Raw genomic sequence first — 57,671 nt, 5'->3', positions numbered from 1 at the left:
TGGCGCTGGCGCGAAAGCTACTGGTGGCGTTGTGGAAATATGTGACGGCCGGCGTCGTCATCGATGGAGCCGTGATGAAAGCCGCCTGACAAGGAACATTGACCGAATCCGCATATTGCGGATCCAGGTAGACGAACCGCACTTTCGCATGGCTTGAAAAGCCGCTTTCAAGAATGGTTTCGTCATCCTGAGCCCAGACCCGCCGCAAGCGGGATCTTGGTGCAGCCGTCGCGAACGGCGACCGAATGTGAGGTTGATCGTGCTCGGAAACGGGCAGCGTCATGCAGTCGGGCTCAGACCTTGGATACCGAAACAGCCACTGGAGTTTTATTCATGCGCCATTGACGCAGCCCACTTGACCCGAACTTCCCCATGTGAGGCGAAAGTGGCGTTGGCCTCGATCAAGGGCGAGATGACGCTGGCCGAACTGGCGCAGCAGTTCGACGTTCACCCGAACCAGATCACGACGTGGAAGAGCCAGCTTCTGGAAGGTGCGGCGGGCGTGTTCGGGCAGGAGAAGGCGGAGCCGAAAGAGGCGGCCGTGGACTTGAAGTCGCTTCACGCCAAGATTGGCGAGCTGACCCTGGCCAATGATTTTTTAGAGGGCGCGCTCAGCAAAGCCGGCCTGCTGAGCGCAAAGCGATGATCGATCGCAGCCACGCCTTCCCAATCAAAGAACAAGCCAGGATGCTCGGCCTTTCGCGGAGCACGGTCTATTACAAGTCTCGGCCGGTGTCGGCCGAGGACCTGAAGCTGATGCGGCGTCTCGACGAACTGCATCTCGATTATCCCTTCGCCGGAGCGCGGATGCTGCGGGATCTGTTGCGGCGCGAGGGCGCCGTCGTCGGCCGCCGGCATGTCGCGACGCTGATGAAGCGGATGGGGATCGAGGCGATCTACCGGCGGCCGAATACGAGCAAGCCGGCGGCCGGCCACAAGATCTACCCGTATCTTCTGCGTGGCGTGAAGATCGACCGGCCGGATCATGTCTGGGCGATGGACATCAGCTACATCCCGATGCGGCGCGGATTCGTCTATCTCGCGGCGGTCGTCGACGTGGCGAGCCGCCGCGTCCTTTCGCATCGCGTGTCGATCACGATGGAGGCGGCGTTCTGCGTCGAGGCGCTTGAGGAGGCGCTGGCGAAACACGGCAAGCCCGAGATTTTCAACACGGATCAGGGGAGCCAGTTCACCAGCCTCGACTTCACGAGCCTGCTGCTGGATGCGAAGGTCATGATCAGCATGGACGGCAAGGGCGCCTGGCGCGACAATGTCTTCGTCGAGCGGCTGTGGCGCAGCGTCAAATACGAGGAGGTCTATCTGCGCGCCTACGACACTGTGTCCGAAGCGCGTGCGTCGATTGGCCGGTATCTGACCTTTTACAACGGGCGGCGCCCACACTCATCGCTTGACGGGCGCACGCCCGACGAGGCCTACTTCGGCAAAAAGGAAACGGCGATGGCCGCATGACCGTCGCCTTCGATTTTGTCGATGCTTTTGTTCGGGCTCCGCCCTCCCGACGCCCCGACAAAATCGAGACGCCCCGCGTTCAGCAAAACCCGGCAGAGATCCACTCAAAATCCGCGGGGAGCTGTCCAAACAACCGGGGCCAGCTCTTTTGGATGGAAGAACTTAGGTCATTCACGCAAGCTGGCTCCGGTGGAAGCTGACAAACGACGCGCGCTAATGCGTCACCCGCCATCGCCTCAAAGGCAGAACTGAAGGTCTAACAAATGGGCGACGGCCGCACGCGGCTTCCCGAGGTGCCGGCAGACTGGCTTACGAGACCATTGATGCGGTTCCTGCGCATCGAGGCTGTGGCCGGCGCAGTCCTGTTGCTCAGCACGCTCCTCGCGCTGGTGCTCTCCAACGCGGCGTGGTCCTCGCAATTTATCGCGATGTGGGAAATCCACGCAGGATTCAGGTTGGGAGACATAGAATTCTCTCGTTCGTTGAGGAGTTGGATAAACGACGCGCTGATGACGCTTTTCTTCTTCGTCATTGCACTTGAGCTGAAGCGCGAACTGGTCCTAGGGGAGCTGCGCGACCGGCGAATGGCGGCGCTTCCCCTCGCGGCGGCTTTTGGGGGCATGGTGGCTCCGGTCGGGCTGTATCTGCTGTTGGCCCGCGGCGGGCCAGGCGCGAGCGGTTGGGGCGCCGTCATCTCGACAGACACCGCGTTCGTCATCGGATGTCTTGCGACGCTCGGTTCACGCATTCCACAAAGCTTGCGGCTTTTTTTGCTCTCTCTGGCGATCTTTGACGACATCGGCGCCATACTGGTCGTTGCGATCGGTTACGTGGAAGCATTGAACTGGATCGCCATTGGCTACGCGGGATTCGGGCTCGCCATCGTGGCCGTGATTGCACGTCTGGGCATACGCAGCATTCTCGTCTATTTCGCGATAGGCGGCGGCATCTGGTTGGCGCTCGACGCCTCGGGCGTCCACGCGACGCTCGCAGGCATCATCCTCGGATTAATGACTCCGGCGCGGAGCTGGGTGAGTGATCGGCGCCTTCACGCTATACTTGACCGTGTGATCGCATATCCTCCAGGCGATCACTGGAGCAGTGACAATGCGGCGCAGCTCGACCTCCGTCAGGCCGGCGTTGCCGCCCGCGAGGCCGTGTCGCCGATCGAGCGACTTGAGTTCGCCCTTCACCCTTGGGTCGCGTTCATGATCCTGCCGCTCTTCGCCCTGGCGAATGCGGGCGTGTCCTTGTCGTCGGCCAGCATCGACCAAACTCTGACAATCTCCGTTTTTGCCGCCTTCGTAGTGGGAAAGCCTGCCGGAGTTGTGCTTTTCAGTTTGCTGGCCGTAACGCTGAACATCGCAACCCGTCCCAGCGAGCTATCGTGGGGACTGTTGGCGGCCGGCAGCCTCTTGACCGGCATCGGTTTCACCATGGCGCTCTTCATCGCCGGACTGGCTTTCCAGCCCAACCTCTTGGACTCCGTCAAGATTGGCGTGCTTAGCGCGTCAGTCGCCTCGGCCGCGACCGGATTTCTGGCGTTGGCTTGGATAACATCCTCTCGCAGGTGATACGCACCAAAGCGTGTCACTTTTTTCGGAGGGGCCGGGTCGTTCCGTCTGAGGAACAAGTCGTTTTCCGGGTGTAACGCGACGATTGCGGCGCAGTTCGCCATCGTCGCAATCTAAAGAAAAGTCCGCTGCATCTCCAATATGAGCATTCTTTGCCTCGTCAATTAAGCTCGTGAGCTGCTTCTTGAGAAGCGGTCCATAAATTTGCTTGCAGTGATAGCCTTCACGGTCCAAGCGTTGCGTAAGATCCAAGATGCAACTGCACTCTCCTGAACGAGCCAAATCAAAGGCGCGCTCGATCGCGGTTTTGTTCGAAAAACATAATAGTTGCTTTGTTTCGCGACCTCGCCGGCGGTTCAACGTACCGTGGCGGCATTCCGTCACGGAATCGTTGGGCTTGGAGCGGAGGCCGCATCACTCTGAATTTGGAAGTCGTCGAAGCGTATCGGAGCCCGCAGGCTTGTGATCGAGCGCGTCTAACAAATCGAGCATGGCTGGGGGTAGCGGTTCTGCAACGACTGAGGCAAAACTTTTCTTCAGCTGCTCAGCGATATGCGTCAGGTGGCGCTCGCCATCCAGTTCGCCCTTCACCCTACGTCTTGATTGCGGCGTCATTTAACGGCCCTCCGGGAAAGGCCGCGACGTTTCCGCCGATATTGGAAGCGTTCACCGCCGCGCTTATGTAGGCCACTTCGTTCCCGCTGCACAGAAACGAACGAGCAGAGGAGTCAGTTTAGCTCGTTAGCTCGGCTTCAAAAATCGTGGGCGGCATTGGCAGCGAAGGTGGCGCTTCTCGTCGGACGATAAGCTTGCTCTACAGCGGGACTCAGCGTTGTTCAACTCTGCGCTTCAGAACGCCTTGCCGCAATTAGAATCCAGCGCGCACGATGAGTTTGACGCCGCCGTCGCAGACGGCTGTGCCGATGAGCCCGTGGGATTTGTCTCCGCCGGCGGGAACGTGCCCATCCCAGACACAACCGTTTTTCCCGTCGCTGCGGTCGGACATTTCAATCTTATAGAGCGCGTCTTTCACGTAGCCCGAAATTGTGTAGGTAAGCAGTTTGCCGTTGTCCAACTGCAAATTGGCGGTGCCGACGATCTTGCCCTCGGGATCGGTATTCACCGACCAGACGCCCTGGCCAGCTTTGACGCCAGACGAGCTTTCTTCAGTGACATTCCAGTTTTGGCTTGCAGCAGAGGCTGGTCCCGCTAGACCGCAAACTGCTACAAGGGTCACTACTAGTGGATAAAATCTGACGAATGAGTCTTTGAGGGATTCCTATCGCTTTTTGCGCGTGCGAGTCTGGGCGATGCGCACGGGAATCTCCATCACGTTGTCGTCGACCGATCGGAAGCGGCTTCAGACCATCATTAAGGACCGGAACACGGCTCAAAAGCATGTCTGGCGGGCCGGGATCGTTCTGCTTTCCGCCGACGGCGTCGGCACGAACGAGATCATGCGCCAGACGGGCACGTCGAAGACCTGCGTCTGGCGCTGGCAGGAGCGGTTCATGGAGGAAGGCGTTGACAGCCTTCTTCGTGACAAGACCCGTCCGTCTCGCGTTCGACCGCTCGGGCAGGACGTCGCCGAACGGATCGTCGCCTTGACGCAGCAAGACCCGCCTTGCGAAGCGACGCATTGGACCGGCGCGATGATGGCGAAGGCCGTCGGCGTTTCCGTCAGCTCGGTTCAGCGCATCTGGCGCGCGCACGGGCTTCAGCCACACCGCCTACGCCTGTTCAAGCTCTCCAACGACCCGGACTTCGTCGCCAAATTGCGCGATGTCGTCGGGCTCTACGTCGATCCGCCGGCGCACGCCATCGTGCTCAGCGTCGACGAGAAGAGCCAGATACAGGCGCTTGATCGCACCCAGCCCGGTCTGCCGATGAAGAAGGGCCGCGCCGGAACCCTGACGCATGACTACAAAAGGAACGGAACGACCACGCTGTTCGCCGCGCTCAACGTGCTCGACGGCAAAGTGATTGGCCGCAACATGCAGCGTCACCGCCATCAGGAATTTATCCGTTTCCTCAACGCCATCGAGGCGGAGGTTCCCGCCGGCAAGCTCGTGCATGTGATCCTCGACAATTACGCCGCTCACAAGCACCCTAAGGTGCGCCAATGGCTCCAGCGCCACGAACGCTTCACCTTCCACTTCACGCCGACATCGTGCTCCTGGCTCAACGCCGTCGAAGGCTTTTTTGCCAAGCTCACAAAGCGTCGGTTGAAGCGCGGCGTCTTCCGATCGATCGTCGACCTTCAGGCCGCCATCCATCGCTTTCTCGAAGAGCACAACGAACAGTCAAAACCCTTCACCTGGACCGCCGATCCTGACAAAATCATCGCCGCCGTCAGACGCGGGCATCAAGTGTTAGATTCGATCCACTAGAAGCTTTGACATATCATTTCTCCCCTCGAAGCGGTTGATCGACTTCCGAAGGGAGCGCCATCCACTGTAGCTACATGTGGGGACGGGCGCCCGCAAGTCAATGAGCCGCTCACAGCCGTTCTGCTTCATGCGCGACTGCGCGCGCCTCGGATCAACTCTTCTAAAGGTTGTTCCGCTCCGATTATCGGGGCGCGATAGGAACGCGTCGAGCGTGGGCGGAATCGTTCTCCTCGAGACGATCCATCGACGGCGGCTCAAACTGCGTCTGGAGGCAGTCCTGAACTATATCGCGCCCACATCCTGCGGTAGAGCGCTTCCAGCGCGACGGTATAGCGTTTGACGTTGAATAAGGGCGCGCTCAGCCGGTTGCCGGATAGCCTGAGACGCAGCCCGCTCAGCCTTTCCTTATCGGTCGCAAGAGCGAAGGCCAGGTCGAAGTAATCGTCTTGATCCTCGACGATCAATTCGGGAAGTCCGACGGCATGCAAGAGACTGCCGGCGACGCGGGAGGGAAATGTCGCGCCCGGCCGTGTCACGATCGGGACGCCAGCCCAAAAAGCATCGCTCGCGGTCGTATGGGCGCCATAGGGCGCGGTGTCGAGTACGAGGTCGGCAAGTTGGAGACGCCCGAGGTGTTCGCCACGCGGTAGATCCGGCGCGAAAATCAGCCGCGAACCATCGACGCCGCGCTCCCACGCCTCGTTGCGAAGATTGCCTTCTGCCTCACGGGCCGCAAGAAGCCACAGAACGCTCTCCGGCACGCTGCGCAGGAGACGACACCAAATGTCGAAAATTGCTGGAGTGAATTTGAAGGTCTGATTGAAACAGCAGAAGACGAATCCTTCTTCCGGCAGACCGGCGACGACGCGGTGCGGCGCAATCTCCACAGCATCCTGGCGTCCATGTGGCTGATAGGAATGGGGCAGATAGGCGAAGGATTCCGCATAATCTGTGGCGCTCCCGGGCGGCGTGCAAAAAACATCGGTGATGATGTAATCGCACAGCCCCGGGCCCAGCGTGCCGGGATAGCCCAAGAAATTTACCTGTTTCGGCGCCGGGCGCAGTGCGAGGATTGACGTTCGCGTCGCCTGAGTGAAGCCTTTGAGGTCGATGAGAATGTCGATCTCTTTTTGATAAATCGCCTGCGCCGCCTCAGTGTCGGAAGGCGGCGTGATGTCATTGAAACTATCGAAGGCGCGAGACAGCCGTGCGCGCATGTCGCCGCCATCGCTGCCGCCATAGGAAAAGGCATGAAGCTCGAAACGCGCGCGGTCCTGCGCTTCGAGAATTTCAACCAGCAGATGCGCGGTCGCATGATTTTGAAAGTCGCGCGAGAGATAGCCGAGCTTTAATTTTGCGGCGCCTTGGCGTGTCGCGCTAAAGCGAAAATCAAGCCGCGCTCGCTCCAGGGCGGCGGCCGCCAGCCGCGCGCGCATCCAGATTTCAGAACAGATGCGTTGTTCTGCGGCCGAAGAGCCGGGCTCCGCGAGCAGCACGAAAGGTGGGAGAAGCGCCGCGCTCGGCTCCGCTAATCGGGCGCGCACAAAGCTTCGACGGCCGGCGAAATCATGGGGATGTCCCGAAGAATGTTGAAAATGGAGGAGCGGCGTTGCTCGCCTTGAGCCGTTAGGCTCGGGGTGCTGATTCCACGAAAGGAAAGCAACGCCATGAAGGAACATACCACATCGACGGCGATTCCCACGCATGCGCTGAAAGCCGAAGCGCTGGCGAGCATGTCGGCGAGCTTCGAGCGGTTCTGCCTTGCCGCCGGGGTCGAGGCGCTGAACGAGATGATGGAGCAGGATGCGGCGGCGGTCTGCGGCGAGCGTCACGAGCGGGGCGAACGGCGCAAGGCGCATCGCTGGGGGAGGACGAGAGGCAAGATTGGCTTCCACGGCGGCAAGGTCGAGATCGAGCGCCCGCGCGTTCGCGGGCTCGATGGCAAGGAACAGGTTCTGCCGAGCTGGGAAAACGCCATTAACGAAGATTTGCTCGGCAAATGGGCGATGAACCAGATGCTGATCAACGTCTCGACGCGCAGGTTCAAACGTTCGGTTCGCCTGCCCGAGGGAGACGTTCCATCGCCCGAGGGGGCCGGGCTGTCGAAGTCGGCGACGTCCCGCCGTTTCGTCGCGCTGTCGGCTTCGCGCATGAAGGCGTGGATGGAAAGCAGGCTCGATGCACTCGATCTGCTGGCGATCCAGATCGACGGCATTCACATGGACGAGGACCTGATCCTCGTCGCGGCGATCGGCGTCGACGCGAACGGCGACAAACACCCGCTCGGCCTCGTCGAGGGCGCGACGGAAAACGCGACGACCGTGCAGGCGCTCATCGACAATCTCGTCGAGCGTGGGCTCGATCCCAGCGCGCCGCGGCTCTTCATCATCGACGGCTCGAAAGCACTGTCCAAGGCGATCCGGCGGACCTTCGGACGCGACGCGGCGATCCAGCGTTGCCAGGTTCACAAGGCGCGCAACATTCTGGAGCGCTTGCCCAAATCCATGCACGCCTCGGTGAAGCGCGTCTTGCGGCAAGCCTGGGAACTGGACGACGCCGACAAAGCCGAAAAGCTCATTCGCAATCTCGCGCGCCGTCTCGAACGCGATTGGAAGGGCGTTTCAGCTTCGATTCTGGAAGGCCTCGACGACATGCTCACCGTCACGAGGCTGAAACTTCCGCGGGAGCTGCGCCGATCGCTCGCCTGCACGAACATCGTCGAGAACGTCATGAGCACGGTGCGCCGCGTCTGCCGAAACGTTAAATACTGGCGGTCGGCATCGATGGCCCTGCGCTGGGCCGCCGCCGCCATGCAGGAAGCAAGCAAAGGCTTCCGGCGATTGAAGGCGCACAAGCATCTGCAAGCTCTCCGAGCCGCTCTGGTGCAGCGAAACGCAAAGGCCGCGTCAGCGGCGCACCTTGTTCAAACCGCCGAGGCCGCATAAGATTTGTCACGCAGCAGCCGCTTCGCGCTTTTCAACAGCGACCGGGACATCCCCGAAATCATCCCATTCGCACATTCGGCGATTTCGAATGAACGAGCGCATCGCGCCTTTCCGACGTCGAACCGTCTCATGCGCTCGTTTGCAAGCCACGACATGCGGAAAAAAGCGATCGCAGCTTATTTCTATGCAATCGCCGCGCCAAGGAATGGCGCGGCGAAGCGCGCGTTTCTCCGCCGCCCTTGGTCGAAATAGGTGTCAACGGAGATTCGTCGCTCTCGTATGGATCGCATCTGCGCGATCTCCCCGTCTTTTGTCCAATCTGGTTTGCGGGCCGAACACGCCAGCCCGCACGCATAAGCCACGCGAAAGGCGTCATGCGCAGGTTCGAATTACGCGACGAGCTTGAATCCTATCCGCGGAGAACTTGCCTCTGCGACGATCGACGCAGAGGTTCGCTGACGGGTTGGGCTAGCTCAATGCGAAGAGGCTGCTTCGCGCCTGACGGCGTCTTGGCGAGCGGTTCAGATCGCGGGCGCTTCCCCGTCTTCCATTTCATCGTCTTCCGCCTGTTCCTTCAATAAGTCGGCGTCGACGATCGCCGGCGCGACGGGTATCGGCCGCGCATACGCGGCCCGAGACAACGGTGCGCGCTTCGGCGCCGAACGAACGATCTCGACCACCTGAAAGGCGGCGGCGCACTTGGGGCAGACGATTGGCATGCGATTGAGATCGTAAAAGGGAGCCCCACACGTCAGGCAGCGGCGCTTCGCGCCAAGTTCGGCTTTGGCCATGAGTATCTGTCCTTCAAAGTTTGGGCCCGGCAGACTTTCGGTGCAGCGATGAGTCTTGCGTGGCGCTGGCAGGGCTTTCGACGCCAGTGGGCGCCGGGCATTGGCCGTCGCCGCTATGTCGGCTTACCGCGCGTCAGCACGGCGGCTCGGCGGCGCGAAGGCAACACGAAAATGATGCGGAAAACCGATAAAGCCCTATATGGGTATCCCGTGGCCGGTACACAAGGCCGCACGACCGCCGCGTCGGCTTTAACCGATGAACACGGCGACGAGCCTGGAGTGAAACTGAAAAAGCACCGCTGCTGTGAACCATGGGCAAGGGCGCGAACAATCGTCGCTCTGCAAGCCGCCGGCCCACGAGCTCTGAAGCGCGCCGAGGCAAGCTGGGCAGCCCGAGCGCACAAGGACCCATCTGATGACCGAAGCTGAGACGCTAATCCGAGAAATAGAATCGCTGCGTGAGACTATCCGGCGCGAGTGGTTCAACATTCGGCTTGATACTCTGACGCATGATGACCGAGTCGTCATTCGAGATCATATCGAACGCTGCCACGCCGATCTGAAATCCTGCTGGATCGGCTATGGAATTTGGCTGACGAAAAATCAAGTTAGCCGGCGCTATTGTCCCAGCCATCATCACGTCGCGTCATCATCGACAACGTCGGAGCGGTTCGCCCACTGCCTACAAGGCGCTAGGCTGCTCAATTTTCCCGCGACGAGATAATTGAATCTAATTGAGCCACTGCTTTGAGAAGGTAATTGCCAAAGGGCAACCCCCCAACAAATTCCTCCGTGCGCTTGGGTTCCTTACCCCAGACAATTAAGAACCCCGCTAGCGCCAAGAGGAGCAAGGCAAGCAAAAATGATGTGAGCCCGGCAGAAACCGCAATTCCTAAGGCAATTCCCATCTTGGTTCTGTGGTTCATTATTGCCCCTCCTGGGTGTCGCGGTCGCGGTCGCTTTGTGCATCGTAGTGTTCGCACTCTCTTTGGCCGGATAGATCCGAGCATCAATATTAACGAACTGCGACTGAGGTATGGCGAATGACCTCAGCGCTGCAGCAACAGCATTCCCCCGCCCAAAATCATAGCTGTCCCTGTCGCAAATTAAATCCGAGCATATTGACGATGCATTGCTCCGAGAATTGGCGTTGAGCGAATGGTTCCAATCGATTGCACGGTGCGCGATATCGGCGCGTCCTTGCTCAAGGCGAGATGCGTTCGAGCGCCATTTTAATAGTTTAGGTAAGAAAGCAGAATCTGGCGTAGATGTTGTTCGCCAACGATCACGATGTGATCGAGGCATTCCCGTCGGATGGAGCCGATCAGACGTTCACAGTGTCCATTCCGCCAAGGCGAGCGGGGAGCGGTTGGTTTGTCGCGAATGCCCATCGCGCGCAGACGCCGTTTAAAGACATCGCCATAAGCGCCATCGCGGTCGCGGATAAGATATATCGGCGTCTCCTCCCAGCCGCATGCCTCGTCAAGCTGGCGGGGGATCCATTCCGCAGTAGGATACGCGGTCACGCCCAACCACAATATCCTCCGACGATCGTGGCGCATAATCAATAAGCCATAGAGCAAGCTAAAGGTGAGTGTCGGAACGACGAACAGATCCATCGCCGCGACGCCATCGGCATGATTGCGCAGAAATGTTCTCCACCCTTGCGAAGGCCGCTTTCTGCGTTTCGCCATATACTTGGCGACCGAGGTTTGGTCGATCTCGATTCCGAGCCTGAGCAACTCGCCGTGGATGCGCGGCGCGCCCCACAATGGATTGGCCAGGCTCATCTCTCGGATCAATTGGCGAACGTCTGACGGGACTTGTGGGCGGCCGCGGCGGGAACGGGATTTCCAGCGCCAGAATTGACGGAAGCTCGAACGATGCCAGCGGACGACGGTTTCGGGTTCGACGATCTTCAGAATGTTCCTAACCCCCGGAGCAATGCGAAAGAGAACAATGAAGATCAGTCGATCGAGGGCGCTGAATGTCGGCCGCTTCGGTGATTGTCTATGCAACACATTGAGCTGACGGCGTAGCGCAGCGATCTCGGATTCCCGCGAGGCGCCCGACCGGAACAACCCGGTGAGGGCCGACCAGATGAGTTGGAGCAACTCCGCCATACGGGAGAACATCAACCAATTCGACGCGGTGCGCCAGCCGGATAGATTTTACGGTAGGGACAGGCGCCGCGATGACGCTCGGAAAATTCGGCCGCGGCCCGCCAGCGGCAGGCCCTGACCGTCGACCGCTTTTGCGGGGCGAACGTCCCAGCGCTAAAGCGTTCTAAAAAGCCGGAGTGGAACGCGCGCTCAATCTCTTTTCGATCGAGCAAATTCTTTTCCAAGAACCGCTTCGCAGTCTTGGGGAACAAGCTCTCGCGTCGACAGGGGGATGCCGGCTTCAGCGGGGCGACCGACACGCTGCTTGGTCTGCGAAACCGATCTCCAAATCTTCGTCGAACCGGGAGCCACATCACCCGAGACGTTTCCGAACGGATTCGGTCAGCTCCTCAGCAAAACGCAGCATGGATCGAAGAACAGCCTCTTCATTTTGAGCCGTAGTTCCTACGTCTTGCACCTCGATCGGAAATTCCATCCTGCCTTCGGCGGATTGCACACGAACGCTGTAAACCAATTTTCCGTTCGGATGTTGTTCGACTTGCGTCACGTGGATGCCAGCCATGCGTTACCTCTTATGGGCTTTATTGGCGTGGACACGCTCGCCCAAGTCGACAGGCGCCCAGGACTAATATAGGGCCGCTGGGTCAGATCCCAAGCGGCCTGGGTTGGCGCGTTTGGCGACTATTCGCGGGGTGACACCGGGTGCTGCGCTGGCAGACAAAAATCCCAAAGGAGGGAAGGCGCTTTCCCGGCGGGCGCGCCCGAATAAATTCAAACCCTGAATATGGTATGAATTGCGCTCGACAATCCTCGCCGCTTCGACGGCCCGAGGCCGGGCTAAAGAGGAGAATGCGCCGATAGACTCTCTCTTGCTCACTGCAGCGCGGATTTGCACATTCGAGCAACAGTGGTTGCGAACGAATGCAAGCGGCTTTTTTTTCGAGCGCGATGAACGTTTGTTCCTGGTCACGAGCCGGCATGTGATGAAGGATGAACAGAGCCGTCATCTCCCGGACCGTCTGGAGATCGAGCTCCACAATGACTCCGAGAACATGGCCAAGTCCACCGGCTTTTCGATCCCGCTGTATCACCATGGCAACCCCGTCTGGCGCCAAGGCGTCGACTCCGCAGGCGCGATCGACGTCGCGGCAATCGAGATTGACCGCTCCGCCATGCCAGAGTCGGCGGCCTACCACGCTTTCAATCCCGCCCACCTCTTGAACGCGCGCGAGCACATCGAGATTGGCGCGTCGCTGCTCATTGTCGGCTTTCCGCTCGGCTTTCACGACACTTTGCATCACATGCCGGTCGTGCGCCAAGCGGTGCTTGCGTCTTCCTTCGGTCTCCGTTTTCAAGGACAGGGATATTTCTTGACTGATGCGCGTACGCATCGCGGCACGAGCGGCGCGCCCGTCGTAATGCGCGCAACCGGGGGCGCCTCGAAGCAAGACGCTTTACCGTGGCGACTGCTCGGGGTTCACTCGTCGAGGCTCGATGTCGGCACACGCGACCAGGTCCTCGACGAGGCGCTCGGTCTCAATTGCGCTTGGTATGCCGACATCCTGCTGACGCTGACGGCGACTTGACGGGAAGGCTCCGGTCGGACTTCCGCAAATGGCTCCCTCCTGCCAACTCTTCGCCCGTGAGTCGCTCTGCTCATTGAGGTATTCTGGCCGCATGTTCGTGCCCGTCTCGGCGCTTCCAATCCCTTGAGCGAGCAATGCTCGACGTTTGGCACGATTTTTCCGCGAGCCGCAGCATAAGAGCCGAGCTTGTCGGTGACGATGCGTCGAGAGCGGCTACCTTGCTTTTGGAGACATTGATACGCTAACCCACCTTACTCAGATGGGGTGATTGTGGGCTGGCGAGCGTAGCGTAAGGCATTGATTTACTGTATGGATTGGTTGTCTACGCCGATCCTTCACGCCATTGGATCGACGCCACGCGCGCCATGACCGAAGATACCTCCCTCCCGTTTTCTTTCCAGCCGTTACAGGCTTCGCCGGCGGCCGCATCGACGGCGCGGTAGACGCCTTTCAGCGCCGCCGCCACGGCTTTGCGATCCTTGTACGAGACGAAGTCGAGGCTGTGGCGCAGAAGATGAACAATGCAGGTCTGAACCATCGCTTCGGGAAAGACAGCGACGATGGCTTCCGGGAAGCCCTTGAGGCCGTCGACGATCGCGATGAGGATGTCCTCGACGCCGCGGGTCTTCATCTCGTTCATGACGCGCAGCCAGAATTTGGCGCCTTCGTTCTGCTCGAGCCAAAGCCCGAGAATCTCCTTGGTTCCGTCAGCTCTGACGCCGAGCGCGATATAGACGGCTTTGTTGCGGACCAACCCCTCGTCCCGGATCTTGACGCGCAGGGCGTCGAAGAAGACCAGCGGGTAGATCAGTTCGAGCGGGCGCGCCTGCCAGGCGGCGACCTCCTCCAGAACGGCGTCCGTCACCGCGCTGATCAGATCCGGCGCGACATCGACGCCATAAAGATCGCGCAAGTGTCCGACGATCTCGCGCACGCTCAGGCCGCGGGCATACATCGAGATGATCTTGTCGTCGAAACCTGGAAAGCGGCGCTGGTAACGGGCGATCAACTGCGGGTCGAAGGTCGACTGCCGGTCCCGGGGGATTTCCAGCTCGATCCGGCTGGTTTCGGTCGTCACCATCTTCCGGTCATAGCCGTTTCGGCTGTTGCCAGCCTCGCCGTTCGTCAGATGATGGTCCATCTCGGCGTTCAGCGCCCGCTCGGCCAGCGCCTTCTTCAGGTCGTCCAGAAGGCCATTCGGGTCAAAGGCCGTCTTTGGATCAGCGCCGCCTAAAAGCTGGTCCAAAATCGCGGCAGGGATCTCGGTTCTTTGCGTCGGGCCATGGGACAACTCCTTCCTTCCCATTGTGCCCAAGCCAAACACGAAATTCAGGACAGTCCCCGCCTCCCTCATCGGCGGCGAGGCATTCCCCCAGGCAAAATATAGTGGGGGACGCATGGTAGAGCGGAGGCGCGCTACCAACTTTCCCCACATGACACATCTGCGCTATCGTCTCCGATCATACGCGTGAACAAGAAAACTACGAATCTGGGGGGCAGACGTTCGAATCTTCTCGGGCGTGCCAATAAAATCAAATACTTCTGATCAGTATCCGAAGCGCCTGTCCCGCCGTGCCCAACATTTGCCCGATAAGCGTCTGCGGACGCCGGTAGATGACAATGGAGCTTGACGGCGCGGGCGAGGTTTTCGCTGATCTCCCATTGTCGCTTGGTGATGGCTCAGACAATAGCGTCGGCTAGTTTGAATTTTTGTCAGTCAAATTCCAAAGCCGATCCAGCAGGATTTTCAGATCGGCGTGGCAGCGTTCGATATGATCGCGGATGACAACTCGGTCATCGTGCGTCAGCGTATCGAGCCTGATGTTGAACCACTCGCGTCGGATAGTTTCGCGCAGAGATTGGATTTCTCGTATTAATGTCTCAGCTTCGGTCATTGTATGGCCCTGCGGCGCTTGGCCTGTCACGCTTGCCGCAGCGCGCTCCAGGCTAATTGGTTGTCATCGCCTCTCATGGCGACCTTTCGCAGCCTCCTTGCCCGCGGTTCCCGCCGCGGGCTTTTATCGTTCATCCGCTGGCATTGCGCTGCCCGTCGTCAGCTTTCCGCGCTTCTTCGATCAAGCGCGCAAGCTGCTTCTTCAGGACGGGGCCGTGGATCTGACGCCCGTCGTATCCTTCGCGGTCAAGGCGGGCGACGAGATCACCAATCCTTCTGCAAGCTCCGGAGCGCGCCAGATCAAATGCGCGTTCGATCGCCGTCTTGTTCGCATCCATGGCAGGTTCGGCTACCTAGCCATTATGTAGGGCGTCGATACGGCTGACCCATCGCGCCTTTACTCCTTCGCCATAGAGTCTCACGGAACTGGCTCGTCAACCCAATTCGGCGCGCCGGGAACGCTGATCCAACGTTGGCTGCGCCGAAATAGAGCGCGAGACCGATTTTTCAAGGAATTTTGGAACAAAACCCACAGTGCATTTGTTAGCGCCTTGCCGGGTAATGGTAAGAAAGAACACGAGATGAAAGATTTACGGCCAGATCTATGGCGAGGCGCGGGTGAGTTTCAAGCGCTGTCTTCTGCCGCCACGGTCCAGATCGGCCAGCAACTGGAATTTGAGCTCGCCAAGATTAGGGTCGAACCGTTGCCCCGTGAAGCGCCTAATAAATTAGGGGTGCCAAAAATTACGTTTGTATTTCAATAACATAGATGTTCGCATCTTTGTCCCGACCGGCGCGCCACCACCCCTTCATCGACCGCGCCTGCGCTGATTTCTTAGCCCAAGCTCTTAATTGGCCTCCCCCGCGGGCTCGGCGTCCCCCTTGGCCACGCCGTCCACCAGAGACGCGAGCGACGCGCCGGAGAGGCCGAGCTCCTTCATCAGCCCGTCGATCATCGGGGCCTGAGCGCGATAGGCCAGCGCCGCCGAAACCGCGTCATTGGCGAGATTGCCCGAGCCGTTGCCGACGCCGCCATTGCCGACCTGTGACGGTCCGCGCGGCGTGATGCCGTCGACCTGCACGATCTTGATCGAGTCGATCGCCTCCAAGGGCCGGACGGACTCGCGCACAATCTCGGGCAGAACCTTCAACAGCGCGAGTTTCGTCTGCAGCGACACCTGATTGGACGAGAGCAGATTGGCCGCCTCGTTGACGGCCCGCTGACCCGCCGCCTCGACTTCGAAGCGGACCCTGGCGGCTTCCGCCCGCAATTTCTCGGCCTCCGCCTCGCCTTCCGCCGCGAGCTTCGCCGCTGCGGCGCGATTGGCGGCGGCGTCCTTCTCCGCCTCTGCCTCGACCTTGATCGAGATCGCCTGACGTTCGGCTTCCTTCGCGGCTTCGATGAGTTCGATCCGCTTGGCGCGTTCGGCGACTTCGGTCTGGCGGCTCGTGACGACCTGCTCCTCCGCCGCCACGGCCTTCGCGCGCGCGGCGTCGGCCTCGGCTTTGGCCTGGCTTTCCTCGCGGCTCTTGTTTTGAACGGCGATCTGCTGTTCCTGCCGGGCCAGTTCGACCGCCTGCTGCTGCGCGATCTTGGCTTCCTGGATCGCGCGATCCGCCTCGATCTGTTTGGCGTCGACCTGCTGTTTGGCGAGAATGCGCGCTTCATCCGCCTCGCGGTTGCGCTGCGCCTGCTCGCGTGCGATCTCGGCCGCCTGCTCCGCCCGGCGAATTTCGATCTCTCTTGTCTGCTCCAGCAACGCGAACTCCACTTCGCGTTTGATCTGCAGCGACTGCCGCTCGGCCTCGAGATTCTTCGTCTCGATCTGGACACGCGTGTCCTGTTCGATATCGTTTCGCGCCTTCCTGCGCATTTCGATCTGCTCGGTGAGCTTGGTGAGGCCTTCCGCATCGAATGCGTTATTGGCGTTGAAATGTTCGATCGAGGTCTGGTCCAGGCCCGTCAGCGAGACCGATTCAAGTTCGAGGCCGTTCATCGCAAGGTCTGACGACGAGACCTGCTGCACCTTCTGTACGAAGTCGGCGCGCTGTTCGTGCAACTGGTTCATCGTCATTCCGGCCGCAACGGAACGCAACGCGTCAACGAACTTGCCTTCGACGAGGTCCTTGAGCGCCTCGGGCTGCATGGTGCGCGCGCCGAGCGTTTGCGCCGCCATCGCGATCGCCGCCGCGTCAGGCCGCACGCGCACATAGAACTCCGCCTTCACGTCGATGCGAAGGCGGTCGAGTGTAATCAATGCGTCGCTGTTCTTGCGCTCGACGGCGAGGCGCACGGTGTTCATGTTCACCGGCATGGTCTCATGCAGCACAGGCAGAACCAGCGCGCCGCCGTTCATCACGACCTTCTCGCCGCCGAAGCCGGTTCGGACAAATCCGATCTCCTTCGAAGCCCGCTTGTACAAGCGGGTGACGATCACGCCGAATGTCAGCAGCAGGAAGAGAAGGATGACGGCGTAGACGCCAATCTGCATCAGATGAGCATCCATCTTATCACTATGAATTTGCAGGGAAGGCAGTTCGGCCAGGGTGATGGCTTCTTGCGTTGTCCTGATGACGTTGAATGGAATCATGTTCGCCGCTCCAAATGCAGAGAATCCGAAAAGGCCGGACGTCCGCTAACTCCGCCATGTTTTCCCCCAACTCAATCGAGCTGAGGCAAGTAGGTGTCGCCGCGCGTGATCGCGCGGAAGTTTTCGCCTTCCTGCCGGACGAGAAGGATACGTTCGCCCTCGCCGAAGGTCTGCCCATTATTGTCCGGCTCGACCATGACGTAATGCGTCTGCCCAAAATGGTCGACGACGCGCGCGCGCGCTGGACTGCCCTTCGCGGCCCTGCCGATGACAATCTCCGCTTCTCGTCCGATCAGCGCCACGAGATCGATCGCGGTGGTTTCGTCGCGGGGCATAATTGCGGCGAGCGGACGCGCGAGCGCTCCCGTTACCGGGACTGCGGCAAGCGCCGCGATGGGGCCGGCAAGCCATACCGACAGCGTGTGTCCGGTCAACCACGCGAACGCTTGCTGACCCGCGAGGCCGATCAGTCCGAAGGACGTCAGCAGCAGCATCGCCCACATCAGAAATGGCAAGCGCCTCAGCCCCATCAGGGACAGAAGCCCCGCGTCGATCGTCAGGCTTCCCGGCGTATCGATCCCGGCGTCGCCGTCAATCGCGTCGCCGAGACCAAAGACCTGCACGATCCCCAGCAACAACATCAGCGCGATTGCGACGCTAAACGGCATATTCTCTGGGAGAAGGAAAGACTCGACCATATTCGCCGCGCCTCACTCAAGCGCGTCGAGCAATCCGCCAGCGCGCAGGCCGGCCGACTGCGCCTCGGTCTGCCCTTGAGCGCGAGCAATACAGGCCTTCGATTTGTCGACCTCGCTTTCCAAAGCCTCAACCGTCTGCTTCATGTTCGCGAGCGCCTGCCCTTTGAAGGAATCGATGCTGTCCATCGTGTCGTAGATATTCTGGAAAGCGCGACGAAGCGTTTCGAGGGGAATCGTCGCACTGGACGCCTGCTCATGGATTCGCGAGGTATTGTCGCGCAGCATCTGACCCGTGCTGTCAATGATATTCGCGGTCGTGACGTTGAGCGCGCCAATCTGATCGAGCACCAGCTTCTCGTTCGTCAGCGCCTGCGCGACCGTCACGGCGGTACGCAACGCGCCAACGGTCGTGGTGGACGCGCGGTCGACGCCCTTAACCAGTTCGATGTTGTTTTTCTTCACGAGATCAAGGGCGAGATAGCCCTGCACGCTGACCGCCATCTGCGTCAGCAAGTCCTGTGTCCTCTGACGCAGATAGAACAAGGCGCTTTCGCGTAACGCTTTCGCCTTGGCCGGATCGGTCGCATCGAGTTCCGCCGCGCGGGACTCGAGTTCGGCGTCCAGCGCCTTCGACAGATAGATCATCTGCTCGAGCCGACCGAGCGCGACCCACAAATTCTGCCGCTCCACATCAATCGCAGTGTTGTCCTTCAGCAATTCGTCCTTGCCGCTCTTCAGTCGGGCAAGGATCGTCGCGATGTGGCTCTGCGCGCTCTTGTACGCGTCGAAATAGCCGCGGAGCCGGTTACCGAACGGTATGAGGCCAAACAGCCTGCGCGGGGCGAAGAGGTCGCCCTGCCGGAGCGGATCGAGGTCTTCGACGGTGCGGCGCAGCTCGGCGATGTCGGCGCCAAGGCTCGACGTCTCATCCATCGCGCGGACCGGCCGGTTTAGGAAACGGTTTGAGTGGTTCGCAGTTTCGGAAATTTCGCGACTGCCCAAATTTGTGACCAGGTCGACGCGCCGGCCAAATTCGGGCGAATGGCAATCCTGCGCGACGAGATCGTCGACGAACTCGACGACACGGCCTCTCAGTTTCGACTTTTGCTCTTCGTCGACCGGGACCAGGCCAATCGCCTTCTCGGGCGGCACAGCTGGCGCAGGTTCAGGCGGGACCAGTCTAAATCCATCGCTCACAGCGAGAGCCGTCCATTCCAAATGGCAAAAGGAATCGTTTGCGGACGCAAATTTGTGCCGATTGGCTAAGTCTTGGCAAGCCGGCGCTCCCCCAGCGGCGGGCGGGGCTAGTTTCGCAAGATGCGCAGATCGTCCCTGTATTCACGACCCGCAGCTGTGATATGGACACGCGACAGGCGACGCCGACGCCTATTCCTGCGTCGCCGGCTCGCTGGACCCGGCGGCGATCGAAGCTGGTGTTCCTTCAAGCGCCTCTTCATGAAATTCGCCGATCAGGCTCATCGCCCGGCGCAGATGGCCGTCGGCGCGATCGAGCGCGGTCTGCGCCTCATCGGGCTGATAGCCCTGCAGCAGAAGAAAGGCGAGCTTGACGCTCCCCCCTGCCCTGCCCAGCGCCGCCTGCACATCTTCGTGGCCTCGGCCGCTCAGGCGCGAAAGGATCCTCTCGCTTCTACGGACGAGCTTCCGGTTGGAGGCCTGGACGTCCACCATCAGGCCGTCATAGACGCGCCCCAGCGAGATCATGACGAGCGAGGACAACAGCATCAGCGTGATGCGCTGCGCCGTTCCCGCTTTCATGCGCGTCGAACCGGCGATCGCTTCCGGGCCTGTATCGAGAAAGATCGCGTGATCGGCTTCCTTAAGGAGCGGCGTGTCCCGGTTGTTAGCGACGCCGACCGCAAGCGCGCCCGCTTCCCTCGCGGCGCGCAGACACGCCACCGTGAATGGCGTTGTGCCGCTCGCCGCCACCGCGATGGCGACGTCCGCCGGGCCGATGTCATGGCGCCGGACAAGCTCCACAGCCTGCGCCTCCTGATCTTCGGCGCCCTCGACAGCCTGGAGCAGGGCGTTCTTGCCGCCCGCCATGAACAGCAAGAGCCGCTCCTGCGGCCAACCGAATGTCGGCATGAGTTCCGCGCCGTCCTGGACGGCAAGGCGGCCGGAGGTCCCGGCCCCCATGTAAACGAGCCTGCCGCCGCGCTTCAGCCGCCGCTCTATCGCGAGGCCCGCGCTTTCGATGGCAGGATGCGCGGCCCGCACGGCCGCGACGGCCGCGAACTGCCCCTCGATCATCGCTTCCAATATCTCGGCCGGCTCCCAGAGGTCGATGTTGGCGTAACGGGGGCTCGGGCGTTCGGTTTCCATCGGCGTCATCACGGCGATCGGGAGAGTTTTGGGGATATGCCTATCTATGAAACATATTCAAGAGCAGCCCACGAGCGAGTTGGAGGCTGGCGCGCCGCGAGCTTTCACGAGGAACTTTCCCTCAACCCACGGTCATGTTCGCTTCACTTTCGATGTTATGCGATTATTGGACAATGGCTACCGCTAACAGCGCAAGAGAATGACCTTCGCCGACTTCCAGATGACCGCCGAACTGCGTACGGCGCCCGAGGCCGTGAGGCGGCAGGAGCAGGCGCTATCGAGCGTGCTCGCCGCGCTCGCCGCCCGGCTGCGGCGCAAACCTCCGCAAGTCGTCGTCACCTGCGCGCGGGGCAGTTCCGCGCATGCGGCGACCTTCGGCAAACATCTGATCGAGCGATATCTCGGAATTGTCGTCGCGGCGGCGGCGCCGAGCGTTACGACGATCTACCATCAGCGACTCGGTCTCGATGGCCAGTTCTTTCTGGCCATTTCCCAGTCCGGGAAAAGCGGCGACCTCATCGAGCAAGCGGTCGCCGCGCGGGAATCCGGCGCCGTAACCGCCTGCATTACCAATGACGCCGCAAGCGAGCTTGCGCAGAGCTGTGAGTTCGTTCTGCCGATGGAGGCCGGCCCGGAACTGAGCGTTCCGGCGACCAAGACGTTCATCGCGTCGATCGCGGTTCTGGCGCGGCTTACCGCCCTGTGGGCGGAACATGAGGCGCTTGCGGGCGCATTGCGGCGTTTGCCAGACCGGCTCGCCGCCGCGAATGAACTCGATTGGAGCAATTTGGTCGGCGCCCTCACCGGCGCATCGAGTCTTGTAACGATTGGACGAGGACCGACGCTCGCCATCGCACGGGAGGCGGCGTTGAAACTGAAGGAGACGTCAGGGCTGCACGCCGAAGCGTTTTCTTCGGCCGAATTCCAGCATGGACCGATCGCCCTCGTCTCGTCGGATTATCCGATCGTGATCTTCACGCCCACCGACGCCGCCGCCGCGGGAACGAAGCAGCTGGCGGAAAATCTGAAAGCCAAAGGCGCGGCGTTGTTCGCCACCGGCTCGAATGGCGCCGCTGGCCAACTCGAGACTCTCGCGCCCGATCAGCCTGAAGCCGACGCCATCTGTCAGATCCAAAGCTTCTACGGGATGGTCGTCCGCCTCGCCGCGGCGCGGGGCGTCAACGTGGACGAACCGCCTCACCTCCAAAAGATCACCCGCACGCGATGAGCGTTTCAGGACTTCACGCCATCGTTGCGGATTTCGTCTTCGATGGCGCGACGCTTCATCGAAACAGCGCCGTCCTCATCGATGATTCACAGATCGCGGCAGTCGCGCCGCGCGACGAAGTGTCCGCCTCGGTCGATGTTTTCGAAGCGCCGGAGGGCGCATGGCTGGCGCCGGGCTTCATCGACGCGCAGGTGAATGGCGGCGGCGATTGCTTGTTCAATGCCGATCCGACGCCCGAAGGCCTCGCGAAAATTGTCGCCGCCCATCGAAGGTTCGGCACGACGGCGCTGTTGCCGACGCTGATCACCGACACAGACGACGTCATGGCGGCGGCGTTGAGCGCCGTCGAGACGATGCTTCCACAAGAGCCGGGCATTCTGGGCATCCATCTCGAAGGTCCCTTTCTGTCGCCCGACAAGCCCGGGGTCCATCGCCGCGACCTCATTCGGCGTCCCGAACCGCATCACCTTCGAATGCTCGCCTCCTATAAGAAAGGCGTGTGGCTCGTCACCTTGGCGCCGGAAGTCGCGCCCGCGGGCTTCATTGCGGCACTCCTTGCCGCGGGCGCGAAAGTTTCGCTCGGCCATTCAATGGCGACCTATGCGCAGACCCGCGCCGCAATGGCGGAAGGGCTGACCGGCTTCACGCATTTGTTCAACGCCATGCGGCCGCTTACGGCCCGCGAGCCAGGGCCGATCGCGGCGGCGCTTGAGTCGCCGAACGCCTATTATGGAATCATCGTCGATGGCGAACATGTCGCCCCGGCGATGCTCGGGCTCGCAATCCGCGGCGCCGGCCATCCGATGCTGGTCACCGATGCGATGCCGCCCGTCGGCGGATGCAGGCATGAATTCGTGCTGCAGGGCGAAGCGATCACGGTTCGCGAGGGCCGCTGCGTCACGCCTGACGGCGTCCTTGCAGGATCGTCGCTCGACATGGCGAGCGCCGTAAGGAACTGCGTTCGTCTCTTGGAACTGCCGTTGGAACGCGCCTTACGTCTCGCCTCCGCTGAGCCGGCCGACTTCCTGGGCGTCGGGCATTTTCTTGGCCGACTCGCGCCGGGCTACCGCGCCGATGTCGTGGCGTTAAATCCGGCCGATCTGTCAGTCGTCGCGACATGGGTCGCCGGAAGAAATCCGATGATGGCGCGCGGAAGCTGAGAACCCGACATCGGATCTACAATTGCGTCTGAACCAACTTAAAAACGGACGCTTGTCTCGAGAATCGTATAGGCGCCCTTGCCATTATATTGGTCACGCACATAGCCGCCCGCGAGACTCGCATAGAACGGTCCGATCTCCATGAGCGTGACATGCGCTCCAAACATTGGCTGAAGGTCGCCCTTGTATGTATTCAGCGCCACATGCGGCCCAAAGAACAATTTCCCTTTGAGCAAAGCCGGGAGAGCCTCGTCGAAGGGGAATGAGACGCCCGGCTTCACTTCGAAATACCCCCATCGGAACGCAGTCGTATAGATAGATGAAGCGAAAAGCATCAGATGATCATTCGGCGTCGCCCTGAACTCCAGGCTGCCTAAAACGCCAAACTCAGTTCCCGCGAGAGCGCTTACGGCGTCTGGCGGAATGCGCAGCGCAGCGTTCCACAGATTCGCGCCGAGGTAACCTTCAGTGGTGATCCCTACCCCGAGATATCCGCTCAGTTCCCAACTTTTCTCGACAAAACCGTAGCCGATCTGCGCGCCGACGAAACCATCTGACCCGAAATATTTACCCACCGTGACGACATCGGGAAGCGCTGTGCCGTCCGCCTGCATCGCGTCGGCAATTACATTCTCTACGTCGCTTCCCTTCACGTCATAAGCATAGCCCCCGAAGCCGCCGGTCGCTCGAAGACGCCACCCGGACTCTTCAAGAGAAGAGTCGATTGCGGCCGTTGCCGTAAGCCACTCGTACCAAGAGCGTCGAGTGGTGCCCCACGACCAGGAATCGAACGACAGGCGCGGTTGTCGTTTCGCTGGCTGGGCGATCGCGCCTTTCGAAGCCCCTTGCTCAGCCAGGTTCGCAACATCGACCGCTTTCGGCGACATCAAGAGCGAACAGATTGCTGCAACGCTGCTCGCGCAATTCATCCTTGGGCTCCCGAGCTCTCGCTGAGCCTAGCCTCGATCGAGCGATTTTCGTCAAGATTTGAAGAAAGCACGGATATTTTCAACCCAAGTGCTTTTTTGGCAACACCTGTGCGTCGAAACCCTAACGCGCGCCAGCCGCCAAGGCGCGTCAGCAAAGGCCATTCTGTTTGATCTCGTCCGAGCGCGCCATCACCGCCATTGGACGCATCGGCGTCGCGCGACGCAAAAAATTGTCGCCATCCGCATCGGCCTTAGCGATAATGCCGATGACGTCCGTGGTCATTGAATCGCCCATTCCCCACGCATGAACGCATCGAATATCAAGAGTCGATATTGGCTTCAGCTGGAAGCCAGTCACGAGCCTGGGGCCTGGAAGGTTCTAGACGCCGCCTACGGCGATCTCGCGCGCGCTTACCATAGTTGGCGCCATATTGGCGATCTTTTGCGAGCCTTCGACGAACTTGCTGCGCTGGCGACGCGGCCAGAGCTGATCATGACGGCCATCTTCTGGCACGACGTGGTCTATCGGACACGCGGCGCTGGCCAAAGCCGACGCGCGGATTTCCTCAATGTTCGGGACAGCGCGGAGATGTTTCGACGTCATACGCGTATGACTTCGGCCGACGCCGAGGCTGTTCATGAGCTGATTATGGCGACGACCAATCATCTTGAGGCGAAGCCCAGCCAAGAGCGCTATCCCGGTTTCTCCCAGGATTTCGACCTTTTCGTCGATCTCGACCTCAGCCCACTCGCGCTGCCGTGGGAACAGTTCGCCTCGAACTTTGAAGACATACGATTTGAATTCATTTGGATTCCGGAAGATGTCTTCAATGCCGGCCAGGCCGCCTTTCTCAAAAATCTGCTCGCTCACGGCGACAGGCTCTTCCGCCTGCCGGAGACGATCGCAATGTGGAGGTCCGCGGCTTTGACCAACATCAGGCGCTGCCTGAACAACCTCTCAGCTGGCGATGCGACGCCAGCGGCGTGACTCGGAAACGGCGATCCAATTCGTTAGCGCGTTGAGATGTATCGGAGAACCCCTTTTAGGCTCGCAGGCTCCGCGCTTAAGACGCGAAGCTCTACGCCGATCGGATGCTTCGGCAGTCCGTTTGTGATCGGAGACGTTCAAGATCGGTCGCAAAGCGTCTCTAAGTTCGACGATGTTGGCGACTTGACCTGGTCCCCTGATCTCGCCAGATGAGTTGTGAGTAGCGATCAGCGGGCCAGCGCGCCATGCGAGCGCATGCTTTCGCACCCGTCATTTATCAACCAAGTGATTTAGCGGTGAGCAGCTAGGGGGATAAATCTCATGGCTTCAACGCAGTCGACGCCAGCCGGGCGGCGCGCCAACGGAAAATGGAAAATAGCAATTTGGCTCGTCATTTTCATTCTGCTGTTTTTCGTACTGCTGGCGTTGTTGAATAACTTCAACTACTCGGTAGGCGCCCGGACCGGCGTCCTCAGTAAGCTCTCCACGAGAGGCGTCGCCTGTCGCACAACTGAAGGCCAATTGGCGCTTCCCAATTTTTCGAGATCAACCGATCGACGTCCGCGCAATCAGGAATTCGATAACACATTCAATTTTTCGGTTCCTGACGCCGACGTGAGGAAGCAGCTGGAAGCCATTCCCGCCGGTCAGACTGTCACGCTTGATTATCACCAGAAGCTTTTTGCTCTGGACTGGCCGCTGCCCTTCCTATGCGTACGCAGAACTGCCTTTGAAATCGTCGGGGTGAGACCAGGGCCTGCGTCCCCTGTCGCTCCCCCCGCTGCCGTCGGGCCGTGAAATCGAGCGACCGTCGGATCGCCTTCAGAAAAGGATCAGGACGCCTCTACGGCGTCTCGGCAAAAATGCCATAGGCGATCGAGAGAACGACCGTCGCGGGCACCGCGAGCACAACGCCCATCGCTCCAAAGAGCGAACCGAAGGCGAGCATGCAAAACAGCAGCACGACCGGCGACACGCTCAGGGAGCGGCTCTGCAGATATGGCGTGATCAAATAGCCTTCGATGAAACTCGCGGAGCCGATTGCAAGCGCCGCGAGGGCCGCGTTGTCTATTCCGTGCGGCAGAGCGACGAGCACGCCAACGATCATGGCGATGATCGAGCCGAAGTAAGGAACAAACGCCAAAGCGCCGCTGATCGTCGCGAGCGCCAGCGGCGCCGGAACGCCGAACGCCCAGAGCGCCGCGCCTGCGAAAAACGCGTTCATGGCGACGACGTAAAGCTGGATGTAGAGCCACTGTCGCAGCGAAGCGCCTGATCGTTTGAGAAACAACGCCATGTCGGGTCGCCGCGAAGCAGGCGTCAGCGCAAGCAGGCCCGCCGCATGCCTTTCTGGATCGGCGGCAAGATAGGCGGCGCCAATGATGGCGAAAATTCCATAGGCGAGTCCATTGCCGAGCGACCCGAGAACCGCGCCAAACTGCTGGGCGACGGGGGTCGTCATTTTGGAGAAGTCCACGTGAACGACGAATTTCTCAACGAAGCGACCCCACGGGTGCTCATCCAGCGTGCGCTCGATCAGAGCGATGGCTGCGGGAACGTCGAGGGCGACCTCGTCATATTGGCGCACGAGCTGGCCGCCAAACAGCATCAACGCCAGAACGATGGACGCGAGCGCGCCGAGCGCGACGACGCCGAGCGACAAGCCCCGAGAGAGGCCAAGCCGCGTGGAGACTTGCTCGGCGACGCCGCGCCAGGCGAGCGCAACGAGAATTGTGGCGAAAACTGCTGGGATAAGGTCGGTCAGCTTCCACAGGACGAATGAGACCGCGACGGTCGCCGCCGCGATCGTCGCCACGATGGCCGTCCGCGACGCGAAGTCGCCCTGATCGCCGCTCTTGTTCAGAAAGTTGATTCTCATGCCGCGCTCGCACTGCTTTTGTCGGTGATCATAAGCGCCCGCACGCGCCGGGAAAAGCAGCCGTCGAGCCGATAATTTATAGTCGCGCAGTATGACGGCGGAGATTCAAGCTGCATCGATCGAGATGGTTGACGGATCAAACGCTTAATGCGTCGGCTCCTATGCGGTCACCCCTCAGGTGAAACGGCCTCACGACGCGCGCGGGACATTAGTGACGGCAAGACTTCCCGCTCGAACGATCTCGCACGCGTCCTATTGCTGCGTCGCGGACGAATTCGGCGCGACGACGAACAGCGGAAGCTCCTGGTTGATTTCAAAGTGCTGGCCCGCCTCGGCGTTGCGCGAAACGACCTTGCCTTCGACCGGCGAGATGATCTCCGTCATCGCAAGATCGTTCTGCGCCGCCGCAAGCGCCTTCTGGATCTGCGCGACGTCAGCTTCGTCAGCGGCGGCCCGCGCCTTCGCTCTTTCGTAGATGGCGCGCGATCTGTCGAGCGCCGCGCGGGACTTGGCGCCGCGTGCGCTCAGATCCCGCCTTCGCTCGAAATCTTGCCGCGCGCGCAGCAGGGCGTCTGCGCTCCTGTCGCGCCGCTGCTGAGCGTTTGCGAGAGTCGACTTTTCGCGATCCACCACAGCCTCGAAAGGCCGCGGATCGATCTTGCCGCAGAGCTGGCCCGCTTTGACTGCCGCGTCCGGCTCGCAGAACAGCGCATCGATTCTCCCGGACACCCGCGCGCCGAAGGTCACTGGCGTCGGCGCATCCGCCCTCTCCGTCGCTGCGCCCGAACGGATCGGCGCGCGCTCGCGCAGGTCTTCACTCACATATTGATCGGCGGCGCCTCGATGCAGATACGAATACACTTCTCCAGCGATCAGGCCCAACACCGCAAGCCCTCCCAACGCCCCTTGCCAGGCGCCCGAGCGGCGAGAAGCCGGCGACGATGAGGTTTGCGCGACGGCGCGTTGAATCTCCAGAGGGAGGGGCTCGGCCGGCGGTTCAGAATCCGGCGACGAGCGACGCCTGGACCGATAGGCGCGAATGATGAATTTTTCCGCCTCGACGATGAGGAAGAACGCGAAGCCGCCGATAAACAGCCACGGCCAAACGTCGAGGGGAATGGCGGCGACGCCGAACAATTGCTGCAGCGGCGGCGCATAAGTGAACAGAAGCTGGAGAATGATGACCGCGCCGACGCCGAGCGGCAGGTAACGGTTGCCGAGATGCGCGGCGATCGAAAGCGACGAATCCGTCTTGAAGCGGCTGTTGAGCAGGTAAAACACCTGGCCGATGACCAGCGCATTGACCGCTACCGCGCGCGCAAGTTCGTCAGCGGCGTCCTGCGACTTCATCCAGAAGAACGCCGATAGGGTGAGAGCCAGCAGCGCCAAGCCAACGAAGATAACCCGCCATATCGCGAAGTTGTCGAGAATCGGCCGCGACACCGCGCGCGGGGGACGTTGCATCACGTCGAGTTCGTGCGGCTCGAAGGAGATGACGAGCCCGAGCGCCACTGAAGTCACCATGTTGACCCAAAGGATCTGCGGAGCCGTGATCGGCAGAACGAAGCCGACGACGATCGCGACGAGGATGACCAACGCCTGGGCGACGTTGGTCGGCAACATGAAAAGAAGCGCCTTCTCAATGTTGTTGTAGACCGTCCGCCCTTCACGGACCGCCGCTGTGATCGACGCGAAATTGTCGTCGGCGAGCACCATCGCCGCGGCTTCCTTCGTGACCTCGGTGCCTTTGATGCCCATCGCCACGCCGATATCGGCGCGTTTGAGCGCCGGCGCGTCGTTCACGCCGTCGCCGGTCATCGCCACGACCTGGCCGTTCGCCTGAATCGCCTTCACGAGCCGCAGCTTATGCTCGGGACTGGCGCGCGCGAAAACGTCGACGTTGCGCACCTTCTCCTGGAGTTCTCCGTCATTCATCGCTTCGATTTCGGCGCCGGCGACCGCGGTTCTTCCATCGCCGATGCCGAGCATCTTGGCGATCGCCGCCGCAGTGATCTTGTGATCGCCCGTGATCATCGTCACCCGAATGCCGCCATTGTGGCATTCGGCGACCGCCTCGACCGCTTCCTTGCGCGGCGGGTCCATCAGTCCGACCAGCCCCAACAGGATGAGGTCGCGCGGCAAATCCTCAGGCGCCAGACTCGTGGTCCCAAAACGCGGATTGGGCAGCCAGGCTAGTCCCAGCACGCGTTCGCCCTGGGCCGCGAGCCGATCCGACGCCTCCATCCAGTATTCGCGCATCAGCGGCGCGGGAACGCTCTCAGTTTCCTGCCGGCTGCAGTGCGCAAGAATGACTTCGGGCGCTCCCTTGACGAGCAGCATGCGGCCGCCGCCTGCGTCCTCATGCAAGGTCGCCATGAATTTATGTTCGGACTCAAAGGGTATGGCGTCGATCCTGCGCCGCCCCGCTCTTTCGGCTTGCCGGTCGAACCCCAGTTTGGCGGCGAAGGGATAAAGCGCCGCCTCGGTGGGATCGCCTTCGACCTTCCACGCGCCGTCCGAATGGCGCAGCTCGGAGTCGTTGCAAAGCGCGGAAACCATGGCCATGCGCTTGAGGACAACGCTTTGGCCCGCCGGCTCGCCGTCGAGCAGCACCTCGCCTTCGTTCGCATAACCGTCGCCCGTGACGTGATAGTGAGAAGTTGCGCTGACCGCCGAAGCGACCATCATTTCCATGAGCGTCAACGTGCCGGTCTTGTCGGAACAAATTCGCGATACCGATCCGAGCGTCTCCACTGCGGGAAGCCTGCGGATGATGGCGTTGCGCTGCGCCATCCGCTGCACCCCGATCGCCATCGTGATCGTGATCAGCGCGGGCAAGCCTTCGGGAATCACCGAGACGGCGATCCCGACCACCGCTTGAAACGCCTCGACGAACGGCAGGTCGCGCACCCACCGCCCATAGGCGAAGATCAGGACGCTGATGACGCCGATCACTTTCGCGATCGTGTGTCCGAACTGCTTGATCTGGCGCAGCAGCGGCGTCTCGAGCACATTAACCGTCGCGAGCATCTGATTGATGCGGCCGAGTTCCGTCGCAGCGCCCGTGCCGACAACGATCCCGACGGCGCGTCCCGAGACGACCAGCGTGCCTGAGAACGCCATGTTCTCGCGATCTCCGACCGTCGAATTTTCCGGCGTCGGATCCGTCGACTTGTCCGCCGGCACGGACTCCCCCGTCAGGGCGGCTTCGTCCGTCCGCAGGTTTTTCACCTCGATGAGTCGAATGTCCGCGGGTATGCGGTCGCCTGATTCGAGAAGCACGACGTCGCCTGGAACGAGTTCCTCCGCGGCGACGACACGCGTTTCGCCATCGCGCAAAGTGCGAGCCTCGGAAGAGAGCATGTTGCGGATCGAATCCAGCGCCTTCTCGGCCTTGCCCTCCTGGATGAAGCCGAGCAGCGCATTGATGACGACGACGCCCGTGATGATCGATGCGTCGAGCCAAAGTCCGAGCATCAGCTTGATGAAGCCGGCGGCAAGCAGGACATAAACAAGGACGTTGTCGAATTGCAGCAGGAACCGCATCAGCGGTCCGCGTTTGGAGCCTTCAGGCAACCGGTTCGGGCCGTATTTCGCGAGGCGTCGGTCCGCCTCGTCGCGCGCGAGCCCTTCCGCAGGGTCGCTCTTGAGACGACGAATCGTCTCGTCGACGGCCACCGCATGCCAGGGCGGAGTTTGCGCCGCGTCTCGATCGGTCACTGATTGAGCCTCCCGCCTATCGAAACCCACGCGATCTTGTCGGATCGCCGCACTACAGTAAAGTTAAGAAATGGCCAGTCGTCACGCGTGACGGCTGAAGGAGCGTTACGACGTCTCGCCGTCAGCGACTGCGAGACGTCCGGCTTCGATACGAACGTCGCGTGCGAGCAAGCCGCGTTGCAAGAGGCGCCTTTCTGGAGACGTCCAATGGCAAAAGATGGCGAAACGCCAATGAAGCGCAAAGAGTATGAGGCGGCGCTGAGGAAGTTGCAGGTGGAGCTTTGCGCCCTGCAGGACTGGGTCAAGGCGACGGGCCAGCGTGTGGTCGTGGTCTTCGAGGGACGCGACGCGGCCGGCAAGGGCGGCGTCATCAAGGCGATCACCGAACGGGTGAGCCACCGCGTCTTCCGGGTGATGGCGCTGCCGGCGCCCTCCGATCGCGAGAAGACGCAGTTGTATCTGCAGCGCTATGTGTCTCTGCTCCCGGCGGCGGGCGAAATCGTGATTTTCGATCGCAGCTGGTACAATCGGGCCGGCGTGGAATACGTCATGGGGTTTTGCACCGAAGCGCAGCATCGTCGATTTCTCGAAATCTGTCCCGAGTTCGAACTCCTGATCGTCGACGACGGCATTCTGCTCATCAAATATTGGTTGGAAGTGAGCGAGGACGAGCAGAAGCGCCGCTTCGACGCGCGCATCGACGATCCTTTACGCCAATGGAAGCTTAGTCCGATGGACTTGGCCTCGCGATGCAGATGGTACGACTATTCGCGAGCGAGAGACATGATGTTCAAGGCGACCGATACGAAATTCGCTCCCTGGCATATAGTGCCTTCGGACGACAAGCGGCGAGCCCGCCTCAACTGCATAAGCCATCTCCTCAAGTCCATTCCCTATGAAAAGGTCGAACGTGAAAAGGCGAAACTTCCGAAGCGCTCGACGGAGCGCGCCTATGACGATCTCGCATCGCTGCAAGGATTGAGGTTCGTGCCGGAAAGATACTGACGCGGCAGCCTGAATTCGTCTCGTGGCTCAAGTGCTTGCCCGCGCCTGGTCTCCCTGACGCGGCAGATCGAGATAGCGCGCGCCAACGCAGCCTATGAGGCGGACAAGGGCCCGTACCCCTAGCTTTTCAACGTCTCCCGGGAGGCGCTCTTGGCCGCCCGGGACAATTGCGAAGCTTTCCCGGTTATGCAAAATTGTCGTGTGATAATCCATTGGGAGGAACACATGACTACCGAAAATTTTGACGAGAGCTCTCAACTCTCGCGTCGCTCGCTGCTGACCGCGCTTTTTGCGACAGCGGTCGCGGCGCCGATCGCGGCTCTGGTTCCTGACGACGCCGAAGCACAGGAGCGGCAGTTCACCACCTTCCATCATCAGCCGCGCTCCCCTCGTCCGCGCAGCGCCGCCAGAGGCAGGCGTCGCCATCGCCGAGTCGCGCGCGTCCGCCGCACCGGACCGACGCAGTCGACCGCTCCGGAGCCGTCGGAGAAGCCGGCGCAGTAAGTACGGACGGCCGGAACAGGGCGCGCGGTCTTCTCGCAAGACCCGCGCGCTTCGCTCAACGGATTCGCTCAAAGGAGCGGAACGGAGAGCGGATAGCGGTCCCGGCAGCGCCACGAACAGCGCCTCGCGGTCAGATCCCTTCCAGCAATGCGTCGAGGTCAAGAGACGAGCGGACGCCGACGTCGCGCTCATGACGGTCGAGGAATTCTTGGGCCGACCGGCGACCCTCGTCGCGCAGCATGCAGAGGAAATCCCATTCCGCGATCAATTTGGAGGATGCGCTGAGCTGCGTCATCATCTCCGTCGAAATCCGGTGGATGCGCATCCCTGCCCAGCGTGCGCCTTCCTCGTCTCCGGGATTGGCGGCCCGGCGCAATAAGGCGATCATGCGCAGTTCCTTCAGCAGAACCCCGTTGAACGACACTTCGTTGAGGCGATTCAATATTTCGGTCGCCGAGCGCGGCGTGTTCTTGCGTTCGATCGGATTGATCTGGACGAGGATCGTATCGGTCGACGCGCATTCGCGAACGAGCGGCGTAATCGTCGGATTGCCGGAATAGCCGCCGTCCCAATAGGCTTCGCCGTCGATCTCGACGGCCTGGAACATGGTCGGCAGGCATGCCGAAGCCAGAAGCGCTTCCGGCGTGACGTCTGCGTTTCTGAACACGCGGGCGCGGCCTGTCGAAACGCTCGTGGCGGTGACGAAAAGCATGATCCGCGCGCGCGCAAGCCGCTTGAAATCGACCGTTTCCGCCAGGATGTCGCGCAGCGGATTGACGCCCTTGGGATTGAGATCATAGGGCGAGAATAGGCGCGACATGATGTCGGTCATGACGAAGAAAGGCGAAGCGTCGAGCGTCCAGCGACCCATCAGCGCATCGATCGGATTACGCTGCAACGGACTGAGCCGCGCCGCCTGCGACACGCGCCGCCAGAAAAGCTCAAGGGCGGCACGCGCGCCGTTTGCGCCATTATCGACATAGCCGCTGATCAGCGCCGCCGCATTCATTGCGCCGGCCGATGTGCCCGATATTCCTTCGATCTGCAGCCAGCGCTCTTCCAGCAAACGGTCCAGAACGCCCCAAGTGAAGGCGCCATGCGCGCCGCCGCCTTGCAAGGCGAGGTCCACAGAAACCATATCGCGCGTCATTCCGCAACGCTCCACCTCTGCGTCAGCGTCCGATCAATTCGAATCTCCGCCAAACTTCCGGCGCCCAGCTAAGGAGGCGCCTGCTAACTTTCCAACGCGCAAGATCGATTAATTCAGTGGGCCCGGCTCGAATGGGACTATAGTTTGCGGGCGCGCGTTTATTTGGGCAAGCCGCTTTTGCGCGCAGCCGACGGACTTCGGCGGGCCATTTTTCGGATGATTCAAGGACAGACAATGCTGGGCATGGCGCTCAAAACGGCCAAGTGGTTCTTCATCCTTCTGAGCCTGTTCGTCGTCGCGTTTCTCGCCGTGCGCATCTACAACTCTCAGCGCGGACTGCCGCTGGAAGTGTGGCATACATACGTGCCGCAAGAGTTGAGCGACAAAGAATTGGACGCCGCCGATTGGGACGCCTATCTCCAGGCGGAGGCGAAAATATTCGACTCCCTGCGCGTCAACGTCAGCCAGCGACTGACGCCGGAGGAGCAGGTTCCCTTCAATCGCTACTTTGAAGGCAGTCCCGTCTATCCGGGGCATTTTTCGCAGGACTGGAACCGGTCTTATCTCCTCGAACCCGCAGGGCAGCCGGTCGGCGCGGTCGTTCTCCTGCATGGATTGACCGATTCGCCCTACAGTCTGCGCCACATAGCCTCACGCTATCGCGACCGCGGATTCGTCGCTGTCGCGATACGACTGCCCGCACATGGCACCGTGCCCGCGGCATTGACCGATGTGAAATGGATGACCTGGTTGGCCGCGACCCGTCTTGCCGTGAGGGAAGCGCGGCGTCGCGCGCCCGAACCGGCTCCTTTACATATCGTGGGGTTCTCGAACGGCGGTTCGCTTGCGCTCAAATATACGCTCGATGCTATCGAGGATAAACGGCTCCCCCGGGTGGACCGTCTGATCCTGATCTCGCCCATGGTGGGCATCACGAGGTTCGCGCGCTTCGCCGGACTGGCGGGTCTGCCGGCCGTGCTTCCCGCCTTCGCCAAGGCGGCTTGGCTGAGCAGGCTGCCTGAGTTCAATCCGTTTAAGTATAATTCCTTTCCCGTGAATGGCGCGCGCCAATCCTATCGCCTCACTGACGGGCTCGGAACGCAGATGTCGCTGGCCCGACGCGAGGGGCGACTCGCCGAGCTGCCGCCGATCCTGACGTTCCAGTCCGTTATGGATTTCACGGTCAGCACGCAGGCGGTCCTATCCGGTCTTTATGATCATGTGCCCGCGAACGGCAGCGAACTCGTCCTGTTCGACGTGAATCGGAACGTCAAATTCGGTCCGCTGCTTCGACCCTCCGCTGAAACCGCGCTCTCGCGGATCGTGCCTCCGGGCGTGCGAACCTATCGTTTGACGGTCGTAACGAACGCCGGCGAAGGAACCGACGATGCGCTGGAGCGCGTCGTCGAGGCCGGGGAGACGGAAGAGCGGAATCAACTGCTGGGGCTCCAATACCCCAAAGGCGTTTTCTCGCTCTCGCATGTCGCCTTGCCCTTCCCGCTCAGCGACTCTCTCTATGGGCTTACGCCGGATCCAACCGAAGACTTTGGCGTTCACCTGGGATCGCTGGCGCCACGCGGCGAACGCGGGACGCTGATCGTCAGTCTGGACGCGCTATTGCGCATGTCGTCGAACCCGTTCTTTCCCTATATGGCGCAGCGCATTGAGGAGCGCCTTCCGCCGCGTCAAGACGGCGCGACCGATCTCAACGGCGAGCGCCTGCAGTCGCCGCAACAGACGGCTCCGGGAGCGCCGCCCCATCGCCCGACGAGCGTGACGCCTGCAGGTCCTGCCGGAGCGGCCGCGGCGCGGCCTTCAAGAAAGCGCTCGCCGCGTTGAAGGAATGACGTTCGCGAAACGGCGCGAGTCCGCCAAACGTCGTCTTAGAGCCGCCGCGTGCGCCTCATGAATGAACGCCCAAGAAGGCCAACGAGATAACCGCCGATGGTGATCGCGAAATAGACGATGATGACAAAAGCCCAGCGGTCGCTGGCAGACGCCACCCTGCGGAATATTTCCGCCAGATAATTGAGATCGATGAAGCTGTTCGCGAACAGCCCGCAAGCGACAGCGAGCGCTGGCACGATCCACCAGGGCGCTCTGAAATAGCCGAGGAGAATGGAGAGTAGAAAGACGACGAAACCGAAGACGTGCAAAAATTCGAGGAAAACCGCCTGGGAAAGCAAGCCAATGAATCGGATCAGCCAAAGCATCTGACGCCTCTCTGCCGCAAGCTCAGACCGTTTTCTTAGCTGAATTCGACCGCAGCAGCCATATGGTTCGCCCTCTCAATCACCAAGATGTTCCCCCGGCGTCCGCGGATGGGCCAGAAGTCGGGAACGGCATTGCGCAGCGGACCGCGGGTTTCCGCGCCCCTCAGCCGGGCTGGCGGGGCGACGCGCTGGGCCGCTCCCCTGACAAGAGTTCCGCCAGCCATCGGGTCGAGGGGAACTGCTCAAGAATCGTCAGCGTTGCGATCGAAAGCGGGACGCCGAGAAAGGCGCCAAGGGCGCCCCACAGGAAAGTCCAGAGCACAATCGAAAAAAGGACGATCGGCGGGGAGATCGACAGAGCTGATCCCGAAAACACCGGCTCGAGATAGCTGCCGATGACGAACTGGATCACCAGCACCCCCAGAAATACGAACAAAGGCGTCTCCACCGAGCCGAATTGCACGAAGGCGAAAAGCGGCACAAGCACTGTGACGATGAGGGAGCCGATGTAGGGCAGGTAATTCAGCGCAAAGGCCAGCACGCCCCATGCGCCAGCCATTTCCAAATCCATGAACTGGACGAAACCCCAGATAGCGAGACCCGTCGCAATGCTGGCGATCGTACGAACGAACATATAGGTGCGGAACTTTTCGCTGATCTTCCTGCCGCCTTCCAGCAGGCGTCGGCCCGTCTCCTGATTTTCGAGAGAAGCAATTCGCGCCTGAACGGCGTCGGTCTCCGCCAGTCCCAAAATAACATAAACGAGAACGATGACGGCGAAGGCCAAAATTGTGTTCACTCTCACAGCGACTGTACGGAGAAGCCTGATGAGCGATGCGGCGTCAAAATGCTCCGTAATGAGCGTGAAAACGAAAATGTCGTGCTCTTCCAGCCACGACGTGGATGTCGTCACCGTTTCCTGGATGCGGTCGAAATTCTGTCTGATCCACTCCACCACCTCTCTGCCGCCCCAGGCGATCAGAGCGAACAGCGCCAGAATCACGGCGGCGGTCATCACGACTGTCACAGTCAGAGCAATCGCCTTCCCTACTCGCGCCTGCATGGCCTTCTGCAAGGGCCAGGCGATCGCGATGATGAAGACAGCAAAGACGACCGGCTCAAGGACCGCCTGCCCGAACTTGCAGGCGACCAGGACGATAAAGAGGATCACGGTAACGGACGTCACGTTCGCGATGCGACTGTTTTCCATGATGGTCCCGTTACCGTTGCAGGCGCGGCCCGTCGTTGATTCGAACCGGAACGCGGTCTGATCGCCGACGCGGCTCATCGAACGGCTAAGTTTATGAGCCGGCCAGTTGGGGTGGCAAGCGGCGATTCTGAGCAGTGAGGCAGTTGGGCCGTCAGATCGCGCGGGAGGCGCCGAACGCGCGCGTTCTCATTGAAGGATCGGCCGATATAAGGAGTGGAGAAGCACAGCCGGCGCCGCTGTTAAGGGACGGCGTCGGCTCTGAGATTTTGCGATTAACGCCCTAGCGGCCTCAGCGCCGATATAACTTCTCCAGCGCATTCTCGCCGAGGAGCTCGTGAAGACGGCCAAGGATCAACAGCACGACGCCGAAAAAGCCGAGCGACATCCAGCCGAAAAAGACAAAGCCCCAATGCAGTGGACCCGCAAAGCCTTCGTCCATCGCCCAGAATGTGTGACCCCACTCATTGAATCCCACATTTGGGATCGTCATGAAGACGCCGACGACAAGCACCGCAAAGGCGAGAGAATAGCCCTTCGCGAAAAGAGGCAGGCGCGTCTTCGCATAGAAGAACGCGCCCAGCCCGATGACCGCAAAGAGCGGATACGAAATGTAGAAGGTGATGATATTGCTCGGCGTGAAATCCGTGTCTCGAACGGCGGTCATGTGCCAGACTGCCGTCTGCTCGGTAAAGAAGCTCAGCCCCCAAAAGAGGGCGAGGGAAAAAACGACCAGCCACTGAACCAAATAAATGAGCCGGCGCATCTCTGCTGCGGCGCTCAGGTTCGCCAGATCGCGGTCGCGCGTGCGCCACAGAAAGCCGACGAGGCCGACCGCGCCGAAGCTCGACGCCAGGATCGCAAATTGCAGCAGGCTCATCCAATAGGACTGAAATTCGGGCGAGAAGGAATCGAGTCCGGCGCTCCATGCGAATAGCTGCTCGTAGAGTCGCAGGATCGCCACGTAGAACATCAGCGCAAAAACGCCGATGAAAACGGGTCTTGTATCCATGATTTGCTCCGCGCGCCGGGCGGCGGAACGGGTTTCTGCTTTTGTCGTACTCATGATTGTCTCCAGATGTCTGTACTTTCGGGGCCTAGCGCCCTCAATCGAAGTCTGATGCGTCGCGCGCGACGGTCGGGAGCTGAACCAGCTCGGCGGCCGACTGGACGGTGAATTAACTGAAGAGCTCTCTCGCGAGCGCACGACTATCGCAGCATGGCCATCGCGTCGCGGGCCTGCTCTGAAAGGATTTGTCGCGAGAAAAGCCTCAGCCCTGCTGAGGGGGAGCCCGTGGCGACTGGGGCGCGCGTTTTGGCTCGATGCGCGGCGCGCGATCCGAACCTTCCGGTGGTCGCGGAATGGCTTCGGTTGGGAAAAATACAGCGGTTGAAACGTCAGACTTTAGAGGAGGCGCATCCAGCGCGCTCTCATGAAGAATGCAGCAGAGCCCTTGGCAGGTGCGGTCGTCGGGCGCCGGCGGTGGCGCGCTCCCGGTCGCTTCGACTTGCGGCGCGCAAAAAAATGCGCCGAAAACGACGCCGCCCTCTCCGAGCGCCGCGAGATGCGCGACCGCGACCGTCGTCTGAGCGAGAAAAAGGCAGGCCACCATCGCCGCGAACATGCGCGCGCGCAGACTCTGCCGCTGAATGAATGGAGCCACCGCCGCCTCTCGGTTTCCAGAGGCAACGTTAGGTTTCGAACGCGCGAGCGGTCAAGCAACGCGTCGGCGGCGCCATGCGGCGAAACGACGCGTCGAATTTGATGCAGGACAAGATCATCCGCGACGCGCCTGTTCTCAACATTGATTTGAAATCTCGCTCTCGATCTTGTTGCAGGGCTCCGAACGCCACGCCCCCATCGCGTGACGTGGAGAGCCCCAGTTTCATGCCCGACCTTGGCCATAACCTTGGCGCGCCGACGGCAAGCTCTGCTTGCCGAAACTGCCCCGAGTTTGCGGCCGGCTGTGGGAAAGCGCCACAGGCGTTGTGTTGAAATCGGCTCGCCGAATGGGGTGCGCTGTCATAAGTTCAACGATGCGGCGACGGAACATGGCGGCACGCGGGATGCCTGAGATGCATAAAGGCGTTTGCGCCGGCTTGAGCGCGCGAGAACCGAAGACGGCGCAATTCAAAGGCTGGTCAGTGCGCATCCTAAGCACGGGCGGCTACTTCCTCGCGGCCTCGCTGCAGCCGCTACGCCGTGCAGCGCTCGAGTTGAAAGTCTACGCCCGTGGCGAATTCGGACGTTAGAAGCGGCGCGCGGCGCCCTCGGGAAGAAGCGCAAGCGATCGTCCTTGAGGTCGTGCGCGAACTCGTGGTCGAATTGCATCCCGATCTCGTCGACTCTCGTCTCGTGCAGCTCGACAGCGACCTCGATCGTGATCTCGCGCTCGACAGCCTTTCGCGGGCGGAGCTTCTGCTGCGGCTCAACCGCACCTTCAAGGTGCAGCTGCCCGAGAGGCTCATCGGCGAGGTCAACCGCCCTCGCGATCTCGTAGACGCCGTTCTCGCGGCAGGAGCCGTGGCTGCGCCCGTGGCGCTTCGCGCCGCGTCGGCGATGACGCTTGAGGCCGTGAGCGAGCCGATCGAGGCGAAGACGCTGATCGATGCGCTCGCGCGTCACGCCGAACTTCACGGCGACCGCGAGCATGTTTTGCTCTGGCGGGCGGAAGGCGCGCCGGAACCTCTGACCTATCACGACCTCTATCACGCCGCGCGGGCGGCGGCGGGCGGTCTGATTGAACGCGGAGTCGGCCCCGGCGATCGAATCGCGATCATGCTGCCGACGAGCCGCGATTTCTTCGTCGCCTTTTTTGCGGTTCTGTTCTGCGGCGCCGTTCCCGTGCCGATCTACCCGCCATTCCGTCTGTCGCAGATCGAGGATCATCTTCGTCGCCAGGCCGGCATATTGTCGAACGCTGAGGCGAGCGCGCTCATCACCAACGACGAGATTCGGATCGTCGGGCGATTGCTATACGGGCTCGTCAGCGCGCTCCGGCACATTGTCACGATTCCTGAATTAAGCGCAGCATCGCCCTTGCCCGCGCCGCTGCCGGCCGCGCCTGACGCTACCGCACTCATTCAATACACGTCGGGCAGCACCGGCGACCCGAAGGGCGTCGTGCTGTCTCACGCGAATCTGCTGGCGAACATTCGCGCCATGGGCGCCGTATTGAAGGCCTCGTCGGCGGACAGGGTCGTCAGCTGGTTGCCGCTTTATCATGACATGGGCCTGATCGGCTGCTGGCTCGGCAGTCTCTACTATGGCGCGCCCGCTCTCATCATGTCGCCGCTGTCCTTTCTCGCTGATCCGGCGCGCTGGTTCTGGGCGATCGATTCGCACAGGGCGACGATTTCCGCGGCGCCGAATTTCGCATATGAGCTTTGTCTGAAAGCGATCGACGACGCCAAGATCAACGGCCTCGACCTGTCGTCGCTGCGGGGGATCATGAACGGCGCCGAGCCCGTGAGTCCGACGTCCCTCGCGCGTTTCGCTCAGCGGTTTGCGTCGTACGGTTTCCGGCCCGAGATGATGACTCCGGTTTACGGGCTGGCGGAGAACGCCGTCGGGCTTGCCTTCCCGCCGCTCGGCAGAGGACCGCTCATCGATCGCGTCGATCGCAAGGCGCTCGATCGCGACGGCGTCGCGCGCGTCGCCTCTGCGGGAGCCGACAGCGTCGTCTCATTTGTCGCCTGTGGACGGCCGCTGCCGCATCATGAAATCCGCATCGTCGACGACGCCAGCCGCGAACTGCCGGAGCGACAGGAGGGACGCATTCAGTTTCGCGGCCCCTCTGCGACGCGAGGATATTTCCAGAATCCTGAAAAGACAGCCGCGCTGTTCGACGGCGACTGGCTCGAGACCGGAGACCGCGGCTATATCGCGGGCGGCGACGTCTTCATCACCGGCCGCATCAAGGATCTGATCAAGCGCGCCGGACGCAACATCTATCCGCACGAGCTGGAGGAAGCGGTCGGAGCGCTCGACGGGACGCGAAAGGGCTGCGTCGCCGTTTTTCCCGCTCTTGATGCGCGCGCCGGAACGGAGCGACTCATTGTCCTGGCCGAAACGCGCCTCACGGACGACGCGCGGCGATCGTCTTTGCGCAAGAGGATCACGGAGACGTCTCAAGCCTTGCTCGATCTCGCGCCCGATGAAGTCGTTCTCGCGCCGCCGCATACGATTCCGAAAACTTCGAGCGGCAAGATCAGACGCTCCGCTGCTCGCGCCATGTTCGAAGCCGGCCGGCTGCAAGCAAAGAGCGAAAGCCCGCAGTTGCAGCTTGTCCGCGTCGCATTGTCGGGCGTCATGCCTCGTCTGCGCCGTCTCTCATCGAATTTCGCGATCTCGGCCTATAACGGCTACGCGTGGAGCGTGCTGGTTCTGATCGGCGCTTTCGTCTGGCCAGCCGTGCTGCTGACGCCAAAGCGGAACTGGCGTCACCGCCTTGTCGGCGCCGCCGCCCGGCTGTTTTTCCGCCTGATCGGATGTTCGCTCACGGTCACCAGCGATGCGCCCGTCCCACAAGAGAACGCCATTCTTATCGCCAATCATTCGAGCTATCTGGACGGCGTCGTGCTGATCGCCGTCTGTCCTGGCGAGCTTTCGTTCATCGCCAAGGAGGAGCTTGCGCATCAGCGCGTCGCCGGTCCGTTCTTGCGGCGACTCGGCGCGATTTTCGTGCGCCGATCTGATCCGGCCGGCGGCGTCGCCGACGCGAGGAACGCTCTGAAGTCAGCGCGGGCCGGCATTCGGCTGGCCTGGTTTCCGGAAGGAACTTTTTCGCGCATGCCCGGCCTCCTCGCCTTCCATATCGGCGCGTTCTCGACCGCCGTGCAATTGGGGCTTCCGGTCGCGCCGATCACCATACGCGGCACCCGGTCAATTTTGCGCAGCGATTCATGGCTGTTCAGACGAGGTCCTATCGCCGTGCATATCGGCGCGCCGATCGAGCCTCGAGGCGATGACTTTCAGGCCGCGGTCGCGTTGCGCGACGCAACGCGGCGACAGATTTTGGAGCGTTGCGGCGAACCCGATCTTGCTCACGAGCGCGTGACGTTGACGGGATGACACGCCATTCGAATATTCGTTGAGACGAGCGCCAGGAGATGAACCGCAATGGAGCGGATCTGGTTGAAAAATTACAGCGCGGGCGTTCCTGCGGAAGTCGACGTCAACGCCTATCGCTCCCTCATCGATATGTTTGAACGCAGCGTTGCGCGCTATTCGGACAAGCCGGCCTTTATCCAGATGGGCGTAACGCTCACCTATGCTGACGTCGACCGCCTGTCGCTGTCCTTTGCAGCGTTTCTCAGCGAGGAGACGAGACTTCCGAAAGGCGCGCGTGTCGCGCTGATGATGTTGAATGTTCTTCAGTATCCGATTGCGCTGCTGGGCGCGCTCCGCGCAGGATATGTCGTCGTCAACTGCAATCCGCTCTATACGGCGCACGAACTCAGCCGGCAGTTGGCGGACTCGGGCGCACAGGTTGTCATCGTCCTTGAGAATTTCGCGTCCGTTCTGCAGGCGGCTCTGCCCCTGACGCAAGTCGAGCGCGTGGTCGTCACCCGTATCGGCGATATGCTTGGTTGGGGACGGGGAACGCTCGTCAATTTCATGGTCAAGCGCGTCAAAAAACTCGTGCCGGAGTGGAGCATCCCAGGCGCGATCGATTTTCGCGCCGCTCTGCGACGAGGCGCGCACCGCGCGTTCGCGCCTCCGGCTATCGCGCCCGATGACATCGCCTTTCTGCAATATACGGGTGGGACGACGGGCGTGCCCAAGGCGGCGATGCTGACGCATTACAACGTCGTCGCCAATATTCAGCAACACCATGCGCATTTGAGCGCCGTGCTGGGGGATGGACAGGACGTCGTGATTACGGCGATCCCACTCTTCCATATCTATGCGCTGACGGTCAGTTGCCTGCTGGCGATAAAAATTGGCGCGGCCAATGTGCTGATCGTCAATCCGCGCGACATCAACGGTCTCGTTAGAGAACTCGCCAAATACAGGTTCACCTGTTTTCCTGGCGTCAGCACGCTGTTCAAGGCGCTTTGCGAAAATCCTGAATTCAATCGACTCGATTTCACAAGCTTACGTATTGCCGCATCGGGCGGATCGGCGCTGCAGGAAGCCGTCGCGCGAAAGTGGCAAGCGATCACCGGCAAAGCTCTGATCGAAGCTTACGGTCTGACTGAGGCGTCGCCCGTCGTTACGTGCAACCCGCCCGATCTGACGGCGTTCAATGGATCGTGCGGCGTGCCTATCCCATCGACAGATATCGCCATCAGGAACGAAGAGGGCGCGGATGCGCCCATTGGCGAAGCCGGAGAATTGTGCGTGCGCGGACCGCAGGTCATGAAGGGCTATTGGAACAGGCCCGACGAGACGGCGAATGTCATGACCTCCGACGGCTACCTGCGGACCGGCGACATTGCGACCATCGACGAAAACGGTTTTGTGCGCATCGTCGATCGCAAGAAAGACATGATCAATGTCTCTGGCTTTAAGGTATATCCCAGCGAGGTCGAGGAGGTCCTTGCGCGACATCCCGGAGTTCAGGATGTTGGCGTCGTAGGCGTCCCCGATCCGGTTTCTGGAGAGCGGGTCAAGGCGATCGTCGTCAGGCGACGCGATGTGACGCTAACGCAAGCCGAACTTGAGGCGCACTGTCGCAAATATCTTACCCGCTACAAGCTCCCGCACATCATCGAGTTCCGAAACGAGCTGCCGAAGACGAGCCTGGGCAAGGTTTTGCGGCGCGGCTTGCGGGAAGCCGCGCCCGCACCGCGGAGCTTGTGATGGCGGTGGCGTTTTGATGCCTGTCCACTGCGCCGAAGTCGCCGAGATGTTCGATCCGACGGAGAGATCAAGGGCGACAATCCGCTCCGCACGCGAGAGACGACAGCCGCGCGTCCCCTCACCCTACCTGCCCGCGATGGCGCAGGAAATGATCGGCGAGCACACACGCCATCATCGCCTCCCCGACAGGAACGGCGCGTATGCCGACGCAGGGATCGTGGCGGCCCTTCGTGACGATGTCGGTCTCATTGCCGAAGCGATCGATTGTTCGGCGGGGCGTGAGAATCGAGGAAGTCGGCTTGACCGCGAAGCGCACGATGACGGGTTGGCCTGTCGAAATCCCGCCGAGCACGCCGCCGGCGTTGTTGGATAAGAACTGCGGTCCGCTCGGTCCGGCGCGCATCTCGTCGGCGTTGTCTTCGCCAGTGAGTTCCGCGGCGGCGAAGCCCGCGCCGATCTCGACGCCCTTCACTGCATTGATCGACATCATCACCGCGGCCAGATCGGCGTCGAGCTTGCCGTAGATCGGCGCGCCCCAGCCGGCGGGAACGCCTTCGGCGACAATCTCGATCACCGCGCCCACGGACGATCCGTCCTTGCGCACGTCATCGAGATAATCGGCCCATAACGCCGCCGCGCGCGCGTCGGGGCAGAAAAGCGGATTGCGCTCGACCTCCGCCCAATCGAATTGCGCGCGATCGATCTTGTGCGGGCCAACCTGCACGAGCGCGCCGCGAATCGTCACCCCGGCGATCACCTTGCGCGCGACCGCCCCGGCGGCGACCCGCGCCGCGGTTTCGCGCGCCGACGACCGCCCGCCGCCGCGATAGTCCCGCACGCCATATTTCGCGTCATAGACGTAATCGGCGTGGCCAGGGCGATATTTGTCGGCGATCTCGCCATAGTCCTTGGAGCGCTGGTCGGTATTCTCGATCACGAGCGCGATCGGGGTTCCGGTCGTCACCTGCCGGCCGTCGCGGTCGGCAAAGACGCCCGAAAGGATCTTCACCTCATCCGTCTCGCGTCGCTGCGTGGTGAAGCGAGACTGTCCGGGCTTGCGCTTGTCGAGATAGCCCTGGAGATCTCCCGCTTCGAGCGGAATTTTCGGCGGACATCCGTCAACGATCGCGCCGAGCGCCGGGCCGTGGCTCTCGCCGAAGGTCGTGACGCGGAAAAGGTGGCCGAAACTGTTGTGGGACATGCGGTCTTCTAGGCCGCACGCCGGCGCCGGTCAAACCGCCGCCTTTCAGGCGACGGCGCCATGACGCGGCGCGCGCGCGCCGTTAAGATAGGCGCATGACCCTCACGCATAAGCCCGTCGGCCCCGGCAGCCATATCTTCCTCGTCGACGGCTCTTCCTTCGTCTTTCGCGCCTATTTCCAGTCGATCCGGCAGGATGCGAAATATAATTATCGCACGGACCGGCTGCCGACCGGCGCCGTGCGGCTTTTCTGCACAAAGCTATTGCAGTTCGTGCGCGAGGGCGCCGCCGGCGTGAAGCCCACGCACCTCGCCATCATCTTCGACAAGAGCGAGCATTCCTTCCGCAAAGATCTTTATCCGGACTACAAGGCGCACCGCACGGAGCCGCCGGACGATCTCATTCCGCAGTTTCCGCTGATGCGCGCCGCGGTGCGGGCGTTCGGCCTCACCCCCATCGAACAGGACGTCTACGAGGCCGACGATCTCATCGCCACCTATGCGACGCAGGCGCAGGCCAAGGGCGCCGACGTGCTGATCGTCTCCGCCGACAAGGATCTGATGCAGCTCGTCGGGCCCGGCGTCAGAATGTACGATCCCGCCTCGGGAACGGCCGGAACGAAAGGCGCGCGCGAAGAACGCCTTATCGGCGAAGCCGAGGTCGTCGACTATTTCGGCGTCACGCCGGACAAAGTTGTCGACGTGCAGGCGCTCGCCGGCGATTCGACGGACAATGTGCCGGGCGCGAAGGGCATCGGCGTCAAGACCGCCGCCCAGCTCATCAATGAATATGGCGATCTCGAAACGCTGCTCGCCAAGGCGTCCGGCATCAAGCAGCCGAAGCGCCGCGAGGCCTTAACCGAGCCCGACGCGGTCGCGCGGATTCTAATTTCGAAGAAGCTTTGCGAACTCGTGCGCGACGCGCCTCTCGAAACGCCGCTTGAGGATCTCGGCCTTCATCAGCCGGACGCGGCGAAGCTGATCGCCTTTCTGCAGGCGATGGAATTCACCACCATCACCCGCCGGGTTGCTGAGATGTATGGCGTCGATGCGCATGAGATTGCGGCCGACCCCGGCTTTGTCGGCGCCGCCGGCTGGCGCGGGCGCGGCGGCGAACCGTCCGAGATCTCGCCAGCCGCGGCGGAAGCGCCGAAACCAGGGAAACAGACGAGCGACGCCCTCACGCCCGCGAGCCTCGTCTCCGCGCGTCTCGTCGAGGCGAAGGCGACAAAGATCGACCGGTCGACTTATGAAACGATCGCCTCGACCGACCGTTTGGATCACTGGATCACGCAAGCCGCAAGCGAGGGACTCGTCGCGATCAACATCGAGACGAGCCTGCCAGACCCGATGCGCTGCGAACTGATCGGCGTCTCAATGGCGACGGCGCCGGGTCACGCCTGTTACGCGCCCCTACAGCATCGAACAGGCGAGTCCGCCGACCTGTTCGCCGGCACCAATTTGGCAGAGGGGCAGATCCCGCTCGAGGCCGCTCTCGCCCGATTGAAGCCGCTCTTCGAAGATCGCTCGATCCTCAAAATCGCGCATAACGTGAAGCACGATCTGCTCGTCCTTTCGCGCTACGGCATTGATGTCGCGCCGATCGACGACCCGATGCTCATGTCCTACACGCTGGACTCGGGACGTGGCGATCACGGCCTCGACGAGCTTGCGCGCAAATATTGCGGCCACGAGGCGCTGACCTTTGCCTCCGTCGCCGGGTCGGGCCGCAATTTCGTCGGCTTCGCCCGCGCCAAGCTGACCGCAGCGACGGAGTATGCGGCGGAGCAGGCGGATGTCGCCTTACGCCTTTGGCGCGTGCTGAAGCCGCGGCTCTCGTCCGAACGCATGACCGCCGTCTATGAAACGCTGGAGCGGCCGATGGTGGCGACGCTCGCGCGCATGGAGCGCAGGGGCGTCACCGTCGATCGCGCGATGTTGTCGCGCCTTTCCGGAGAATTTGCGCAGGACATGGCGCGTCTCGAGGCCGAGATCTTCGATCTTGCCGGCGAGAGCTTCAATCTCGGCTCGCCCAAGCAATTGGGCGATATTCTCTTCGGCAAGATGGGGCTTCCTGGCGCGAAAAAGACCGCCACGGGCGCCTGGTCGACGTCGGCGAGCGTTCTCGAAGACCTCGCGAGTTCGGGCAATGATTTCGCGCGACGCATTCTCGACTGGCGGCAAGTCTCCAAACTCAAGAGCACCTACGCCGACGCCTTGCCCGGCTATATCAATCCGGAAACCGGCCGCGTGCACACGAGCTATGCGCTCGCCGCCACGACGACGGGACGGCTTTCTTCATCCGAGCCCAATCTGCAGAACATTCCCGTGCGTAACGAGGCTGGCCGCAAAATCCGCAAAGCCTTCGTCTCGACGCCCGGCCATGTGCTGATTTCTGCGGACTATTCGCAGATCGAATTGAGACTGCTCGCTCATATCGCCGACATTCCTCAGCTGAGACGCGCCTTCGCCGAAAATCTCGACATTCACGCGATGACGGCGAGCGAAATGTTCAACGTGCCGATCAAGGATATGCCCGCCGAAACGCGCCGCCGCGCCAAGGCGATCAATTTCGGCATCATTTACGGCATTTCCGCCTTCGGACTCGCCAATCAGCTGAGCATTCCGCGCGAAGAGGCGAGAGCCTACATTAAGCGCTATTTCGAACGCTTTCCAGGCATTCGCGACTATATGGATTCGACGCGCAAGACGGTGCGCGAGAAGGGCGCAGTCTCGACCATTTTCGGCCGCGTCTATCACTTCCCCGGCATCGGTTCGGCCAATGCGTCAGACCGCGCCTTCTATGAGCGCGCCGCGATCAATGCGCCGATTCAGGGCGCGGCCGCCGACATCATCCGCCGCGCCATGATACGGATGGATGATGCGCTCACCCACGCCGGTCTCACCGCGCAGATGCTTCTGCAGGTGCATGACGAACTTGTGTTCGAAGCGCCTGCGAATGAAGCCGAGGCGACCATCGACGTCGCGCGCCGAGTGATGGAGCAGGCGCCAGCGCCTTCCGTCCACCTCGCCGTGCCGCTCAAAGTCGACGCGCGCGCCGCCACCAACTGGGACGAGGCGCACTGACGCTTCACAGACCTGGATCGACCCCGTCCTGCGCTTCTTCTGTCTCCAGTCCAAACTTCAGTCGCGACCAGAATCGTTCGTGGACATAATAGAGCGCAACGACCGCCAGCATTTCCACGCCGGTAATCTGGGCCGCGAGCCCCGCGCTTTGAACGAAGGCGTACACGATCAGGAAGGTCGAAACGCTTGCGGGGGCGAGCCAGGACAGCGCTTTGACGAGGCTGCGAACGGGAGTCGGCTTGAACGACTCGCGGGCCAGCGTCAGGCCTTCCATAGAAGCGTAGCTGAGTTCGGTCAGCGGCGGCGCGGCGCGCCCGTTCGACGCCGCGACCGACTTCACCATGCCGACCGCAACCGTTTCATTGGTGATGCGGTCGATCAGAATGAACCCGCCGGTCTCGCGATTCTCGACGTAGAGATCGCAGGCGATCACCGTCTCGAGCGACAGGCGCGCCTCGCCGATCTCATTGAAGCCGAGCGTCGATCCTCCGGGGAGCGGCTGCGGCAAGCCAGTTTCAATGTTGAGCCGCGCGTCGACCGCCGTCACCGCCGCCGGCGCCGTCTTCGTTCCGAGCTTCAACAGGTAGCTCTTGCCGACGACGAGAGGCTCACGCACCAGCCACAACAGCTTCGCTTCGAGACGGTCGCCGGTCTTTGCTGGCGATACCGGCGAACACAGAAGATCGCCGCGCGAAACGTCGATTTCCTCGGTGAGCGTGAGAGTCGCCGATTGGCCTGAAACGGCGCTGTCGAGATCGCCGTCGAAGGTCACGATCCTCGCGACGCGCGTATCGCGTCCCGAGGGCAGAATGCGCACGATATCGCCCGGCTGGATGTTGCCGCCGCTGATGAAGCCGGAAAATCCGCGAAAATCCAGATTGGGTCGATTCACCCATTGCACGGGCATGCGGAACGGCGCGATCCGCGTGGCGTCGTCCACGGCGACGCCTTCGAGATAGGAGAGCAGCGGCGGTCCGTCGTGCCAGGGCATATTCGCGCTGCGGTGGACGAGATTGTCGCCGTCCTTGGCGACGAGCGGCGCGACATAGATGGAGGCGAAGCGAAGATTGTCGGCGAAGGCGTGGAAATCCGCTTCGATCTTGCGGAAAACATTTTCGTCGTAGCCGACGAGGTCCATCTTGTTGACCGCGACGACCACATGGCGGACGCCGAACATGGAGGTGATGACGCTGTGTCGGCGCGTTTGCGGCAGAATTCCCTTGCGCGCGTCGACAAGCAGGATGGCGAGATCGGCGGTCGAAGCGCCGACGGCCATGTTGCGGGTATATTGCTCGTGGCCGGGGGTATCGGCGACGATGAACTTGCGTCTGTCCGTCGCGAAATAACGATAGGCGACGTCAATGGTGATGCCCTGCTCGCGCTCGGCCGCCAGCCCGTCGACGAGCAATGCGAAGTCGAGCGCTTCGCCCTGGGTGCCGTGCTTCTTCGAATCGGTTTCGAGCGCCGCGATGACGTCGTCGGGCGCTAGATCGGCGTCATACAGCAGACGACCGATCAGGGTCGATTTGCCGTCGTCGACCGAGCCGCAGGTGATGAAGCGCAAGAGCGGCTTTTCGCCGACCAGTCGCGCGGACGCGCGCGACGGCGATGCGGCAGCGACGGCGCCATGCATGTTAGAAATACCCTTCCTGCTTCTTCTGTTCCATCGAGCTGGAGCCGTCGTGGTCAATCAGACGCCCCTGGCGCTCCGATGAGCGGCTTTCGCGCATCTCTGTGATGATCTCTTCGAGGCTCGCTGCATCGCTCTCGATTCCGCCCGTCAGCGGATAGCAGCCGAGCGTGCGAAAACGCACCATCTTATGTTCGATCGTTTCGCCGGGCGCGAGCTCCATGCGCGCGTCATCGACCATGATGAGCGTGCCGCTGCGGCGCACGACGGGCCGTTCCTTGGCGAAATAGAGCGGCACGACCGGAATGTTCTCGCGCGCGATGTAATCCCAGATGTCCGCCTCGGTCCAATTGGACATCGGGAACACGCGCAGACTCTCGCCGGGCGCCTTTCGGGTATTGTAGAGGCGCCAGAATTCCGGCCGCTGATTCTTCGGATCCCACCGGTGCTGCGCCGTGCGGAAGGACAGCACCCGCTCCTTCGCGCGGGATTTTTCCTCGTCGCGCCGCGCGCCGCCAAAAGCGGCGTCGAACTTGTATTTGTCCAGCGCCTGCTTCAACGCCTCCGTCTTCATGATCTCGGTGTGAAGCTTCGAGCCATGGACGAACGGGCTGATGTTCATCTCAATCCCTTTGGGATTGATGTATTCGATGAGTTCGACGCCGAGCTCCTTCACGCGACGATCGCGGAATTCGATCATCTCGCGAAATTTCCATGTCGTATTGACATGGAGCAGCGGAAACGGCGGCTTCGAGGGATAGAAGGCCTTCATGGCGACGTGCAGCATCGCCGCTGAATCCTTGCCGATCGAATAGAGCATCACCGGCCGCTCGCACTCGGCGACCGTCTCCCGCATGATGTGGATGCTCTCGGCTTCGAGTCGATCGAGATGGCCGAGCGAACGCGTGGCGAGCGCCGTCATGGACGCGCCTCCTGCGGCGCCGGCCCGCGGCGCAACACGCCGTCTTCGCCGACATGGAGGCCGCATTCCTTCTTATTGTCTTCCTCCCACCACCAACGGCCGGCGCGCTCGCTTTCGCCGGGCAGCACCGCGCGCGTGCATGGCGCGCAGCCGATCGACAGAAAGCCCTTGGCGTGGAGGTCATTGATCGGCACTGAATACTCCTCGACCGCGGCGACGATCGCGTCGCGCGTGTAATCTGCGAGCGGATTGAGCTTGAGCAGCCTGTGCGTCTCGTCAAAGGCGATAAGCGGCGCATCGGCCCGCGCCTGCGACTGATCGGCCCGAAGCCCGGTCACCCATGCCGAAACGCCCGCGAGCAGCCGCGACAGCGGCTCCACCTTGCGCACGTGGCAACAAGCCTTGCGCGCCTCGACGGCCTTGTAGAAGCCGTTGATCCCCTGCTCTTCGATCAGCGCCTCAAGCGGCGCGGCCTGCGGATAGACGGCGCGAATGCGCCGCGCGTAGCGCGCTTCCGTGCGCTCCCACAGCTCATAGGTTTCCGGAAAGAGTCGACCCGTGTCGATCGTCGCGACGTCGATATCAAGCCCTTGCGTGAAGATCGAATGCGCGATGAGCTGATCCTCGACGCCGAAGCTCGTGGTGAACACGATCCGGCCGGGAATGAACTCGCGAACGAGCAACAGACGATGATCGAGGTCGAGCGGCGCCAGTCGCGGCGCGAGCGTTTCAGCGATCGACGGCTTCATGAGCGCGCGGCCCTCCGGCGCGCTTCGAGAATCGAGCTGCGCCCCGCGTAGCCGCGCTGATAGCTCATCGAATAGGCGTTGAGCGCGGCGCGCCACTGTCCTTCGTCCTGGCGATCGGCGAGATCGTCGGGAATTTCGATCGTGTCAAAGCCGCATCCAAGCGCATGGGAGTATTGGTCGGCGACGAGCCGGCCGCTCGCGCGCAACTCGCCCTGAAACCGCGCCCGGCGCAACAGCCGCGCCAGAGAGAAGCCGCGGCCGTCTGCGAAGGCAGGAAAAGCGATCGAGACGAGGCCGAGTCGCGGCAGCGCCGCCGCGAGGGCCGACGGCTCCGTCGTGTTGGGAACGATCACGCCAAGCGTCGACGCCGGTCCGAGGACCTCGAGCGCATGTTCGAGTCGCGGCAACGACACGATAACCTTGCCGGCCTTCGGCAGCGCTTCCTCATCGGCGAGACGCCGCCATGAGTCCTCGACGAAGCGGCCGTCAGATATCAGCGCCATCTTCGCCCTCCCGACGCAAGGCGTCCTTGAACCGCGAATGACCGATGCGCCGCCACGCGTCGATGAAGGTTTCGCCTTCTTCACGCTCGGCCAGATAGAAATCGACGAGATGTTCGATGACGTCCGGCACCTGGTCCGCGGTGACGCCCGGTCCCAGGATTTCGCCGATCGACGCGGAAAAGGTCGGATCGCCGCCGAGCGTGATCTGATAGGATTCCTGTCCCTTCTTCTCGAGACCGAGAATGCCGATCGCGCCGACATGATGATGGCCGCAGGCGTTGATGCAGCCCGAAATCTTGATGCCGAGCTTACCGATCCGCCGCTGCCGGGACATGTCTGAAAAACGCTGCGAAATCGCCTGTGCGACAGGAATCGACCGCGCGGTGGCCAGCGAGCAATAGTCGAGGCCCGGGCACGAGATGATGTCGGAGACGAGGCCGGCGTTCGCCGTCGCGAGCCCGGCGGCGTCGAGCATGCGCCAGAGCGCGAAGAGATCGTCCTGCTTCACATGCGGCAGGATGATGTTCTGCTCATGGCTGACGCGCAGTTCGCCGAAACCGAAGCGCTCGCTCGCGTCGGCGAGCACACGCATCTGATCGGACGTGGCGTCGCCGGGAATGCCGCCGATCGGCTTCAGTGAAACGGTGACGATGGCGTAGCCAGGGATCTTGTGCGCGCTGACGTTAACGTCAACGAAATTGGCGAAGGCTGGCGTTTCCAGTTTCGCGGCGCGCAGCAAGGCGGATGTCGCCGGCAGAGTTTCATAAGGCGGCGGCGCAAAGAAAGCGGCGATGCGCTCGAATTCTTCCGGGTCGTGGGAGAAAACCGAACGGTCCATCGCCGCGAATTCGGCGTTGACGGCGGCGCGGATTTCCTCGAGCCCCTTCTCGTGGACAAGGATTTTGATGCGCGCCTTGTATTTATTGTCGCGCCGGCCGAAGCGGTTATAGACGCGCATGATCGCCTCGAGATAGGCGAGGAGATCCTGGCGCGGCACAAATTCGCCGACGACCTTGCCAACGAAGGGCGATCGGCCGAGACCGCCGCCGACAACGACCTGATAGCCGATCTCGCCAGCGTCGTTCGTGACGATGCGCAGGCCGATGTCATGCACCATGATCGCGGCGCGGTCATGCGCGGCGCCCGTCACGGCGATCTTGAACTTGCGCGGCAGGAACGAGAATTCCGGATGCAGGCTCGACCATTGGCGCAGAAACTCGGCCGTCGGCCGCGGATCTTCGATCTCGTCCGGCGCGACGCCGGCGAAATGGTCAGCCGTCACATTGCGGATGCAGTTGCCCGACGTCTGGATCGCGTGCATCTCGACTTCGGCGAGCGCTTCCAGAATGTCCGGCGTATCGACGAGCTTGGGCCAGTTGTACTGCAGGTTCTGGCGCGTCGTGAAGTGGCCGTAGCCCCTGTCCCATTTGTCGGCGATGTCGGCGAGACGGCGCATCTGCCGCGCGGTCAGCGTGCCGTAGGGTATCGCGACGCGCAGCATATAGGCGTGGAGCTGGAGATAGAGCCCGTTCATCAGCCGGAAGGGGCGGAACTCCTCTTCCGACAACGCGCCCGAAAGCCGCCGGCTTACCTGCTCGCGAAACTCCGCCACGCGCTCGCTGACGAAGGCCGCGTCATATTGGTCGTAGCGGTAGGTGGTCATCGGCGCGTTGGCCCGCTGCGCCACCCGCACATCAATCGCCGTCATGGCGCGCCTCTGCTCGCTTGCTTGCCGAGGTCGAGGCGAACGCTTGGTCCCTTCACGCGCATCCTTTCGCGATAATGCAATGGCGTCGGCGCGCCGTCTCTCCCGATCTCGACGTCTGCGAGATAAACGTCGACGACCCGGTTGTCCGAGATGTCGCGCTTGCCGGAGGCTTCGAGCGCGGCCGCCTCCTGCGCATTCTGCGCGACGCGCGCGCGGCGATGGTCGTCCTCCCAGCCTGTCGGACCGAGAAACACGACTTCGCCGTCCGTGAGCTTGGAGGCGACGAGGATCTGCGGATGTTTGAAGGCGGGCATCACGTCTCCTGCGCGAGCTTCAACCGAAGGCCGCTCATGTCGTCGGACCAGATGATCTGGCAGGAGAGACGCGAGTTTTCGTAAATCATCGGCAATTCGTCGAGTTTTTCGATTTCCTCTTCGCGCGGCGGCGGCACGCGGCGCGCCGAGTCGGCGTCCAGGATGACGTGGCACTCGGCGCATGCGAGCGCGCCGCCACAGGTGTTGTCCATGCCGACGCCATGGTCGCGCAAAATCTCCATCAGCCGCCAGCCTTCCACGGCTTCGAGCTCGTGGACCAAGCCGTCGCGATCCTCGACATGCAAAGTCGGCAGACTCTGCTGCGAGGATTCAGCGGGCCGCTGCGCAACGATGTTCTCGATGTTGCTCATGTCTTTGACGCGCCGACTGGTCCGCGCCGGCGAGCAGCCGCGGACGTTCTGTATTTCGAACGCATAAACCTCTAAACCGCACGAATGTCAATTCACGATCGAATTGCGGAGCTTAACAATATTCACATCATATTAACGTTGTTTGATGCGCGTCACAATTGAAACGCCATCCGCGGCTAGCTGAATCAGCGCATGACAAGCGCCGAAAACCATGTTTGTTAAGCTCTTGCCATCCAATAGCAGCGGCGCCAGCGCGAATTCCTACAGGAGCCCCCATGGTTAAAAAGCCGGTCAAAATCACCAGGGAAGCGCCAGCGAAGCGGGAGCCGGAGCGTCGTGGACGAACGGCCGAGCCTCAGGCGCCTGCCTCGAACGGCGCCGTTCGGCCGGCCGTGATCGTCGTTGGCGCCGACAAGGGCGGCGTCGGCAAGACGACGATCGCCAGAGCCATCCTCGACTTTCTGTCGCTCAACGACATTCATGCCCGCGCGTTCGACACCGAGACGCCGCGCGGAACCCTTCACCGCTTTCACCCCGACGAGACGATGATCGTCAATCTGACCGAACCGGCGGATCAGATGAAGATCATCGACACGCTGAATACGTCGCAGGCGAAAGTCAGCGTCATCGACGTTCGGGCCGGCGGCCTGAGTCCCGCGCTCTCGGCGCTCGACGAGATCGGCTTTTTCGATGCGGTGAAAGGCGGCGAATTCCGGTTCATTCTGCTGCATGTGATCGGACCCTCCATCGCGTCGCTGGAGGAGATCGCCGAGATCGCGCCCTATGTCGCGGACGCCAACTATTTCATGGTGAAGAATCACGTCAACGACACGACCTTCTTCGAGTGGGATCCGCAAACTCACGCGAAATATTTCGAGGACGTCGTCACAACGGGCGAAATCACGATCCCCAAACTCAGCGAGCTTGCCTATGAGCAGGTGGAGCTTTCCGGCACGCCGTTCTCGACGTTCATCGCCAATCAGGACGCCCAACGCCAGCCGGCGGAGCATTCCTTCGTGCTGCGGGGGTATGTCCGAACCTGGCTCGCGCGGGTCGCCGACGAGTTCGAAAGAGTCGGCCTTCTCGAATTGATCGGCGAAAAAAGGCGATAAAGGTCGCGGCGGCGCGCATTGTCTCCGCGAAGGCCACATGACGCGCCGCACATTAGCGTTCTTCGTTTGCTCGCCGCGGTCGCAAACGGGCGTGACGACGGCGGCGCGTTTGCTCACGGATTATTACCTCTCGCGTAACGTCGCCGTGGAGGGCTTCGATACGGTTTGCCGCGAGCCGCTCTATGCGCTGCTGTTTCCCGAACGGACGCGCATCGTGGACCTGAGCGAGGTCAGGGGACAGATCTCGCTCTTCGATCGCCTGCTCGTCGCCGACGAACGGCCGAAGATCGTCGATGTCTGGCATCGCTCCTATGAACGCCTGTTCTCGACAATCGCCGAAATCGGCTTTCTCGAAGAAGCGCAGCGGCTTGGCGTGGAGCCGATCGTTCTCTTCCAGACCGACGCCACGGCGCGTTCGGCGAACAGCGCGCTGGCGCTTAAAACCACATGGCCCAATCTCACCATGAACCTCATTCACAATCCCGGCGTTTCGCCGCTCGGCCGCGACTCCTTCGCGATCCTTGCGCGTTATCCTTCAAGCGGAAAATTCGTGATTCCGCGTCTTGAGGCGCCGATTGCGCGAGCGCTCGACGACGTCAATCTTTCGCTATCTCGATTCGTGCGGGAGCCGCCGCCGGAAATGTCCATCGTGGTTCGAACGGCGCTCAAAGCCTGGCTCCTGCCGATCTATACTCAGTTCCAGAGCTTCGAACTGCGGCTTGCGCTGCAGTCGAGCGAATGCCTTCGCTAAGGGCCGGTCATGGAATACCGCAAGCTCGGAAACACCGATCTCTCCGTCTCCGCAATCTGTCTCGGCTCAATGACCTGGGGCGAACAGAACAGCGAGGCCGAGGGCCATGCGCAACTGGACTACGCCTTCGAGCGCGGCGTCACCTTCGTTGACACGGCGGAAATCTATTCCATTCCCCCGCGGCGCGAGACTCAAGGCTCGACTGAGCGCGTCATCGGAAGCTGGATCGCCGCGCGAAAGAACCGCGACAAGGTGATCGTCGCCACGAAGGTCGCGGGGCGCGGCGGCGCCGACTGGCTGCGTCCCTGGGGCGGCGGGACGGTTCTCGACGCCAGGAACATCGACCAGGCGGTCGAAGGATCGCTCAAGCGGCTGCAGACCGATTACATCGACCTGTACCAGCTGCATTGGCCAGATCGATCGCTGCCGCTTTGGGGCGCGGGCGGCACGGTCTACCGCCGCCCCACGAGGCGCGAGGAAATTCCGATCGAAGAGACGCTCGAAGCGCTGGCGCGGTTGGTCAGGGCGGGCAAAGTTCGGCACATCGGCCTTTCCAACGAAACGCCTTGGGGCGTGGCGCGTTTCCTGCGCGCCGCCGAACTCGGCCATGGCCCGCGCGTCGTTTCGATTCAAAACGCCTACAACCTCATCAACCGCACTTTCGAGATCGGACTCGCCGAATTCGCCGAGCGCGAGCGCGTCGGCTTGCTCGCCTATTCGCCGCTCGCACAAGGGTACCTCACCGGCAAATATCAGGGCGGCGCGCGGCCGCCCGGCGCCCGCACGACGCTGTTCGAGCGGGCGCAGCGTTATGAGAAGCCGGAAGTCGAACAGGCGATCGACGCCTATCTGGCGCTCGCGAAGGATATCGGCGCCGATCCCGCGCAGCTCGTAATCGCCTTCGTGACGTCGCGGCCCTTCGTGACCTCGAATATCATCGGCGCGACCACGATGGAGCAGCTCAAGACCGACCTTGCATCGACGGCGTTCAGGATCACGCCTGAAATCGAGCGGCGCATCGACGCGATTCACGCTCTGCACAGCAACCCTGCGCCGTGAGCGAAGGCGCAACTCTTCGCAAGGAAACGCCAAAGGACTATCCGGCGATACGCGACCTGCTCTGCGCGGCCTTCCGACAACCCGGCGAGGCCCAACTCGTCGAGGCGCTGCGCGAGGAAGGCGACCTGGTTTCGGGCTGCGTCGCCGCCATGAACGGAGACATCGTCGGCTACGCCGCCCTGTCCCGGATGAAGGCTCCCTTCCCGGCGCTGGGTCTCGGTCCCGTCGCTGTCGACGCGGCGCGCCGACGCAAAGGCGTCGCCAGCGCGCTTCTGCGTTGGAGCTTGGCGCAGGCCCAGAACGAGCAATGGCGCGCGGTTTTTGTGTTGGGCGACGGCGCTTTTTACGGCCGGTTCGGATTTCGACCAGAGCTTGCGGCAGGGTTCGGCTCGCCATATTCGGGGCCGCATTTCATGGCGCTGGCGCTCAACGGCGGGCTTCCGATCAAGGAGGGGCGGATCGACTATGCGCCAGCCTTCAATCGGCTCGGCGGCGGCTGACCTTTACGCGTGTCCGGCGTGCGTCGACAGTCGTTGGGGATCGACGCCGATCGAGCGCAATGCGCGCGCATATTTCGTCTCGAGGTCGCGGTCGAACAGCAAAGCGGGATCGGCCGGACAGTTCAGCCAGCCGTTGCGCTGAATCTCTTCTTCGAGCTGGCCCGCGTCCCAGCCGGCGTAGCCGAGCGCGAGCAGCGCGCGGTCGGGACCTTGGCCTGCGGCGATGGCGCGCAGAATGTCGATCGTCGCCGTAAGCGAGACGCCGTCGTCGATCGGCAATGTGGAATTATCCAGGAAGAAATCCGGCGAATGCAGCACGAAGCCGCGGTCGGTCTGCACCGGCCCTCCCGACAGCACCTGAATATCTTCCGCGCGGCTCGGCAGGCTGATGCGCTCCTGCGGCGCGATCACTTGCAGTTGCACGAGCAGATCGGGGAAATTGCGCACACGCGCCGGCTGGTTGACGACGATGCCCATCGCGCCTTCTTCGGAATGGGCGCAGAGATAGATCACAGATCGCGCGAAACGCTGATCCAGCATGCTCGGCATGGCGACCAGCAATTGGCCGT

53 protein-coding genes and 1 pseudogene (2 of these 54 only partly in view) are annotated in these 57,671 nt (G+C 61.7%); 20 read left to right on the top strand and 34 right to left on the bottom strand.

The features are described from left to right. The 3 genes from AC0X69_RS17900 to nhaA all read left to right on the top strand — a co-directional run. Positions 1–89 carry the final stretch of an IS110 family RNA-guided transposase gene (locus AC0X69_RS17900; protein ID WP_482608713.1) on the top strand. It extends 1,078 nt beyond the left edge of the window, so only the last 89 of its 1,167 coding nucleotides appear in the window; the start codon falls outside the window, past its left edge; its stop codon occupies positions 87–89. A 251-nt stretch (positions 90–340) separates the two neighbouring features. Next, a protein-coding gene (locus AC0X69_RS17895; RefSeq protein ID WP_482613437.1) for an IS3 family transposase occupies positions 341–1,470 on the top strand; the annotation gives its coding sequence in 2 pieces (ribosomal slippage) (positions 341–602 and positions 602–1,470; 1,131 coding nt in all). 263 nt (positions 1,471–1,733) lie between these two features. Next, entirely contained in the window at positions 1,734–3,044 is a 1,311-nt protein-coding gene (gene nhaA / locus AC0X69_RS17890) for a Na+/H+ antiporter NhaA (RefSeq protein ID WP_482609403.1), read from the top strand. A 414-nt stretch (positions 3,045–3,458) separates the two neighbouring features. On the opposite strand, the gene AC0X69_RS17885 is transcribed toward nhaA, so the two are convergent. Continuing rightward, positions 3,459–3,659, bottom strand: a complete 201-nt coding sequence (locus tag AC0X69_RS17885; protein ID WP_482609402.1) for a NepR family anti-sigma factor — start codon at positions 3,657–3,659, stop codon at positions 3,459–3,461. A gap of 253 nt (positions 3,660–3,912) precedes the next feature. Next, the gene (locus AC0X69_RS17880) at positions 3,913–4,167 is read right to left on the bottom strand and encodes a hypothetical protein (RefSeq protein WP_482609400.1); all 255 of its coding nucleotides are present in this window, start codon (positions 4,165–4,167) and stop codon (positions 3,913–3,915) included. Between the two features lie 187 nt (positions 4,168–4,354). Between AC0X69_RS17880 and AC0X69_RS17875 the strand changes: the two genes are divergently transcribed. Further along, positions 4,355–5,434 carry an IS630 family transposase gene (locus AC0X69_RS17875; protein ID WP_482609398.1) on the top strand — a complete coding sequence of 360 codons (1,080 nt, stop codon included), beginning with the start codon at positions 4,355–4,357 and terminating at the stop codon, positions 5,432–5,434. A gap of 254 nt (positions 5,435–5,688) precedes the next feature. Here AC0X69_RS17875 and AC0X69_RS17870 read toward each other — a convergent pair whose 3' ends face one another. After that, entirely contained in the window at positions 5,689–6,978 is a 1,290-nt protein-coding gene (locus AC0X69_RS17870) for an O-linked N-acetylglucosamine transferase, SPINDLY family protein (protein WP_482609396.1), read from the bottom strand. A 123-nt stretch (positions 6,979–7,101) separates the two neighbouring features. Here AC0X69_RS17870 and AC0X69_RS17865 point away from each other — a divergent pair, with 123 nt between their 5' ends. Further along, entirely contained in the window at positions 7,102–8,379 is a 1,278-nt protein-coding gene (locus AC0X69_RS17865) for an IS256 family transposase (protein ID WP_482609394.1), read from the top strand. A 521-nt stretch (positions 8,380–8,900) separates the two neighbouring features. Here AC0X69_RS17865 and AC0X69_RS17860 read toward each other — a convergent pair. From AC0X69_RS17860 to AC0X69_RS17840, 5 genes are all read right to left on the bottom strand, one after another. Beyond that, the gene (locus AC0X69_RS17860; RefSeq protein ID WP_482609392.1) at positions 8,901–9,170 is read right to left on the bottom strand and encodes a TIGR02300 family protein; all 270 of its coding nucleotides are present in this window, start codon (positions 9,168–9,170) and stop codon (positions 8,901–8,903) included. A 701-nt stretch (positions 9,171–9,871) separates the two neighbouring features. Then, the gene (locus AC0X69_RS17855) at positions 9,872–10,096 is read right to left on the bottom strand and encodes a hypothetical protein (RefSeq protein WP_482609390.1); all 225 of its coding nucleotides are present in this window, start codon (positions 10,094–10,096) and stop codon (positions 9,872–9,874) included. Positions 10,097–10,402: 306 nt separating this feature from the next. Then, positions 10,403–11,305 (bottom strand): integrase core domain-containing protein, encoded by a 903-nt coding sequence (locus AC0X69_RS17850; protein ID WP_482609388.1) that lies wholly within the window; start codon positions 11,303–11,305, stop codon positions 10,403–10,405. After that, a complete protein-coding gene (locus tag AC0X69_RS17845) occupies positions 11,305–11,517 on the bottom strand; it encodes a hypothetical protein (protein ID WP_482609386.1) in 213 nt (70 codons plus the stop codon). Before AC0X69_RS17845 ends, AC0X69_RS17850 begins: the two co-directional genes overlap by 1 nt. 128 nt (positions 11,518–11,645) lie before the next feature. Continuing rightward, the gene (locus AC0X69_RS17840) at positions 11,646–11,855 is read right to left on the bottom strand and encodes a hypothetical protein (RefSeq protein ID WP_482609384.1); all 210 of its coding nucleotides are present in this window, start codon (positions 11,853–11,855) and stop codon (positions 11,646–11,648) included. Between the two features lie 349 nt (positions 11,856–12,204). On the opposite strand from AC0X69_RS17840, the gene AC0X69_RS17835 reads away from it, so the two are divergent. Continuing rightward, positions 12,205–12,879: a trypsin-like peptidase domain-containing protein gene (locus AC0X69_RS17835; protein ID WP_482609382.1), complete on the top strand. Its 675-nt coding sequence runs from the start codon at positions 12,205–12,207 to the stop codon at positions 12,877–12,879. 415 nt (positions 12,880–13,294) lie between these two features. Here AC0X69_RS17835 and AC0X69_RS17830 read toward each other — a convergent pair. The 7 genes and pseudogenes from AC0X69_RS17830 to AC0X69_RS17800 form a co-directional block, all read right to left on the bottom strand. Continuing rightward, positions 13,295–14,163 (bottom strand): annotated as a pseudogene (locus AC0X69_RS17830) (IS256 family transposase); the annotation flags it as partial. Between the two features lie 413 nt (positions 14,164–14,576). Beyond that, complete coding sequence (locus AC0X69_RS17825; protein ID WP_482609380.1) at positions 14,577–14,774, bottom strand: hypothetical protein; 198 nt, start codon at positions 14,772–14,774, stop codon at positions 14,577–14,579. A 130-nt stretch (positions 14,775–14,904) separates the two neighbouring features. Continuing rightward, positions 14,905–15,111, bottom strand: coding sequence for a hypothetical protein (locus AC0X69_RS17820; protein ID WP_482609378.1), 207 nt, complete (start codon positions 15,109–15,111; stop codon positions 14,905–14,907). A gap of 510 nt (positions 15,112–15,621) precedes the next feature. After that, positions 15,622–17,364: a flotillin family protein gene (locus AC0X69_RS17815; RefSeq protein WP_482609376.1), complete on the bottom strand. Its 1,743-nt coding sequence runs from the start codon at positions 17,362–17,364 to the stop codon at positions 15,622–15,624. A 71-nt stretch (positions 17,365–17,435) separates the two neighbouring features. After that, positions 17,436–18,062, bottom strand: coding sequence for a YqiJ family protein (locus tag AC0X69_RS17810; protein ID WP_482609374.1), 627 nt, complete (start codon positions 18,060–18,062; stop codon positions 17,436–17,438). Between the two features lie 12 nt (positions 18,063–18,074). Further along, on the bottom strand, positions 18,075–19,259 hold the full coding sequence (locus tag AC0X69_RS17805; protein ID WP_482609372.1) for a toxic anion resistance protein: 1,185 nt from the start codon (positions 19,257–19,259) through the stop codon (positions 18,075–18,077). A 189-nt stretch (positions 19,260–19,448) separates the two neighbouring features. Beyond that, positions 19,449–20,405, bottom strand: coding sequence for an N-acetylmuramic acid 6-phosphate etherase (locus tag AC0X69_RS17800; protein ID WP_482613436.1), 957 nt, complete (start codon positions 20,403–20,405; stop codon positions 19,449–19,451). Positions 20,406–20,604: 199 nt separating this feature from the next. Here AC0X69_RS17800 and AC0X69_RS17795 point away from each other — a divergent pair, with 199 nt between their 5' ends. Next, a complete protein-coding gene (locus tag AC0X69_RS17795; protein ID WP_482609370.1) occupies positions 20,605–21,633 on the top strand; it encodes an SIS domain-containing protein in 1,029 nt (342 codons plus the stop codon). After that, positions 21,630–22,793: an N-acetylglucosamine-6-phosphate deacetylase gene (nagA, locus tag AC0X69_RS17790; RefSeq protein ID WP_482609368.1), complete on the top strand. Its 1,164-nt coding sequence runs from the start codon at positions 21,630–21,632 to the stop codon at positions 22,791–22,793. Before AC0X69_RS17795 ends, nagA begins: the two co-directional genes overlap by 4 nt. 38 nt (positions 22,794–22,831) lie before the next feature. Here the strand turns inward: nagA and bcsS are convergent, their stop codons facing one another. From bcsS to AC0X69_RS17775, 3 genes are all read right to left on the bottom strand, one after another. Then, positions 22,832–23,446, bottom strand: coding sequence for a cellulose biosynthesis protein BcsS (bcsS, locus tag AC0X69_RS17785; protein ID WP_482609366.1), 615 nt, complete (start codon positions 23,444–23,446; stop codon positions 22,832–22,834). Positions 23,447–23,870: 424 nt separating this feature from the next. After that, positions 23,871–24,005, bottom strand: coding sequence for a hypothetical protein (locus AC0X69_RS17780; RefSeq protein WP_482609364.1), 135 nt, complete (start codon positions 24,003–24,005; stop codon positions 23,871–23,873). Between the two features lie 96 nt (positions 24,006–24,101). Next, complete coding sequence (locus AC0X69_RS17775; protein WP_482609362.1) at positions 24,102–24,593, bottom strand: hypothetical protein; 492 nt, start codon at positions 24,591–24,593, stop codon at positions 24,102–24,104. A 438-nt stretch (positions 24,594–25,031) separates the two neighbouring features. On the opposite strand from AC0X69_RS17775, the gene AC0X69_RS17770 reads away from it, so the two are divergent. Beyond that, entirely contained in the window at positions 25,032–25,508 is a 477-nt protein-coding gene (locus AC0X69_RS17770; RefSeq protein ID WP_482609360.1) for a hypothetical protein, read from the top strand. Positions 25,509–25,554: 46 nt separating this feature from the next. Here the strand turns inward: AC0X69_RS17770 and AC0X69_RS17765 are convergent, their stop codons facing one another. Next, positions 25,555–26,589 carry an AI-2E family transporter gene (locus tag AC0X69_RS17765; protein ID WP_482609358.1) on the bottom strand — a complete coding sequence of 345 codons (1,035 nt, stop codon included), beginning with the start codon at positions 26,587–26,589 and terminating at the stop codon, positions 25,555–25,557. Between the two features lie 252 nt (positions 26,590–26,841). Next, complete coding sequence (locus tag AC0X69_RS17760) at positions 26,842–30,309, bottom strand: HAD-IC family P-type ATPase (RefSeq protein WP_482609356.1); 3,468 nt, start codon at positions 30,307–30,309, stop codon at positions 26,842–26,844. A 207-nt stretch (positions 30,310–30,516) separates the two neighbouring features. On the opposite strand from AC0X69_RS17760, the gene ppk2 reads away from it, so the two are divergent. Continuing rightward, positions 30,517–31,314 (top strand): polyphosphate kinase 2, encoded by a 798-nt coding sequence (ppk2, locus tag AC0X69_RS17755; RefSeq protein ID WP_482609355.1) that lies wholly within the window; start codon positions 30,517–30,519, stop codon positions 31,312–31,314. A 225-nt stretch (positions 31,315–31,539) separates the two neighbouring features. Continuing rightward, a complete protein-coding gene (locus AC0X69_RS17750; protein ID WP_482609353.1) occupies positions 31,540–31,818 on the top strand; it encodes a hypothetical protein in 279 nt (92 codons plus the stop codon). 130 nt (positions 31,819–31,948) lie between these two features. Here the strand turns inward: AC0X69_RS17750 and AC0X69_RS17745 are convergent, their stop codons facing one another. After that, positions 31,949–32,968, bottom strand: a complete 1,020-nt coding sequence (locus AC0X69_RS17745; RefSeq protein WP_482609351.1) for a patatin-like phospholipase family protein — start codon at positions 32,966–32,968, stop codon at positions 31,949–31,951. A 234-nt stretch (positions 32,969–33,202) separates the two neighbouring features. On the opposite strand from AC0X69_RS17745, the gene AC0X69_RS17740 reads away from it, so the two are divergent. Continuing rightward, positions 33,203–34,807: an alpha/beta hydrolase gene (locus tag AC0X69_RS17740; protein WP_482609349.1), complete on the top strand. Its 1,605-nt coding sequence runs from the start codon at positions 33,203–33,205 to the stop codon at positions 34,805–34,807. A 44-nt stretch (positions 34,808–34,851) separates the two neighbouring features. On the opposite strand, the gene AC0X69_RS17735 is transcribed toward AC0X69_RS17740, so the two are convergent. The 4 genes from AC0X69_RS17735 to AC0X69_RS17720 form a co-directional block, all read right to left on the bottom strand. Continuing rightward, complete coding sequence (locus AC0X69_RS17735; protein WP_482609347.1) at positions 34,852–35,181, bottom strand: hypothetical protein; 330 nt, start codon at positions 35,179–35,181, stop codon at positions 34,852–34,854. Positions 35,182–35,344: 163 nt separating this feature from the next. Next, positions 35,345–36,391: an AI-2E family transporter gene (locus AC0X69_RS17730; RefSeq protein WP_482609345.1), complete on the bottom strand. Its 1,047-nt coding sequence runs from the start codon at positions 36,389–36,391 to the stop codon at positions 35,345–35,347. A 289-nt stretch (positions 36,392–36,680) separates the two neighbouring features. Further along, positions 36,681–37,454: a methane monooxygenase/ammonia monooxygenase subunit C gene (locus AC0X69_RS17725; protein WP_482609343.1), complete on the bottom strand. Its 774-nt coding sequence runs from the start codon at positions 37,452–37,454 to the stop codon at positions 36,681–36,683. A 205-nt stretch (positions 37,455–37,659) separates the two neighbouring features. Further along, positions 37,660–38,052, bottom strand: coding sequence for a hypothetical protein (locus AC0X69_RS17720; RefSeq protein WP_482609341.1), 393 nt, complete (start codon positions 38,050–38,052; stop codon positions 37,660–37,662). Positions 38,053–38,464: 412 nt separating this feature from the next. On the opposite strand from AC0X69_RS17720, the gene AC0X69_RS17715 reads away from it, so the two are divergent. Genes AC0X69_RS17715 through AC0X69_RS17705 form a run of 3 tightly spaced genes read left to right on the top strand, consistent with a single transcriptional unit; the run spans position 38,465 to position 43,196 of the window. Further along, positions 38,465–38,641 (top strand): hypothetical protein, encoded by a 177-nt coding sequence (locus tag AC0X69_RS17715; RefSeq protein WP_482609339.1) that lies wholly within the window; start codon positions 38,465–38,467, stop codon positions 38,639–38,641. Further along, a complete protein-coding gene (locus tag AC0X69_RS17710; protein ID WP_482609337.1) occupies positions 38,622–41,462 on the top strand; it encodes an AMP-binding protein in 2,841 nt (946 codons plus the stop codon). The genes AC0X69_RS17715 and AC0X69_RS17710 overlap by 20 nt, the downstream gene beginning before the upstream one ends. Positions 41,463–41,510: 48 nt before the next feature. Beyond that, positions 41,511–43,196, top strand: coding sequence for an AMP-binding protein (locus tag AC0X69_RS17705; protein ID WP_482609335.1), 1,686 nt, complete (start codon positions 41,511–41,513; stop codon positions 43,194–43,196). A gap of 118 nt (positions 43,197–43,314) precedes the next feature. Here AC0X69_RS17705 and aroC read toward each other — a convergent pair whose 3' ends face one another. Continuing rightward, positions 43,315–44,397 carry a chorismate synthase gene (gene aroC, locus AC0X69_RS17700; RefSeq protein ID WP_482609333.1) on the bottom strand — a complete coding sequence of 361 codons (1,083 nt, stop codon included), beginning with the start codon at positions 44,395–44,397 and terminating at the stop codon, positions 43,315–43,317. A 95-nt stretch (positions 44,398–44,492) separates the two neighbouring features. On the opposite strand from aroC, the gene polA reads away from it, so the two are divergent. Continuing rightward, positions 44,493–47,483 (top strand): DNA polymerase I, encoded by a 2,991-nt coding sequence (gene polA, locus AC0X69_RS17695; RefSeq protein WP_482609331.1) that lies wholly within the window; start codon positions 44,493–44,495, stop codon positions 47,481–47,483. Positions 47,484–47,487: 4 nt separating this feature from the next. Here the strand turns inward: polA and cysN are convergent, their stop codons facing one another. From cysN to AC0X69_RS17660, 7 genes are read right to left on the bottom strand one after another with little or no spacing between them, the layout of a single operon-like run. Continuing rightward, the gene (cysN, locus tag AC0X69_RS17690) at positions 47,488–49,116 is read right to left on the bottom strand and encodes a sulfate adenylyltransferase subunit CysN (RefSeq protein WP_482609329.1); all 1,629 of its coding nucleotides are present in this window, start codon (positions 49,114–49,116) and stop codon (positions 47,488–47,490) included. A gap of 1 nt (position 49,117) precedes the next feature. Then, entirely contained in the window at positions 49,118–50,035 is a 918-nt protein-coding gene (gene cysD, locus AC0X69_RS17685; protein WP_482609327.1) for a sulfate adenylyltransferase subunit CysD, read from the bottom strand. Continuing rightward, positions 50,032–50,784: a phosphoadenylyl-sulfate reductase gene (locus AC0X69_RS17680; protein WP_482609325.1), complete on the bottom strand. Its 753-nt coding sequence runs from the start codon at positions 50,782–50,784 to the stop codon at positions 50,032–50,034. The genes cysD and AC0X69_RS17680 overlap by 4 nt, the downstream gene beginning before the upstream one ends. Further along, positions 50,781–51,287 (bottom strand): DUF934 domain-containing protein, encoded by a 507-nt coding sequence (locus AC0X69_RS17675; protein ID WP_482609323.1) that lies wholly within the window; start codon positions 51,285–51,287, stop codon positions 50,781–50,783. Before AC0X69_RS17675 ends, AC0X69_RS17680 begins: the two co-directional genes overlap by 4 nt. Next, on the bottom strand, positions 51,271–52,995 hold the full coding sequence (locus AC0X69_RS17670; protein WP_482609321.1) for a nitrite/sulfite reductase: 1,725 nt from the start codon (positions 52,993–52,995) through the stop codon (positions 51,271–51,273). Before AC0X69_RS17670 ends, AC0X69_RS17675 begins: the two co-directional genes overlap by 17 nt. Next, positions 52,992–53,309, bottom strand: a complete 318-nt coding sequence (locus AC0X69_RS17665; protein ID WP_482609319.1) for a DUF2849 domain-containing protein — start codon at positions 53,307–53,309, stop codon at positions 52,992–52,994. Before AC0X69_RS17665 ends, AC0X69_RS17670 begins: the two co-directional genes overlap by 4 nt. Then, positions 53,309–53,680, bottom strand: a complete 372-nt coding sequence (locus AC0X69_RS17660; protein WP_482609317.1) for a 2Fe-2S iron-sulfur cluster-binding protein — start codon at positions 53,678–53,680, stop codon at positions 53,309–53,311. The genes AC0X69_RS17665 and AC0X69_RS17660 overlap by 1 nt, the downstream gene beginning before the upstream one ends. Before the next feature lie 275 nt (positions 53,681–53,955). On the opposite strand from AC0X69_RS17660, the gene AC0X69_RS17655 reads away from it, so the two are divergent. Genes AC0X69_RS17655 through AC0X69_RS17640 form a run of 4 tightly spaced genes read left to right on the top strand, consistent with a single transcriptional unit; the run spans position 53,956 to position 57,102 of the window. Continuing rightward, complete coding sequence (locus tag AC0X69_RS17655; RefSeq protein ID WP_482609315.1) at positions 53,956–54,792, top strand: hypothetical protein; 837 nt, start codon at positions 53,956–53,958, stop codon at positions 54,790–54,792. A 37-nt stretch (positions 54,793–54,829) separates the two neighbouring features. Beyond that, positions 54,830–55,543, top strand: coding sequence for a hypothetical protein (locus tag AC0X69_RS17650; protein ID WP_482609313.1), 714 nt, complete (start codon positions 54,830–54,832; stop codon positions 55,541–55,543). Positions 55,544–55,552: 9 nt separating this feature from the next. Next, positions 55,553–56,602, top strand: a complete 1,050-nt coding sequence (locus AC0X69_RS17645) for an aldo/keto reductase (RefSeq protein WP_482609312.1) — start codon at positions 55,553–55,555, stop codon at positions 56,600–56,602. Further along, complete coding sequence (locus AC0X69_RS17640; protein WP_482609310.1) at positions 56,599–57,102, top strand: GNAT family N-acetyltransferase; 504 nt, start codon at positions 56,599–56,601, stop codon at positions 57,100–57,102. The genes AC0X69_RS17645 and AC0X69_RS17640 overlap by 4 nt, the downstream gene beginning before the upstream one ends. Positions 57,103–57,105: 3 nt before the next feature. On the opposite strand, the gene AC0X69_RS17635 is transcribed toward AC0X69_RS17640, so the two are convergent. Next, on the bottom strand, positions 57,106–57,671 hold the 3' portion of the coding sequence (locus AC0X69_RS17635; protein ID WP_482609308.1) for a YqgE/AlgH family protein. Its footprint extends 79 nt past the window's final position; only the last 566 of its 645 coding nucleotides appear in the window; the start codon falls outside the window, past its right edge; its stop codon occupies positions 57,106–57,108.

The organism is Methylocystis sp. Uni0008, assembly GCF_056838045.1.
This window is presented reverse-complemented; position numbering and strand designations above follow the sequence as displayed.

Coding starts and splice junctions, on each gene's coding strand:
- nhaA (WP_482609403.1), top strand. CDS start 1,734: ATGGGCGACGGCCGCACGCGGCTTCCCGAGGTGCCGGCAGACTGGCTT.
- AC0X69_RS17885 (WP_482609402.1), bottom strand. CDS start 3,659: ATGACGCCGCAATCAAGACGTAGGGTGAAGGGCGAACTGGATGGCGAG.
- AC0X69_RS17875 (WP_482609398.1), top strand. CDS start 4,355: ATGCGCACGGGAATCTCCATCACGTTGTCGTCGACCGATCGGAAGCGG.
- AC0X69_RS17865 (WP_482609394.1), top strand. CDS start 7,102: ATGAAGGAACATACCACATCGACGGCGATTCCCACGCATGCGCTGAAA.
- AC0X69_RS17860 (WP_482609392.1), bottom strand. CDS start 9,170: ATGGCCAAAGCCGAACTTGGCGCGAAGCGCCGCTGCCTGACGTGTGGG.
- AC0X69_RS17855 (WP_482609390.1), bottom strand. CDS start 10,096: ATGAACCACAGAACCAAGATGGGAATTGCCTTAGGAATTGCGGTTTCT.
- AC0X69_RS17850 (WP_482609388.1), bottom strand. CDS start 11,305: ATGTTCTCCCGTATGGCGGAGTTGCTCCAACTCATCTGGTCGGCCCTC.
- AC0X69_RS17840 (WP_482609384.1), bottom strand. CDS start 11,855: ATGGCTGGCATCCACGTGACGCAAGTCGAACAACATCCGAACGGAAAA.
- AC0X69_RS17825 (WP_482609380.1), bottom strand. CDS start 14,774: ATGACCGAAGCTGAGACATTAATACGAGAAATCCAATCTCTGCGCGAA.
- AC0X69_RS17820 (WP_482609378.1), bottom strand. CDS start 15,111: ATGGATGCGAACAAGACGGCGATCGAACGCGCATTTGATCTGGCGCGC.
- AC0X69_RS17815 (WP_482609376.1), bottom strand. CDS start 17,364: ATGATTCCATTCAACGTCATCAGGACAACGCAAGAAGCCATCACCCTG.
- AC0X69_RS17810 (WP_482609374.1), bottom strand. CDS start 18,062: ATGGTCGAGTCTTTCCTTCTCCCAGAGAATATGCCGTTTAGCGTCGCA.
- AC0X69_RS17800 (WP_482613436.1), bottom strand. CDS start 20,405: ATGGAAACCGAACGCCCGAGCCCCCGTTACGCCAACATCGACCTCTGG.
- AC0X69_RS17795 (WP_482609370.1), top strand. CDS start 20,605: ATGACCTTCGCCGACTTCCAGATGACCGCCGAACTGCGTACGGCGCCC.
- nagA (WP_482609368.1), top strand. CDS start 21,630: ATGAGCGTTTCAGGACTTCACGCCATCGTTGCGGATTTCGTCTTCGAT.
- AC0X69_RS17780 (WP_482609364.1), bottom strand. CDS start 24,005: ATGACCACGGACGTCATCGGCATTATCGCTAAGGCCGATGCGGATGGC.
- AC0X69_RS17770 (WP_482609360.1), top strand. CDS start 25,032: ATGGCTTCAACGCAGTCGACGCCAGCCGGGCGGCGCGCCAACGGAAAA.
- AC0X69_RS17765 (WP_482609358.1), bottom strand. CDS start 26,589: ATGAGAATCAACTTTCTGAACAAGAGCGGCGATCAGGGCGACTTCGCG.
- ppk2 (WP_482609355.1), top strand. CDS start 30,517: ATGGCAAAAGATGGCGAAACGCCAATGAAGCGCAAAGAGTATGAGGCG.
- AC0X69_RS17750 (WP_482609353.1), top strand. CDS start 31,540: ATGACTACCGAAAATTTTGACGAGAGCTCTCAACTCTCGCGTCGCTCG.
- AC0X69_RS17745 (WP_482609351.1), bottom strand. CDS start 32,968: ATGACGCGCGATATGGTTTCTGTGGACCTCGCCTTGCAAGGCGGCGGC.
- AC0X69_RS17740 (WP_482609349.1), top strand. CDS start 33,203: ATGCTGGGCATGGCGCTCAAAACGGCCAAGTGGTTCTTCATCCTTCTG.
- AC0X69_RS17735 (WP_482609347.1), bottom strand. CDS start 35,181: ATGCTTTGGCTGATCCGATTCATTGGCTTGCTTTCCCAGGCGGTTTTC.
- AC0X69_RS17730 (WP_482609345.1), bottom strand. CDS start 36,391: ATGGAAAACAGTCGCATCGCGAACGTGACGTCCGTTACCGTGATCCTC.
- AC0X69_RS17725 (WP_482609343.1), bottom strand. CDS start 37,454: ATGAGTACGACAAAAGCAGAAACCCGTTCCGCCGCCCGGCGCGCGGAG.
- AC0X69_RS17715 (WP_482609339.1), top strand. CDS start 38,465: ATGCATAAAGGCGTTTGCGCCGGCTTGAGCGCGCGAGAACCGAAGACG.
- AC0X69_RS17705 (WP_482609335.1), top strand. CDS start 41,511: ATGGAGCGGATCTGGTTGAAAAATTACAGCGCGGGCGTTCCTGCGGAA.
- aroC (WP_482609333.1), bottom strand. CDS start 44,397: ATGTCCCACAACAGTTTCGGCCACCTTTTCCGCGTCACGACCTTCGGC.
- polA (WP_482609331.1), top strand. CDS start 44,493: ATGACCCTCACGCATAAGCCCGTCGGCCCCGGCAGCCATATCTTCCTC.
- cysN (WP_482609329.1), bottom strand. CDS start 49,116: ATGCATGGCGCCGTCGCTGCCGCATCGCCGTCGCGCGCGTCCGCGCGA.
- cysD (WP_482609327.1), bottom strand. CDS start 50,035: ATGACGGCGCTCGCCACGCGTTCGCTCGGCCATCTCGATCGACTCGAA.
- AC0X69_RS17680 (WP_482609325.1), bottom strand. CDS start 50,784: ATGAAGCCGTCGATCGCTGAAACGCTCGCGCCGCGACTGGCGCCGCTC.
- AC0X69_RS17675 (WP_482609323.1), bottom strand. CDS start 51,287: ATGGCGCTGATATCTGACGGCCGCTTCGTCGAGGACTCATGGCGGCGT.
- AC0X69_RS17670 (WP_482609321.1), bottom strand. CDS start 52,995: ATGACGGCGATTGATGTGCGGGTGGCGCAGCGGGCCAACGCGCCGATG.
- AC0X69_RS17665 (WP_482609319.1), bottom strand. CDS start 53,309: ATGCCCGCCTTCAAACATCCGCAGATCCTCGTCGCCTCCAAGCTCACG.
- AC0X69_RS17660 (WP_482609317.1), bottom strand. CDS start 53,680: ATGAGCAACATCGAGAACATCGTTGCGCAGCGGCCCGCTGAATCCTCG.
- AC0X69_RS17655 (WP_482609315.1), top strand. CDS start 53,956: ATGGTTAAAAAGCCGGTCAAAATCACCAGGGAAGCGCCAGCGAAGCGG.
- AC0X69_RS17650 (WP_482609313.1), top strand. CDS start 54,830: ATGACGCGCCGCACATTAGCGTTCTTCGTTTGCTCGCCGCGGTCGCAA.
- AC0X69_RS17645 (WP_482609312.1), top strand. CDS start 55,553: ATGGAATACCGCAAGCTCGGAAACACCGATCTCTCCGTCTCCGCAATC.